Raw genomic sequence first — 57671 nt, 5'->3', positions numbered from 1 at the left:
TATAGGTCGACAGTTCGATGCGTCGACAGTTCGATGGGTCTGCGTTTATTCTTCGTACGCCCAGTCGATCTGATGCTTCATGTCTTTGATGGCCAGACCCTGCGCTTTGAAGTACGAACGGATCTGATCGACCTTGTCGTATTGCTTCTGCTCTTTGTATTCCTTGTACAGTGTCAGCAGGCCGTTCAGCACCGGTTGGTTGGTGGTTGTCTCTTCATACAGCCCCAGTACGTCGTGAATGAACGACAGGTAAGAGTCGCGCAGCAGGGTAAACGTTTCCTCACCCAGCGTTGCTACCTGTAGCTGACCCATGTACAGCATGTTGATGTACTTGAGCAGGGTAAACAGCTGCGCAATGCCAACGGCCGTGTTCAGATCGTCGTTGAGCGCGTCGTAGAATTGCTTGACCGCTTTCTGAATGTCTTCCTGTTTCGCCAGATCGGGAGTCACGCTGTCGTCGGCCTGATACGTCAGCAGTTTGGCGATGCGTAGTCCGTTGGCGAGTCGGCGGTAGCCTTTCTGCGCGGCTTTCAACGCATCGTTCGAGAAGTCGAGTGTACTGCGGTAGTGCGACTGTAGCATGAAGAACCGGACCGTCATCGGACTGTACGGCTGATCGAGCAACGCGTGACTACCGGCAAACAACTCGGCAGGCAGAAACGAGTTGCCCAGCGACTTCGACATTTTCTGACCGTTGACCGTCAGCATGTTCGAATGCATCCAATAGCGAACCGGCTCACGGTCGTTAAGGCCCCGGTCCTGCGCGATTTCGCATTCGTGGTGCGGGAACTTCAGGTCCATGCCGCCCCCGTGAATATCGAACTGCTTACCGAGGTACTTTGTGCTCATGCAGGAGCATTCGAGGTGCCAGCCGGGAAAACCTTCACCCCAGGGCGAATTCCAGCGCATGATGTGTTCGGGTGCGGCCCGTTTCCAGACGGCAAAATCAAGTGGACTGCGTTTCTCCGACTGCCCGTCGAGGGCGCGGGTTTCGTTGAGCAAGTCGTCCAGAATCCGACCCGACAGTTTACCGTACTCGCCCCCGCGTTTGTTGTATTCGTCGATATCGAAGTAGACCGACCCGTTCGATTCGTAGGCCAGTCCTTTAGCGAGCAGTTCCTGGACGGCTTCGATCTGCTCCAGCATGTGGCCCGTCGCGGTAGGTTCGATACTAGGCGGTCGCATGTTGAACTGCGCCGTGACCGTGTGGAAATCGTTGGTAAATCGCTGCACGATTTCCATCGGCTCCACTTTCTCAAGCTTGGCCATCCGCCCGATCTTGTCTTCGCCCTCATCGCCGTCGCCAACCAGGTGACCCACGTCGGTCAGGTTGCGGACATAGCGCACTTTGTATCCGATAAAAGTCAGGTAACGGAAGAGCGTGTCGAAGGTCAGAAACGTGCGGACGTTACCGAGGTGTACGTAGTTGTATACCGTTGGTCCGCAGACGTACATGCCCACGTAGGGGGCGTTAATCGGTTCAAAGCGTTCTTTCCGGCGGGAAAGCGTGTTGTATAAGTGAAGCGGTTGCGCGGCTGGTTCGGTCATACGGCAAAACTAAAAAACTGACGGTCAGACCCCCAACCTCCTGAAGGAGACTTTTCCTGCTCGTTGTATGAGCCCCATTCAGGGGGTTGGGGATATTCGTGGCTCAGTCAAAACTGATTTTCAGCCAATTTTTGACTGGCGAAACGTAGCAAAACTACGCATTGTCGGCTGGAAAACGGCAGGCAGGTCAGCCTACCCGGTGGTTTTGGCTATATTCGCGTTTTGTTTTTAGAAGAGCCCGCTGGGCAGTCCGTTATGCAGGTTGTTGAGGTGGGCACCAATGCCCGGTATCAGAACGAATTTATCCAGTTCCCTGTTCGGCTTTACCGCGCCGACGCCTGCTGGATTCGCCCCCTCGATACCGATGTCGAAGAGGTGTTCGACCCCAGCCGAAACAAGCGATTCGACCACGGCGACTGCATTCGCTATCTGCTCCTGAGCGATAAAGGTGATACCATTGGTCGGATCGCGGCTTTCGTCGATTACGACATCGCCAATCTGGACAACGATCAGCCGACGGGGGGCGTCGGGTTTTTCGAATGCGTTGCCGACGAGAAAGCCGCCTTTACCTTATTCGATGCCGCCAAAGCGTGGTTGCAGACGAAGGGCATGGAGGCCATGGACGGACCGATCAACTTCGGCGATCGTGACCGGTGGTGGGGTTTGCTGGTCGATGGCTTCGAGCGCGAACCCAACTATTGCATGCCCTACACCAAGCCGTATTACATCTCGTTTTTCGAAAACTACGGCTTTCAGGACTACTTCAAGCAGTTTACCTTCGGTATCCCGACAACCTGGGCGCGGCTGACAGAAATGTCGCAGGCGGTGAAAGACCGGGCCAAACGCATCTACGATAATCCTGATTACGATTTTCGCACGCTCGATAAGCGGGATTTACCAGCCGCTGCCGAGCAGTTCCGGCACATCTACAACGCTGCCTGGGGGGCACACGCGGGCGTACATGAGATGACCGCCGAGCAGGCGCAGTTGCTGATGCAGAAGCTGAAACCGGTTATCGATGAGAAGATTATCTACTTCGCGTATTACCAGGGAGAGCCAGTCGCTTTTTTCGTCTGTCTGCCTGAACTGAATCAGATTTTCAAGCACGTCAACGGCAAACTCGACCTGATCGGTAAGCTGAAATTCCTATGGCATACCATCCGTAAGACAAACCGTAAGGCATTTGGCGTCGTGTTCGGCGTAGCGCCGGCGCACCAGGGAAAAGGCTTGGAAGCCGCCATTGCGCTGCGGATGCCGCACGAAGCCGATCATAATCCGAATTTTCAATACACGGAGCTGGAGATGAACTGGGTGGGCGATTTCAACCCGATCATGGTACGCTTCGTCAGTCAGCTGGGGTCAACAATCGTCAAAACCCACGTTACGTACCGGTATCTGTTCGATCGAACCAAACCATTCAAACGCTGTCCCGTAATCGGGCGAAAAAAACAGTGATCGGTATACGGTATACGGTTTACAGGTTTCGGTAATCCGTGCGCCGGTTAAGTACCTGCATACTCAGTCACTGAAAACTGTAAACCAAAAACTGTAAACCAATTATGAGTCTACTTACTGTTGGGTCGGTTGCATTCGACGCACTGGAAACACCATTCGGCAAAACCGATAAAATCATCGGCGGAGCCGCTACCTACATCACCTTGTCGGCTTCGTACTTCACGAAGGACAACAATCTGGTGGCCGTCGTGGGTGACGATTTTCCGCAGAGCATGATCGATGACCTGAATCAACACGGTATCAATACGGAAGGGCTGGAAATTCGGCAGGGCGAAAAGACCTTCTTCTGGTCGGGGAAGTATCATGACGATATGAACACCCGCGATACGGTCGAGGTACAGCTCAACGTGATGGAGCACTTCGATCCGATCATTCCCGATGCTTACCAGGATTGTCAGTACCTGATGCTCGGCAATACGGCACCGGCCATTCAGCAGAAAGTCATTGAGCGGCTCAACAACCGCCCCAAGCTTATCGTGCTGGATACGATGAACCTGTGGATCGACATCGCCAACGACGATCTGATGAATCTGCTCAAACTGGTCGACGTGCTGGTTGTGAACGATGAAGAAGCCCGTCAGCTGACTCGTCAGCCATCGCTGGTAAAAGCCGCTGCCAAGATCAAGGAGATGGGTCCGCAGACGGTCATTATCAAGAAAGGTGAGCACGGCGCGCTGCTGTTCCAGAACGATCAGATCTTCTTCGCTCCGGCACTTCCCCTGGCCGAAGTATTCGACCCTACGGGTGCTGGTGACACTTTCGCCGGTGGCTTCATCGGACACCTCGCCAAAACCGACGACATCTCGTTCGACAATATGAAGCGGGCCATCATCTACGGATCGGCAATGGCGTCTTTCTGCGTCGAGAAGTTTGGTGCCGAGCGCATTCTGAACCTGACCGACGAGGAGATCAAAACCCGCGTCGATGAGTTTGTAAAGCTATCGGCGTTCGGGCTGTAGTCGTGAACTGTGATTCGTCTGATTGACAGGATTTCGCTGATTCATCAAGAATCGTAGCCCATCAGCGTAATCAAACGAATCACAGTTCAGACAAACTTGAACCGCCGGACGGCCCCGTGTGATTCGTTTGATTGACAGGATTTTGCTGATTCATCAAGAATCATAGCCCATCAGCGTAATCAAATAAATCACAGTTCAAGACAATCACAGTTCAAGACTAGAAGCCTTCCTTTTCGGCTTCTTTGTCTTTCTTCTTTTCTTTTTCCTTGGCGATCTCTTTCGTCACCTTCTCGCCCGGCTTGGCTTTCGGCTTTGGGGCGGGTTTAGCCTTCGTCTTGTACTGATCGAGATACCGGTCAACGAAGAGCGTTTTCTCATCAACCGTAGCCGGAACGACTTCGATAGCCGCTTTGGCGCTATTTTTCGAACCGGCCAATAGTTTGTCGTTGATTTCCTGATCCGACGAAATAATGGCCAGCTGACTCATCGAACCGGGACCATTGCCGGGTTTGAAATCGTAGAACACCCACACGTCCGGCGACGCTTCCAGATAGATACTTGCTTCATCACCATTGGCCGACTTGCGGATTTCGACAAAACCGTCCATCTGCGCGTTAATGTCCGTCGCCAGCATGTTCGATACGCCGAGCTGTCCCGTGCTGTAAAACGCATTGAATTTGTCGTTCCAGCGTAGGTTAGCGTTCGCCAGTACCAGGGCGGCTACTAGTTTGGGCGATGCCTGATTGAGCGGTACGTGCTGATTCTGCGCCTTGGTTCGGTAGGCTTCGACCTCTTTAGCACCAATCAGCGGCAATAGCTTGTCCGACAGCCGGTTCAGGTCATCGTCGGCGGCTTCTGTATTTTGCTCCTCCTGATTCGTGCTGACCAGCTTTGTTGCAATCGCCGTGCTGATACCCTCCGGCACGGGGAAGGTAAAGGCCAGTAACGTATTGAACCGATACTGACTACTGTCGATGTTGATGCGGGCTGACCCGGATGCGAGCAGGTACTTTGTCGGAGTCGAGTTGAGCAGATTCATGGCACCCTTGAACGTGATCAGACCGCGCTTATCGTTGAAGGTAAACGCGTTTTCGACATCGTCTGATGCGCTATCGGCGGCAACGGCTTCGGTAGCCGCAGCCCCCGACGTGATGCGGTAGAGCTTGTCCTTTTCGTCGTACCGCATGATGCCGGTTGCCGTAAACAGGTCTTCATCGCGGCCGTCCTCCTTTGGCGACAGGAACGTCGGGTACAGACCGGCACCACCGCCCCGGAAATGGAAACCGGCTACCAGTTCCTGACCGCCTTCGTTCTTCAGATTCTTGTCGACCTTGATCTCCAGTCGTTCGGCTACTTTTTCCTTGAACGGAATCCAGCCGCTGATCAGATCCGCCCGTTTTTTCAGCGCCGGTTTGATAAACCCGTCCAGGGCGAGGTCGGGAGCCGACGCCTGCATCAGGATGGCACCTTTGTAGAGCATCTGTGGCGCTAGCTGTAGGTTATCGTCTTCGTCGACTTCGGCTTTGGCCACAGTGGTGTACGTTTTCACGGCTGCCCCTGCTCCCGACCGGCGGCTACTCCGGCTACCTTTGCGCGCATCGGCGGTCAGGGTGGGGGCTGCGGTTTCCTGCAAGTCGAAATTACCCATCTTCACACTCGCCGTATCACCCTTGGCCAGTGGGTACAGATACGTGGCATCGCCGGAGAAACGGGTCCGCGACAGGACCTGAATATTGCCGTTTTTCAGGTGGTGAAACCGGCTCGTTGTGTCGAGTTCGAGCCGGGCGTTTTTGAAGGGTGTCATTTCGCCGTTCCGTTTGATCGTCACCAGACCCTTGTCGGGTTGGATGCGCGCATCGGCCGACGTGACATACGGAACGCCACTGATGTTCAGCATCATCTTATCAACGTCGTATAGGGCAGCTGAGCCGTTGAACGTCAGACTTTCCTGCTCCTCCGCCGTGGCCGTAAACGTCGACGTTTTTACGTCGCCCTTCATGGCGATCGTCTTGGCATTGATATTCCACTGAGCCTTATTGATGTTCGTCTTGTAAGCCGCGAAGGGAAAGTCCAGGCTTGAGCTCAGCGTGTCGGTTATAGTCTGCCGGTTATTGATAGCTAGTCCAACGACGCCCTTTACCTGATTGAAATCAACATCGACATCGCTGCCCAGCAGGATAGGTTTGCTGCCTTCCTTATCCGACAGAACTTTGAACTGGGCGTTATCGGCCAGGAAGCCATCTTTGTTGAATTTGATGCTTTTCGAGGTGGCTTCCGAATCCTTCCGGCGGAGGGTGCCCTGCCCAAATAAGCCTTTCGACCGCAAGACCAGTCCGCCTTCCAGATTGGTTGTGGCGTTGTACAGCACGAAGTTGTTTTTCCGGGTGGTAATTACCATGCTGTCGGCTTTGGGCCACCACTTCATCGAGTAGTCGTTGAGCTGTACCTGCGGGAAGTACGTCTGTCCGATCAGCCCTTCTTTAACCGTTCCTTTTTCGCCCGACGTAACCAGCGAGTCGGTTGCGAACAGTATACCCTGCGTGTTCAGGCTGGCGGTCAGGTGATTCAGGACGCCTTCTGCCCGCAGCCCGTTTTTATCCATAGTGATCTCGCTAGTAAACTTCACGTTCGCTGTTTTGCTGCCGTAGATCGGGTAGCCGGTGGCGGGGGCCTTGTGCACGAACCCCAGCGTATTGTCGGGCATGGTCTTCAACTCGGCTTTGAACGGCGGGAAAATACCGTCGGAGTAGAACGTACCCATAAACGAGATATCGTCGCTACCCATGCTGTCCTTATCGATTGGTGGTACCTTGAAATACACCTTCTGGTTGTAGGTCAGATTACCCCGTACCGGCTGATTGAAATACACGGTCATCCCCTCCGGCATAACCAGCCGCTGCGACGTTTTTTTACCCTTGATTTGCCCCGATTTGTTATCGGCGGCCGCCAGATAAACCGTACCCGCGTTCTCGTATTTGATATCGCCCCCGACTTCGCCCGTCTTGCCCTGCGCTGCCAGCTTCTGCGACGAAAAAGTGATCGAGTCGACTTTATTCAGATTCATCGAAAACTTGTCGTAGTCGAACCTGATGTCGCGCCCGGCGTAGCGGAGCGTTCCCGCTTTGATCTGCCCATTCAGCGTGAATGCTCGGTTTTTACCGATGCGCAACGTTTTGTCCGATGGGGTGCCGAAGACTTTCAGCGAGTCGGACAGGGTAAATCGGGTGACGCCCCGTACAGTCAGGATCTTGTCGTCGAGGTTGATCGTCGCGTTTTTCAGGCTGTCGTTCGATGGGAAATAGGAGCGGACCTGGAAGTTGTCGTAATCTTTCTTGTGTGCGTAGGCCAGCACATACAGCACGCCCTTCCGGCTGAGCCGCAGCATACCCGTATTGGCGTCGCGGTCGAGGTAGCCTTCCTGTACCATGCGGTTCAGCGAGCCGCGTAAGGCTGTCGGATTCACCTTCACCGACGCGATCAGGTCTTCGGGCGTGAACTGTTGCGTTTTCTTGGTGGCAACATAGTTCGCGGCAATTTGCAGCGGGTGAAAGCCGTAGTCAACGGTCAGGTCGGCGTACCGCTGGGGTAGAAAGTAATCGAATGATTCGAGATAAACCGGTACTTCCTGCTTGGCCCCGACCTGGTAGAAGTCGATTTTTTTGCGCGGAATGTCCCAGCGCATTACTTCGGGCTGAATGTAAAATTTGTGGTACGAATCAGCGAACGGAATCCGGCCGTTACCCGTACGGTCTTCGCGGTTGAACCAGGCTACCCGTTGCGCCTTGTCGAACTTGAACTGGGTAGCGGGGTGCGTGATCGAATCGGTGTCGACGTAGCCGACAAAAGCCGCTGACTGCGCGGAGATGGTCGAGTCGCGGAAGTCGAACCGGCGGCTGCTAACTTTCATCAGTGGCTTGCCCCCCGATTTGATAATCAACAAGGCGGGCTGTCCACTCGCCGACGAGCCGACCAACTGCGCACCGGCCAGGGCCAGCCCACCCCGGTAGTCGACGTCGGTGCCGAGGTTGGGAATGCGGGCATCGCTTTGCCACGACATGAAACGCGGGTACTGGGCCGGTCCACTCTTCTTCCGGCTAACGTATTCGAATACACCCTTCACCGGCTTCGACCCTTCGTAAGTCAGCGTCACGTCGTCGGCTTGCAGGCGCGGATTGGCTACGTTCATGGCGTACTCCGTCAGTGTCACCGAGATGTCAGGCCGGTCAGCGGTGGCCCAGCTGACGGTTCCGCCTTTGCCCACCAGTTGGCCGTTGGTCAGCATCAGATCGCCCGATGTGTTGCTGACCAGTGCCGAATCACCGTTGGCCACGATGGCCAGCGTCACGCCCGTTAGCGTCAGCACCGCCCCCGACACGGTGGGGATGGGTCGGCGTTGTGGTGTGTATTGAATGCCGAGTTGTTTAGGCATCGTCGAGTCACCGGCAGCCGGGGTGTCCCAGCCGTCGAAGCGCGAACGTTCGGCTGCGGCTTTAGCAATGGCCGCTGAATCGGCGGGGGTAATGGTGCCCGTCATTGAGGCTGGTGAGGTGGGTACTGCGTCGACAAAGCGGAACTGAAACGAGCCACCCTGCGCGTACAGCTTGTTGTACCGACCGGTATACAGCTCCCGCCGTTCCAGAAACTGACGCGCCGTTTGCAGACTCTGCCCGAAGGTTTTTGTGTCCGTCGTTTCAAACAGTTTCTCGGCCACCGTCAGCAACCCATCTACCCCGGTTGTACCCGCCGACTGCGTCGCGATCGCGTGATACAGCGCTTCGTAGAACGGCGCGAAATGCGTTGCTGCCGGTAGTCGCTTCTGGTTCATTTTCCGGCTCAGGACCATGACGCGCTCCTGCTGCTGGGCCGACAGTCGATTTTCCAAAAACAGTGATTGCAAATCCGTACCCGCCCGAACAGCCGCCGGACCACCCGTGGCCATCAGTTTCTGTACGTCGGTCATAAACTGATCGGGCTTGTCGGAAATACGGACCGCCTGTCCCATACTGAACAGGGGATACCACAGACAAAGCAGCAGGTATAAAACGCGTCTCATGAGCAGGTTCAAAAGCAATTTGTTTGTTGTATCGAGCCCTAAAAGCTTTTGAAAACCGTTCAGGGCTAAAGCTTATCAGGCTGGTTTGGTGAACAGGAGCGACGACCAGTCGCGCAGGGTCAGGGCGGTTCCCGGTGTCAAACCCGCATCGACTGCGCACTGCCGGATATCGACCGCATCGTGCTGGTAGAAGCCGCTGACCAGCAGGGAGCCACCCGGCTTCAGCAAGGTTGTGTATGTCGGAATTTCAGCCAGTAATACGTTTCGGTTGATATTCGCCAGCACTACTTCATACCGGCTCGTTGGATCAACATCAGCAATCGTGCCCTGAAACACCGTGATCTGTGGACAGTCGTTCAGGTCTGCATTTTCACGCGCGTTTTCTACGGCCCACTCTTCAACGTCGAACGCCAGTACCGATGCTGCGCCCATGCGAGCCGCCAGGACCGCCAGAATCCCCGTGCCGCTACCAACGTCGAGTACCGTGGTGCCGGTGAAGTCGAGCGCCAGTTGCTGTTCCATCATCATCGCCGTTGTTTCGTGATGACCCGTCCCGAACGACATTTTCGGATTGATAACGAGGTCGTAGCGAAACGCCGGGTTTGGCTCATGAAACGACGCCCGTACCCGCACCGTATTGGCGACCTCAATCGGCTCGTAATCACGCTCCCATTCGGCGTTCCAGTTCCGTTTTTCTAACGAATTGATCTGATAGGCTATTGCGGTCATCGAACTGTATTTGGCGACCAGTTCGCGCAGGGCTCCCGGGTCGAAATCGGCCTCCTGCACGTAGGCGTTCAACCCCTCATCGGTCTCGACGAATGATTCAAAATTCAGCTCGGCCAGTTCGGCAGTCAGGATGTCGGTAAAGTCCGGCGAAACCGTTAGTTGTACTTCGGTATAGTTCATACCTCAAAGTAACGAAAAGCCTTGTAGAGACGCGAAGGATCGCGTCTCATCTGCGGCAGCCTATGACCTGCGTCAGCCATACCGTCCGGCGGTAAGACGCGAAGGCCGGGCCGCCGGACGGTCGCGTCTCTACATATCCTAAGCCTTCTCTATCGTATAAGTATAATTACTCTATAAAATTTGGCGTAATGGCAAATTGTCAAAATTTTAATGCGATTTGCAAACAAAGTTTGTTGCTTTTAGTTTGCGTACTTTTTAATTTCACAGGCAGACCTCCGGTGCCGTAAACGGTTGGTCTACTTTCCTGCCTGATGAACATAACGACGCGTCTGGTTGCCTTCCTCTTTCTTTGCTTTATTGCTGATTTAACCCCTGCTTTTGCCCAGACGGATACGCTGACGCCGGAGCAGGCCCGCGCCGATATCGCCTTTCTCAAACGAAAACTCGATCTGCTTCATCCCGGCATGGGCTACTACACGCCCCGGCCCCGGATGGAGCAACTGTATGATTCGCTCTACAATCGACTAACGGCCCCCACGCCCTACCTGGCGTTTTATCATACCGTTAGCCCGCTGGTGGCGGCCGTAAAAGATGGGCATACCAACATGAGTCACCGCCGGAATTTCATCGGTAAGCAGACACGCTATATTCCATTTTTCATCCGGGCGGTTGGCGATCAGTATTACATCAGCCATAACGTATCGCCCGATACCAGTCTGCACCGTGGATTCGAACTGCTGACGATCAATGGTCGACCGGTAGGAGAGCTGCATCGTGAACTGATGGAAGCCGACCGCTCGGGCTCTGACGGGGATAATCTGACGGGCCGTCGGCAGTGGAGTCTGGTGCAGTTTGCTGACTACTACGCTGCCTGGTATGGCTCTGCTGATTCGATTGCGATTACTTACCACGCCAAAGGTGACTCGGCGACGCGGCAGGCCAAAATCGGTTGTATATCGCTACAGCGGTTTCGGGGCATGATGCAACGGCGCTACCCGAATGAGATCGACCGTCGCCCGAATCTGTCGGTGCGGATCGTCGATTCGCTGACCCGGACGGCTGTGCTACGCGTATCGTCGTTTATGAATACGGGAAAAAGGGGGCCGTTCCAGTGGGCATTCAACCGGCGGCTCAAGCGGGCCTTCCGGCAACTGCGCGACCAGGACGTACAGAATCTCGTTATCGACATGCAGGGCAATGGTGGGGGCGTGGTGACCAACTCGGCTAACCTGCTGCGCTACTGGATGCCGAAGCCGTTTACGATGATGGAGCGCGAAGAGATGACGCCAGCGGCCCGTACCGAACTCGTTACCCGCTGGAATCCGATTTCGGCGCTGCACTTTAGCTGGCAGTACAAGCGTAACCAATCGGGGGGCTTTGCCAGTCGATCGGTGCGGTGGCGCTACCGGCCCCGGCGACACCTGGCGTTTCGTGGTAACCTGTACTTCCTGATGAATGGCGCGTCGTTTTCGGCTACGACAACGGTGCTGGCCAAAACGCTCGATGCGGGTATGGGCACCTACATCGGCGAAGCCAGCGGTAGCGCGTACTGGGGCGACTTTGCCGGTCACTTCAAAACGGTGACGCTGCCCAACTCGCGCATTCAGGTACGCATTCCGCTCAAGAAGCTGATCCACGCCGTTACGCCCGACCGGGCCAACGGATTCACGGTTGAACCGGATTTCACCGTCACACGTTCCTATGAAGACCTCCTGACCAACCGCGATTACGTGCTGGATTACACCCTCCGGCTGATTCGCGAAGGGGTCGTCGCCCGCCAGCCGATTCGGACCCGTCCATTGCAGGCGTCGCGCTAAGGTTGTAACTTGGTTGCGCGACAGCCCGTTTGCCGGTGGCTGGAGCATGTACCGAAAACCGGTTATCTGTGTATTGCATCGTCGACGTTGAAACAACGGGCGGCATCAAAGGCCCAACCCGACTTACGGAAATTGCTATTTTTCGCCATGATGGGCAGCGCGTCGTAGATTCGTTCAGTACGCTGCTTAATCCCGAATGCCCAATTCCGCCTTTTATTCAGCAACTGACGGGTATTTCCGAAGCGATGGTAGCGGAGGCACCGCTCTTCGCCGACGTCGCCCATGAGGTGCTGCGCATCACGGAAGGGGCTATTTTCGTTGCTCATAACGTTAGCTTCGACTTCGGCTTTATCCAGAAAGAACTGAACTGGCTGGGGTACGATTTTCTGCGCCGAACGATCTGCACGGTGCGTACCAGCCGAAAAATTTTGCCCGGCTATCCGTCGTACAGCCTTGGTAAACTGTGCCGTTCGCTGGAAATTCCGCTCAACGGCCGGCACCGGGCCGCCGGCGATGCAGCCGCGACAGTGAAACTGTTCGAGATGCTGCTCCGCAACGATAAGCATGGCCATATCCCCCGGCCCGACCAATCGTATACGCAGCTGACATAGTCGCTGCGGCTGTGTCTCTTGTCTCGACTGCCGGTTGGGACAACCGTGTTAAACCAATCACTTCGTCAACCCTATGCTGCGCACCAGTCTACTTTTCTGTGCATTCCTTATGCTTGATATGACCACAGCGGATGCCCAGTCGGGCGATCCGATTCAATACCCCAAAGCCCGCAAGGTCGACCATACCGACACCTACCATGGTACCGTTGTTGCCGATCCGTATCGGTGGCTGGAAGACGACCGGTCGGCGGAAACGGCGGAATGGGTAAAGGCCGAAAATAAGGTCACCGATGCCTACATGGCGCAGATTCCCTACCGCAAGCAGTTACAGCAGCGGATGGAGAAGATCTACAATTACCCCAAGTATTCAGCTCCGTTCCATCAGGGAACGGGCGACATGAACAAGTGGTACTACTTCTACAAAAACGACGGGCTGCAAAACCAATCGGTATTGTATCGGCAGGTTGGTCTCGACGGGAAGCCCGAAGTCGTGCTCGATCCGAACCAGTGGTCGGCCGATGGTACGACGAAACTGACGGTATTTTCGCTGTCGAAAAACGGGAAGTATGCGGTAGTAGGTACGTCGAAAGGGGGCTCTGACTGGTTCAGCTACCGCGTCATGGACCTGACGACGAAGCAGTACCTGCCCGAAACACTCGACTGGGTCAAGGTGTCGGGAGCGGCCTGGCAGGGCGACGGTTTTTATTACAGCCGGTACCCAAAACCGGAAGGCAGCGCATTAGCGGCTAAAAACGACAATCACCAGGTTTTCTTCCACCGGATAAACACCGCGCAATCGGCCGACCGGTTGGTGTATGAGGATACCAAAAATCTACAGCGCTTCCACACGCTCGCTACCACCGACGACGAACGGTTTGCCGTGCTGTCGGTAAGCGATCGGGGACAGGGTAAAGATGGGAATGCGCTGTTCTTTATCGACAGTCAAGCCGCCGAAAAAACATTCGCGCCTATCATCGCCGACGTAACCGATTCGCGCTACAGCCTGATCGACAACCGGGGTGACGTCCTGCTGATGCAGACGAACGATAAAGCGCCCAATGGCAAAATCGTTGCGTTCGATACGAAGAAAAAAGCCCTGACGACGCTGATTGACGAAACGAAATATCCCATGGCCGATGGTGGTGTAAGCACGGGCGGGCGCAAGCTGTTTGTCGAATACACGAAAGACGTCGTGTCAGAGATTCAGGTGTTCGACTACATGGGCAAGCGCGAAAGTACCGTCGAGCTGCCCGGACTGGGATCGGTCGGTGGGTTTGGCGGTCAGCCGGAAGATACGTTCGTCTTCTATTCGTTCACCTCGTTTACCACCCCGTCGACCATTTACCGGTACGACATTGCCAGTCGGAAAAGTACCGTGTTCCGCGCCCCCGAAGTCGACTTCAAGCCGGGCGATTACGAAACAAAGCAGGTGTTCTTCACCAGCAAAGACGGAACGAAAGTGCCGATGTTCCTGACCCACCGCAAAGGCCTGAAACTCGACGGAACGAACCCGACGCTGCTCTACGGCTACGGCGGTTTCAACGTGAGTCTGCCGCCGGGTTTCAATCCGTTGCGCATTCCGTTTCTGGAGCAGGGAGGCATTTATGTGCAGGCCAACCTGCGTGGCGGTAGCGAATACGGCGAAGCGTGGCACGAACAGGGCATGAAGCTGAAAAAGCAGAACGTGTTCGACGATTTCATCGCAGCGGCCGAATATCTGATCAAGGAGAAATACACCAGCTCAGCTAAACTGGCGATCATGGGCGGCTCCAACGGTGGCCTGCTCGTCGGGGCTGTGATGAACCAACGGCCTGATTTATTCCGGGTGGCTATTCCACAGGTAGGGGTGATGGATATGCTGCGCTTTCACAAGTTTACCATCGGCTGGAACTGGATTGCTGATTACGGCAGTAGTGACAATCCCGAGGAGTTCAAGGCGCTCTATGCATACTCGCCCATTCATAATCTGAAGCCTGGCCAAAATTACCCGGCCACGCTAATTTCTACGGCCGACCACGACGACCGTGTCGTTCCGGCGCACTCGTTCAAGTATGCGGCTACCCTACAGGAGGTCTACAAAGGAAATAATCCCGTGCTGATTCGGGTCGAGACGAACTCCGGCCACGGAGCCAGTAACACGAAAAAGAACATCGAAGACGCAGCCGAAACCTATTCGTTCATTCTCTGGAACGTAGGCGTCAAGGCGTTACGATAGCGTCATAAAACAGAAAAGGGCTACCAGATCACGCTGGTAGCCCTTTTCTGTTTTATGACGCGTTTTTATTTGAGTTTGAACGTTACGCCTAGAAACAGGGGTGCAACGCCACTGCCCAATTCGGCAACACCGCCAATTTTGTCTGAGAACATGTAACGTGCGCCAATGTGAACGGGAACGTATACGCCACTGGCAAAGGTGTTAAAATTACTACCGTAGCTGCTTGAATACGAAACGCTTTCGTAGCCGAGACCAAGTCCGGCGTACAAATCCAGTTGGTTCATATTCAGCTTAAGTAGCTCGTTAAAATGGTACGAACCCCGGGCTGCAAAATACAGATAGTTGATTTTGTCGTTGATGCCAAGATACCCATAGTTGAAGCTACGATAAGCTGCCTGACCACCGACCGTGATATTAGGTGCGACGCCAAAATCAGCACCAGCGCCCAAGGCTATACCACCAACACCAGCAGAACCACCAACGCCGATACCGGCATTGACAAACGTAGTGCCCTTGTCGATGGGCATCTGAGCGAACGAGCGTGTGCTGACAAGTGACAGGATCATCAGCAGGAAGACGTAGTGAAGTTTTTTCATGGTAGTAAAAAATAATTGGTTGAGCCGAATAAAGCACGTAAGACTGTCGAACAGGCCAAACGTGATCTATCCATTACGTTGTGTGTTCGGGGCAAAATAACGGAAATTTGGTCGTTCAGTCAGCACCAATCATACCATTATATGACCTTTTGCAAAGTTGGCCTGCCTTATGTATCGGTAGTTGAACGCGAAAAAACACCCACCTGACCCGGGCTGATTCGCGATAGGGGTCGGGAAATAAGAAAGGGGGACGTATGGGCTACGAGGGAGTGGATTGGATCAATTCTTGATACGGGACGGGTGCAATATCCGATGCTTTATTTGACTTGTATGATTACTATTAATGCGCCCTTGGTGTACGTTGTCGATCAGGGCGATTCTGTTCTTGAGTACAATCAAAATAACTTGATTGACGGTCATAAAAAGCCCATGTTCTGCCACATTGAAAACGGCGCAGACCTGCTCATTCGCCTTACGCACTGCCTGGACGGCCGGCTTCCCGATCTGATTCTGTTAGCTACCAACACGCCGATTATGAACGGCTTCGAAACGCTACAGGTCCTGAAAAAAGATGCTTCATTCCGGGCGATACCCGTAATCATGCTGGCGGATACGACGCGTGAAACGGTGATGAAACGATGTTTCGAACTCGGGTGTAATGGGTTGATTCAAAAAGCCAGTAACTACGCTAACCTGGTGAACGCAGCCCGGATGCTGACGAACACGAACTAGTGAAGTCAGGTCGTAAAGGGGTTACAGGCAAATAGTATCAAGTATCGGATAAAAGCCAAGCTTAATCAGTTGGTCGGCTACGCTAATCGGTACAATCCAGAACAGCGAAGCATCTTTTGTCAGCACGCACAGGCGCTTGCCGGGTGGGTCCTGCTGGTGCATAAACTGAGCCGCATCAGTGGGATTGGTGAAGGAGACGAGGGGAGTCTGACTGCCGGGAGGAATAAGGCGAACGATCTGCAAGAGCGTCTGCCAATTGACGGCATCGCGGGATGTCAAAGTCATAATCAGGTCGAGTATACTAGCAACACAATTCCTATTAAAAGTACGGTAACTGGCAGGCGATGGACGTATTTGTGTGCGGAGTGTCTGTATTTTGTGTGTCAACGGTGCGAAACAAAGCGTTCGTATAGAAAGCGCAAAACCGGTGCCAAGCGAGCTATGCCGAAGCTAATCAATGCTGACAAAGCCAGCGTATAGTACGGTACGTAACCGACTATGGGTAGTCGGTTGACTACTGGCGTTTATAAACAGACAAGGCCCTCCAGATTGGAGGGCCTTGTCTGTTTGTAAGGAATTCACTTATGCGTTGACAGGCTTCAGTTTGTCTTTAAACACCTTGCGAAACTTGTCGAGTTTCGGCGCGACGACGAAGGCGCAGTATCCCTGATTCGGGTTTTTCTGGAAGTAATCCTTGTGGTAATCTTCGGCGGGGTAGAACGTCGTGGCTGGGCTGATTTCGGTCACGATCCGGTCGTCGTACGCCCCCGATTTATCGAGTTCAGCTTTGGCCGTTTCAGCCAGTTGCTTCTGCTCATCATTGTGGTAGAAGATAACCGAGCGATATTGCGTACCGACATCGGCACCCTGCCGGTTCAATGTTGTTGGGTCGTGGCTACGGAAGAACGCCTGTAGTAAGTCCTGGTACGATATGGCGGTGGGGTCGTAGGTAATCTCGACGCATTCTGCATGCCCGGTGTCGCCGGTGCACACTTCCTTGTAGGTCGGGTTCTCTTTCTGACCACCTTCGTAGCCCGAAACGGCTGAAATAACACCGTCGAGTGCGTTGAACATGGCTTCCGTACACCAGAAACAGCCGGTGCCAAAGGTAGCCTTCTCAGTATTGGAGTTCGTATTCATCTGTATTCGGTAAGCAACCCGGAAATGAAGTTGATGATGAGGGCAGGGACGGTCAATAACTATTAGTACCGTTCCTTGTTGCTACAGGTATAACAGTCTTCATTTCCGTAAAGTTTATACCCCCACCTATGAAAGATCTCGCTATCGACCAGTTTCGCTACGACGGTGAAAAAAAGCTGAAAATCAAAAAGTTGCCGACAAAGCTGGACAATCTGTACGACGACAAAAGTCACTACGAGACGATGCTTCGGCAACAGGCCGACGAAATCGACAAGTATCAGGATCAGTTATACGCCAACAAGCGCTACGGTTTTCTCATCGTCTTTCAGGCGCTCGATGCTGCGGGGAAAGATGGTACGATCAAGCACGTATTTACGGGTACTAACCCGACGGGGGTGAAAGTATATTCATTCAAGCAGCCTACCGATCAGGAGCTTGACCATGACTTTCTGTGGCGAAGCTGGCGCGAACTGCCCGAACGGGGTACGATCGGTATTTTCAACCGCTCGTATTACGAAGAAGTCCTGGTAACGAAAGTGCATCCCGAGATTCTGACCGATAGTCAGCGGATACCCGAGAAGTCGACGAAAGATCTGAAAAAGCTGTTCGAACACCGCTACGAAGCGTTACGTGATATGGAGAAATTCCTGCATTACAACGGGTTTCCAGTTATCAAATTTTTCCTGAATGTATCGAAGGACGAGCAAGCCAAACGGCTGATCGACCGGATCGAAAAGCTGGAGAAAAACTGGAAGTTCGCCGAGAGCGATGTGAAAGAGCGGGAGTTCTGGGACGACTATCACGACGCGTACGAAGAATGCATCAACGAAACCGCGACGGACAAAGCCCCCTGGTACGTCGTACCCGCCGACGACAAAAAGAACATGCGGCTGATCGTCGGTCGGATTATCATTGAAGAGCTGAAGAAATTACCCATCAAGAAGCCGGAAACCGACGCCGACCGGTTTAAGGAACTGCAAAAGCTGATTCCGATCATTCAGGCGCAATAACTCCCTCAACATAAAGAAGTATGGCCTTTTCCAGTAAGTCGTTTCGTTTCGACAATACGACCCCGTTTAAGTATGCCAAGACACCAACGCTGATTGACCCGTTGTATGCAGATGACGACGATCTGAACCGACAACTCGATGCGCTGGCGGCTCGTATGGATCAGGCGCAGAACCGAATGCATGCCGAGGAAAAATACGGCTTTCTGGTTGTATTTCAGGCGATGGACGCTGCGGGAAAAGACAGCAGTATCCGGCGGGTGTTCAAGGGGGTAAATCCGTCCCGGTTTCGGATGGCTGCCTTTAAGAAACCGGAAACTACCGATCTAAAGCATGATTTTCTGTGGCGCTTCTGGCAGGAAATGCCGGAGCGGGGCAACATCGGTGTTTTCAACCGCTCGTATTACGAAGAAGTGCTGGCGCTGCGCGTTCACCCCGACCGACTGGCAAAGCAGTCGATACCGGAGAACCTGATGCCGAAAGACATCGAGACGCTCTGGAAACAGCGCTTTGGCGATATCGTACACTTTGAAAATTACCTGTTTCGCAATGGATTTCCGATTGTGAAACTATATCTGCATGTCGACAGGCAGGAGCAGGGGAATCGACTGCTGGCCCGACTCGACGACGTAGAAAAGCAGTGGAAGCTAAGCCCCAGCGATCTGAAAGAGCGTGAGTTCTGGGACGACTACATGAAGGCCTATGAGGACACGATCAATGCAACGGCGACGAAGGAAAATCCGTGGTACGTAATTCCCAGCGACGACCGCAAAAATCAGCAACTCATCATCGCCAATATTCTGACCGAACTGCTCGAAGAACTACCAACGTCGTTCCCCGAAACAGACGAGAAAACCATCCGCGAACAGCGTAAGCTGATCAAGGAGCAGGACGAATAGCTGTTTATAGTATTCAGTATTTGGTTTACGGTTTTCGGTCATGTGCTGGAAACCGTAAACCAAATACCGTAAACGCTTCATTTCACCGCCTTCAGCTGGTACCCTTGCTTGCGGAGGAGGGCTATAAGTCCGTCGGGGCCGGCCAGGTGAAGAGCGCCCACGGCGATGAACGTTGGGCGGGTGGCCATCAGGCCGGGTAGCCGTTTCATCCAGGTCTGGTTGCGCTCCGTGACCAGAAAGGACAGATCGCCGTATTTGTCTTCGAACGACCGACTCAGCTTGTACAAACCATCCAGATCGCCTTTGAGGTAGAGTTTGGTCAGGTCACCGGCAGCTTTCTGCATCCCCGCTTTCTCTTTAACCATCGTTACCAGATCCGTTGCCTGTTTCTCGACCGGGTCGTGGTCGAACAGGAAGCCCATCTGCTGTTCCATGGTCTCCAGGGGTGTTACGGTCTTGTTGAGTTTACGCCCTTCGCTGGCAAAAAACAGATCGATCGGCTGACCCGTAAAGCGGTTCAGCGTGTCGGATTCCTTCTCGGTGTACGCCATGCTCAGCGTCGTTGCCGTCATGATCGGCTTCATCATACTAAACATGGCCAGATCGTAGCCCGTCATTTTTTTGAACTCGTTCGCTACCAGTTCGTAGTCGGCGGGGGAGATCAACTGTTTCAGGTTCTTACCGGGCATCATGGCCTTCATGGCCATACTCAGCATCGCGGCCGAATCGACTGTCGTTTCGACGACAACGCCCGCTGACTTATCGAATGCCTGCCGGACGGTTGGCGCTTTACTGATGTAGCTGTCCTTCAAAATATGGTACGTGCCGAACAGGTAAGACGGCTGTTTCAACTCGTTGCCCGACACTTCCCACAGCATCGACTGAGCGTTGACCCGGCCAGCAAACAGAACCAATAAGAGCAGAATAAGGCGCATAGGCGATGGTTGTTAAGCTAGTGTAAAGAAACGGCTTTCGCATTGGCTTTCGCTTACCGTTCAACCCGGCAAAACGGAGTTTCAACAAATTTAAACGACCCACCTTTTTACAGATCGTACTTTTGCGGGAAAACAAGGCGTCTGGTCTCCCACTACGACAAATTCACTATGAAGAAAGATATACTGCTTTATTGGCTGGTGTTGCTGAGCTGGCTGGTTAGCGTTGATACTGGTTTTGCGCAGGACAAACTAACCGTCAGTGGCTACGTAAAAGATGCGGCCAATGCCGAAGGCCTGATCGGCGTATCGGTTTACGTGAAAGAAACGGGTACGGGTGCCGTGACGAACAATTACGGATTCTACGCCGTAACGATGCCGCCCGGCACGTACAATCTCGTCGTTAGCTACGTCGGCTACACCAGGCAGACACAAACCGTTACACTGACCGACCGGAACGTAAAACTCGATCTGGAGCTAACGCAGGAAGGTCGTCAGCTTCAGGAAGTGACTGTATCGACGCAGCGTGAAGACGACAACGTGAAAAGCGTTGAGATGAGCGTCAACCGGATTGGTGTTCAGACAATCAAGCGCATTCCGGCCCTACTTGGTGAGGTCGACGTGGTTCGGAGTATCCAACTGCTGCCGGGGGTCAGTACGGTAGGGGAGGGCGCTACGGGTTTCAACGTCCGGGGTGGTAGTATCGATCAGAACCTGGTTTTGCTCGACGAAGCACCGGTGTATAACTCGTCGCACCTGTTTGGCTTTTTCTCCGTGTTCAATCCCGATGCGGTGAAGGATGTCAAGCTTATCAAAGGCGGTATTCCGGCTAACTATGGCGGACGAATCGCGTCGATTCTGGATGTACGTCTGAAAGAAGGGAATGCGAAAAAAGGAGAGTTGAACGGCGGTATCGGTCTGATCTTTAGTCGGTTGTCGTACGAACGGCCGTTTCTGAAAAATAAGGGATCGTTTATCGTCGCGGCCCGGCGATCGTATGCCGATATTCTGGCGCAACCCTTTCTACGGGGCGACCTGCGCGGTTCTAAATTTTATTTCTACGACCTGACGGCGAAAGCCAATTACCGCATCAACGACAAGAACACCGTGTTTTTGTCGGGCTACCTGGGGCGCGATGTATTCGGGGCTGATTTCGGCTTCAACTGGGGCAGCACGACGCTGTCGGCCCGGTGGAACCACGTCTTCAGCGACAAGCTGTTTCTTAACACGACGGCCTACTACAGCAACTACGACTATGCACTCAACTCCGACCTGAACGGGAAGAATCCGCAGGACTATTTCCGTACCAACTCGCGCATTGTTGATTACAGCCTGAAGCCTGACTTCTCGCTGTTTCTGGGACGCAGTACCCTTACGTTTGGCGGGCAATCGATTCTGCATGATTTCCAGCCTGGTCTGGCTACCGCGACGAGCGCTGGCGTTGAACGGACGTTTGGCCTGAACAGTCGCTACGCCCTGGAAAATGCCGTATACATCGGCAACGAACAGCAGTTAACCCGTCAGTTACAGCTGCAATATGGACTGCGTTATTCCCTGTTTACCTATATCGGGCCCGGCGAAGCGTACACATTCAGCAACGACGGCGAGGTTGGTAAACGAAAAGCGCTGGTGTCGACGCAGACCTACGACCGGGGGAAGTCTATTCAGACCTACGGTAACTGGGAGCCGCGTTTTGCGGCCAAGCTGGACCTCGGCGACAACAGTTCGGTCAAGCTCAGCTACAACCGGCTGGCGCAGTATATCCACTTGATTTCCAACACGACGGCTTCTACTCCGCTCGACGTCTGGACCCCATCGACCAACAACGTCAAACCCCAACTGGCGGATCAGATCGCCGGGGGGTATTTCCGTAATTTCGGAAAGAGCAGTACACAGGGACGGGCCTACGAAGCGTCGGTCGAAGTGTACTACAAGTGGCTGCAAAATCAGATCGACTATATCGACGGGGCCAGCCTGATTCTGAATCAGTACCTCGAAGGCGACTTGCTTAGCGGACGGGGCCGTGCCTACGGGGCCGAGTTCTACGTCAAGCGGAATACCGGTGTCGTCAACGGCTGGATCAGCTACACGCTGGCGAAGACGGAACGGCAGGTAGCGGGTATCAACAACGGCGACTGGTACGCGACTCGCTTCGACCGGCGGCATACGCTGACGTCGGTGCTGCTGATCGATCCGCCGGGTCGTACGGACGGTCGCAGCCGCTGGAATTTCTCGGCTACCTTCACCTTTGCCAGCGGAACGCCCGCTACCTTCCCAACCAGCCGTTTCGAGTACGAAGGTTACGTGCCATACACTGTCAACGGACGGAATAACTACCGCATTCCGCCTTATCACCGACTCGATCTGGCGGCTACGTTGCAGGGGCGCAAACGAACCGGCAAGCGCAAGGACGACAACTGGGTATTTTCAGTCTACAACGTCTACGCCCGGAAAAATCCGTTTTCTGTATTCTTCCAGCCCAGCTCGACCGACCCCCGCATTACCCAGGCGGTTCGGTACTCCGTATTTGCGTCAGCCATCCCGTCCGTTACGTACAACTTCAAATTCTGATCAGCCATGACTACTCTATCTTACTTCCGATTACTAGGAGCACTGTTGACGTTAGTCTGGCTGAACACGGCCTGCGAGACCGTCATCGATGCTAAGCTTGATACGTCACCCACACAACTGTCTGTCGACGGAACGATCACCGACCAGCCTGGTCCGCAGACGGTACGACTTAGCCTGACAGCCCCTTATTTCGACAGCGCAACGACACCGGCCGCCAAAGGTGCTACCGTGACAGTCGCCGATAATACGGGCCGAACCTATGTATTCACCGATCCTGATAATGATGGGTACTACGTCTGGCAACCCGCCCAACGCGATACAATGGGGCGTATCGGCCGTACCTATAAGTTAACCATTGCCTATCAGGGCGACACGTACATAGCCAGTTCGACCATGAACCGGGTACCAGCCATCGACTCGCTGGTATTTCGGGAAGCCCGAATCAATCCGATTTCCAGTACCATGGGGTATCGGGCCAGCTTTTATGCGCGTGATTTTCCCGGCGCTCGTGATTACTACCGTGTCCGTTTTTTCTGGAATGGCGTGTTACAAAACAAACCCCGCAACATTGTAACGGTACAGGATGCCGCTTTCCGGGGTAGTGCCGACACTGACGGGCTTCAGTTCATTCAACCCATCCGCCAGTCAATCAATCCCGACAGTCTGTACCGCATGAATGATTCAGTACGCGTTGAGGTGCAGTCGATCACACCTGAAGCGTTCGATTTCCTGAGCCAGCTACGGACGCAACTCACCAACGGTGGCTTATTCGCAACGCCCCCAGCCAATTTACCCACCAACATCGTCAACATGGCCAACGGTGGCCGTGCTGCTACGGGCTTCTTCACCGCATCAGCCATACGCACCCGATCAGCCGTCGTGAAAAAAGAAAATTTGCGGTAGGTTGTAACCCAGAGCGGCCGCGCCACGGTGGTCACCGCGTGGCTCCCGGTCTGGTAACCGTCAGCTTTACTGTGTAGCCTGGACGTCCACGTCCGGGTGCCCGTCAGGACAACTGTTTCAGGCAGTCGCTTTGTTGGCCGCTGTCGCGCCCACCCGGACGTAGACGTCCAGGCTACATTACTGACACTAGAGCCAATACAACGGGTAAGAGTACCCGGATGAGTCACCCCTCTCCTGTTTTGGGAGAGGGGCCGGGGGGGAGGGGCCAGGCTACAACCTACACCACCGGTGCCGTCGGGCTGCTCTTCCCCCGACGGCGGAACCGGTTGATGCCATCCTGAATAGTATCGCGCTCGACGACAGCGATGACGCCGAGGAACAGCGCAAACAGAACCAGATGATACGGAATGGCAATCCAGAAACTGGTGATTTTGATGAGCCCGGCCGCCCAGATGAGCGCGCCTGCACCCGCGATGTAGCCAAGCGCCGAGCCGACGTTGTAGGGAACAGGGTAGTATTTTTCGCCCAGCAGGTAACAGACAACGGTCATCACGATGCAGGACGCCAGAAACGCAATGGCGCAGCCCATGTAGCCCATTACGGGAATCAGCAGGATATTCCCGGCGACCGTTACGGCCAATCCGATCACTGTAATCAGCGTGCCGAAGCGTGTTTTGTCGCTCAGCTTGAACCAGAACGAGATGTTGTAATAAACGCCCAGAAACAGGTTGGCCAGCAGCAGAATCGGCACAATACCCAGACCTGTTCGGTATACAGGTGACCGCAGCATCAGTTGCCCGATTACGTCGATGTTCAGGCTGACCCCCACCCATATTACCACGCAGATAATAACGAACCACTTCGTCACGCGCCCCAGCAGATCGGGAGCCTGCTTGTCGTCGGCCTGGGCGAAGAAAAACGGGTCAGCGGCAAATTTGAACGACTGAATCGCCAGCGCCATAAAGACCGATAGCTTGTAACAGTTACCGTATACCCCTACGGCAGCGTTGGTCGTCAGGCCGGGGTAGAAACCCGCCGGGAGTAGGTGCGACAGTACAATTCGGTCGGTTAGAGTATTGAGCAGGCCCGCCAACGTGGTTAGCATCAAGGGGAACGAATACAGCAGCAGCGGCTTGACAGCATCCGGGCGTAGCTGAAACTTGAAATTTAGCAGCGTGTCGCGTAGCAGGTACACGTATAATAGATTTGCCAGCAGGTTGGCCAGGAAGATGTAGCCGGGGCCGATGGCCGGGTAATAAATCAGTCGGATAAGGGGCTGCAGGCCGGTCAGGTACTTACCCATGTATACGTCGCGGCAGAACAGCAGGAAAAAGAAATTCAGCCCGACCATCACAACTACATTGATAATCTTAGCTGTAACAAACTGCCGCGCACGGCCCTCCACTCGTAACCGTGCGAAGGGGATCGACATGATGGCGTCAATAGCCACCAGTAGCGCACACCATGTAATCGACAGTTCCTGCCCTTTAAAGTCGAGCCAACTGGTAATAGGTCTGGACAGCAGTAGAATCAGCGCTGTGAAGAAGCCGGTGATCACCAGCACAATACTGAGTGTATTGTTGAAGGTCTCGTCGCGTATCGATTTGTTTTCGGGGCCTTTCGCGCGGGCGGCACCCCGGAAAAAGGCTGTTTCGAGCCCAAACGTGTACACCGCCAGCATCAGGGCGACGTAAGAGTACAGCACGACGTTCGACGCCAGTTCGCCGGCTTCCGTGAAGACCCACGTCTGTAACGGCACGAGCGCGAAGTTGATCATGCGGGGCACAATCGTGCTTAGTCCGTACAGGGCGGTGTCGCCAGCCAGCTTTTTGAAGGTACTCATAGACGGATGCAGGCCCAAAGCCCGGCTGACAAAGGTAATACGCTATCCGAAATTAGTCGGTGCCGCCACAATCCGGCTCCGCCCCGTGTATGATGCATTAGCGAAATCCAGGTGCAAGTCCTTTCCGCTTAGAAACGAGTTGGGATGGGGGTTTACGACCTTTGGCTATCTTTGCAGATACGTTCATCGTACTGTATGTCCCTTCCAATATCCTCCGCGCTGATTTCCGTCTATTACAAAGACGGTCTCGAACCTCTCGTCCGCCTGCTTCACGAGCACAACGTGAAACTTTATTCGACCGGCGGTACGCAGACATTTATCGAAAATTTGGGTATTCCGGTCACGGCCGTTGAAGACCTGACCGGCTACCCGTCGATATTCGGGGGGCGGGTAAAAACGCTGCACCCGGCCGTAATGGGTGGTATTCTCTACCGGCGAAACATGCCCGAAGACCTCGCACAGGCTGATCGGCATCGTATTCCGCCGATCGATCTCGTCGTAGTCGATCTCTATCCGTTTGAAGAAACGGTAGCCTCGGGTGCGTCGGATGAAGACATCATCGAAAAAATCGACATCGGCGGTATTTCGCTGATCCGGGCTGCGGCTAAAAATTACAACGACGTCCTGATCGTGTCGTCGCGTAGTCAGTACGACGGGGTGGTCAGCCTGCTGACCGAGAAAAACGGGGGTACCGACCTGAGCGACCGGCGCGAATACGCCGGAAAGGCGTTCAGTGTAACGTCGGGTTACGACACGGCCATTCAGCAGTATTTTCTGAGCAGTCCGGCTGGTGACGATTCGGCGACTACCGACGTGCACGACTTCCAGCAACTGCCCGAAAATCACCTGCGGTACGGCGAAAACCCGCACCAGCAAGCCCGTTTCTTCGGTGATCTGGATGCTATGTTCGACAAGCTGCACGGCAAAGAACTGTCGTACAACAACCTTGTCGACGTGGATGCCTGTGTGGGGCTGATCGATGAGTTTGGCGATACGCCGACTTTTGCCATCATCAAGCATACCAATGCCTGCGGTATCGCGACGGCGGCTACGGCGAAAGAGGCTTACCTCAACGCCCTGGCCTGCGATCCCGTGTCGGCCTTCGGTGGCGTGGTAATCACAAATGGTACGGTTGATCTGGCGACGGCGGAAGAACTGAACAAACTGTTCATGGAAATCCTGATCGCTCCTGATTTCGCCCCCGAAGCTCTTGACCTGCTGAAGTCGAAAAAGAACCGGATTTTACTGCGTCGCAAGCCGGTTGCCCTGCCGACGGTTATGTTCAAGACAATCCTGAACGGCGTACTGGAACAGGACAAAGACAACACGGCCGAAGTAGGCGATCAGTTCAAAACCGTAACGCTGAAAGCACCGACCGACAGCGAAGTACGGGCGCTGGAGTTTGCCCTGAAAGTCTGCAAGCACACGAAATCAAATACGATCGTGCTGGCGAAAGAGGGACAACTGCTGGCAAGTGGCGTTGGCCAGACGTCGCGCGTCGATGCGCTGCGGCAGGCCATCGAAAAAGCCCACGCCTTTGGTTTCGACCTGACCGGGTCGGTTATGGCGTCGGACGCGTTCTTCCCCTTCCCCGACTGCGTTGAAATCGCCGGTCAGGCTGGTATTTCGGCCGTTGTTCAGCCCGGCGGTTCCATCCGCGATCAGGATTCGATCGACTACTGCAATCAGCACGATATGGCGATGGTGACCACCGGTGTCCGGCATTTCAAACACTAGTCAGTTTACAGTTTTCAGTATACGGTTTACGGTGTAAGCCAAGCGCATGTCGGTGTGGTTGCCGAAAACCGTGTACTGAAAACCGAATACCGTTATGCGGCTTCTCTATACGATCTGGTGTGCGGTGGTGCTGGTGGGGCTTTATCTGCTGCTGTTTCCGGTACAGTTCATCTGTCTACAGCGGACGGCATGGAAGCCAATGGCACACCGAATTAACCGATGGTGGGGAAAGGCGTTTTTTGCACTGGTCGGTATCTCGGTCGAGATCGAGCACCGATTTCGACCGGAATCGGATGGCGTATATGTGTTCTGTGCCAACCACTTTTCGTACCTGGATATTGCCGCTATGGGCGTGGTGGTGGACAACTATTTCGCCTTCGTGGGAAAGAGTGAGGTGAAACACATTCCACTGCTGGGCTATATGTTTGCCAAACTACACGTGCAGGTCGATCGGGAGCAGGCAAATAGCCGGGCTTACTCGCTGGCCAAGTCGATTCGTACGCTGGCGTCGGGACGGAGCATCATGATTTTTCCGGAAGGAGGCATTGTGGCGAAGGACATCCCGCAGATGCGACATCCACTAAAAAACGGTGCCTTTATCATGGCTATTCAACAGCAGGTACCCATCGTCCCGATTACGTTGCTGACGAACTACCAGATTCTGCCCGACGTGCCCCAAATCCGGATGCGTCGGTGTCCGCTGCGCGCCGTCATTCACGCGCCCATCGCGACTACCGGTCTGACGCAGGATGACGTCGAGCGACTCAATGAAGAAACCTATCGGGTAATTCAAGAGGAGTTGGATTCAGTGAGACAACGAGTTAATTTTTAAACACAGAGAAACGGAGCTTTCACGGAGATAACTGAGCAAGCACGGGTGTCATAATTTCTCTGTTGTCTCTGTGAATCCTCTATTCCTCCGTGTTTCCCCAAACGCGCTGACTATGATTACAACAGAACTTCTGCACAAAATTGCGCACCTCGCCCGGCTGGACGTGCGGCCCGAAGAGGAAGCCAGTATGCTCGGCAGTATGAACGACGTACTGACCTGGATGGAGCAACTGAATGAAGTCGACACGGAGGGCGTCGAACCGCTGACGCATATCTCGCCGGAAAACAACGTCCTGCGCGATGATGTTGTCATGAATCAACTGCCCCGCGAGCAGGCGTTGGTTAATGCGCCCCAGCAGGATGGTCAATTCTTTGAAGTACCGAAAGTATTAGAATAGGGCTCGCGGCAGAATTTTAGTCGATCCGAGTCGGCGATACTCTCTGTCTGTGGTCAGCGACTGTTGCTGTAAGCCGGTAACGATTCGCCAACGGTAGTAGCGAAATGCATTTGTCAGGAGGGTTCTTCTTTAGTCAATAGAAAAGCGACTAAAGAAGAACCCTCTTGCTGTCAGATTAGAAAAATAAGCCAAATTGTCTGACAATTAGTGAACTATGCTGAATATAGCCGGTACGTTGATGACTACTGACATGACTACGCAAACGCAACCGGCTTCGGATAAGCAATACGGGACTATATACAAAGGCAGCTTAATTGTACCTGTCCTGCTGATTGTCTTGCTTGCTGTATTACTTTGGTGGTTTCTGAACAAGCGGAAATAATGCCCGATAAGAGACTAACGATGGCCTTTTTCTTCACAGTCTAGTGAAAAGACCAAAATTGAATCTCGCTTATGAATACGCATTAGCAACTCGTTCTCCCGCTTTATTACCGTATCACCGATAGCTATGTATTTGCCATATTGAACATACCAGCCGCCCTCTTCGCTATATTTTTCTTTTTCCCCGTTGTAGATATTGACTCCCTTCAATTTGAAAGGCCGGCCAGGGCTTATGTCAGTAACAACCATCGAACATTTTTGAGGGCGATAATAAGCATCAGCAACTTCGCATCTTCCCCGGCAACCGAGTATCAATTCAGTACTGACGGCTACCATAATCAGGCTCAGTAACGCATGTCTATGATGTTCCATAGTTTTTAACGCAGTCCTCTGTATAGTTTCTCAGTATAACGCGAGTGTACATGAGACGCGCTTATGCTATCACCCAGTCTATTTGGTTGTCTAGCAGGGCTTGCTGAAAACGAAATAAGGCAATGCGTTAAAGCCAAGCGCAACCAGCACAACCGTAATCAACTCGACTTTATGACTGCGCGCGCAAGTCGACGCGGGCGGTATCATCTTCGCCATTGTCAACGCCATTGTTAGGGGTTGAGTCGGGGTCAGTGGGGGTTGAGGAAATTATTTCGGCAGTACAGGTGCCTGATGCCGTAACGCGCGCCTGAAACTGTAGCGTGACGCTGCTTCCCGATGCAATCGAGCTGACCGTACCAAGGGCTCCATTCTGCGTTGCGGTCATGTTCGTACCCGACACAAACGTTTGTCCGGTTGGCAGGTAAGCACGGGCTGATACGTTTGTCGTGGTTGCTCCGCCCCGGTTGTAAATCGTCAGGGTATAGGTGACGACGTCGTTCACTTTCGGAACACGATTGCTGACGGCAATGCCCAAACTCAGGTCGGCCGTGTTGGGGTCGGGCGTAGGCTGATTGCTCTGCACGGGCGGTAACGGCGTCTGGTTGGGATTGGGCGATGCATAGATACCAGATCCATTGCCTCGTGTGCGGAAATCGGCCTGAGCTGTATCATCCTGCCCGTCGCCGGTACCCGAATTCGGCTGACTGTCGGGGTCGGTCGTCTCGGTCTGCGCAATCTCAGCCGCGTTCTGGTATAAACCATCCGCTGTTGGCTGAGTGGTAAAACTCAAGCTGGTACTGCTGCCCGCGTTCAGTTGAGCGATCGTACCGGTTACGACTCCGTTCGCGGCTGAAACCCCCATCCCGGATACGAACGCCAGATTGGCCGGGAGCCGGTCACGCACGACAATATTGGAACTGGTTACCGGACCATCGTTGCGGACGGTTAGTGCCACCGTGACGAGATCGCCTACCGCCGGTGTGCGCTGACTGATGTCCATGCTCAGGCTCAGATCGGCAACGTTGCCCAGCGAATTTATTTCGAACACGTTGGACGGAACGGCGGGCAGCGCGGGTGAACTGGATACGACCCGAAACATATACGAACCACTAGTATACGAACTGGGTAGCGTGACCGTAATTGGACTGGTGGTGCCACTACCGAGTACGGCCAGGTAATGCCCGGCTGCGTCGAGGAGTTGAACCTGCCATTGGTTATCGCCGTTGAAGGTGCCAAGTGTCGTGAAGGGTACACTGACGGTGCCGCCGGGTACGACGTAGCGGGCGATCGTACCGGTCGCGGCAAACTGCGTCGGGGTGATCGGCGTCGCATTCTGGAAAAAGTTATTGTCCAAGCTGGCGTTCCAGTTCCGGGCAAAGCGCGACAGCCCCATCTCGACCGGAATACTGTTTGGGTTGAGGTAGTACCGGGGATGGACGTCAGGGCGATAGCTGTTCTTGAAGTGAACGTCGACAGCGCCGGCCAGTCGGTTCTGAATCGTGTCATTGTAAGGCCCCGGATACACATTCAGCCCCTGGGTCAGAATAACAGCGTTCTGCTGATCGATAACCGCTGGCGTTGTCACCCTGCCGTTGAATGAAGCTCGGGCCACAACCCAGGCCAGGTTACGGTTACCGTAATCCTGCCGAGCCTTTTGAATGACGGCCCGAAGCCGGTCGGCATACTGCGGAATATCGTTGCGCGAAACGTCGTATTCGGCCTCCCCCTGATGCCAGAGAACCGCTCGCGCACCAGCTATCGAGAGGTAATAGTTTTGTACGTTTTTCAGGTTAGTGTACGGTTGCAGGTTTGGCCAGTTTTCCGTGCAATAATAGAGGTTGCAGGTTGGCTGCCCATTGGCGGTACTGTACCAGTTCGACAGTGCCGAACCATCCCAGCCTGCGTTGTAAAAGGCAACCGGCACGTTGTAGCGGTTGACAATGTAGTCGCCCAGTTCACCCCAGCCCCACGAACTTTCGGCCATGGGAAAAATCTGCCGACCGGCGGTAAGGGCTTTGTAAACCGGAACGGGGGATGGATCACCGGATGAGAACAGCTGCTTTCCGGCTTCCGGTGGGTAATAGTGATTGATTGAATCAATAGTACTGACGCGATCGGTAGCGGTGCCGAGGTCATTATCGCCCGGTCCTAAACCGCGTGAGTTCGACTGGCCGGCCGTAACGAATACCTCACCGATACCCACCGGCTGCACGCTTGTCTGTGCCGTTACGGCTCCGCCGACAATTGTTCGAACCGTCAGCGTGTACCAGCCGCCCGCCCCCGTGACGTAACCGATAAACTGGTTATTTGTCGGGCTCGTCTGCACAACCTGCCAGTCGGTAGCCGTGCCTTGCCCCGTTGTAACAGGCGTCAGTTGCGCTTCTACCCGGTCGACGCTACCCGACAACCGTCCGGCAATATACATACGACCGGTGCCGTCGGCACCCCGCTGCACGACCAGCCGGGCCATAGGGTGAGCAAGTTGAACCTGCGCGGTTGTCAGGAGTGGAAACAGCAACAGCGCGAAAAGACTGCGAACGAATAATGGCATGGCTGGGTACGAAAACCAGAAATCAGGCAAAAGTAATGCCTTTGCACTGGTTTATAGCGTATTGTTGACGAAGCCTTAGCTAGTGAACCCGCAGTCGAAGCTGCGCCGTATCGTCTTCACCGTTGGTTAACCCATTGTCAGGCGTTGAGTCGGGATCGGTAACACTGGCGGAGATCAGCTCAGCCTGAACGGTAAATGGCTGTCTGGCGTTGGACCGGATTGGAACGGCGACGATTTTAGACTGGCCAGGCTGCATTATTCCGTCGACAGGTATGACCAGTGTGCCACCCGTTTGACTGCCAGCAGTGATGTCAGCCGGTACAGTCAACCGGATACTGACGTTGCCAACGGACAAACCACCCTGATGGGTGACGATTAGCGACAGGGTTGTTGGCATGGTTGCCGTCAACACGGATTGAGCCGTTGCTAGCGACAAACTCAGATCGGCTTTGGTCGAGTCGGGCAGAGGTTGATTCGACTGCACGGGTGGCAACGGTGTCTGGTGCGGGTTAGCTGATTGATAGACCGTCCCGTCTGTTTGGGCTGTGCGGAAATCGACGGCGGCCATATCGTCTTCACCATCGCCCGTGCCCGAGTTTGGTATCGATGTAGGATCGAACTGGTCGGCGGCTGTCACCTGTGCTGTCTGAACAAATGTGCCGGGAACCGTTGGGCGTAGCAGCAGCGAGTAAGTAACCTGATTACCGGGGTCAAGCTGGGCGATTTTTCCGACTAGTTGCCCATCGGTCAGGGTCAGCCCGGACGCTGTCAGCACAGATAGTTCGGGCGACAGCCGGTTACCGACCGATACATTCGTGGCTGTTTCGGGGCCCTCGTTCCGTACGGTCATGTACATAAATAATGGATCGCCCGATCGTACAACGCGTTTTTCGGTTACCAACTGCATCGTCAGGTTGGCCGGTGGTATGTTGGTGAACACATACGTGCCGCTACCGACGGCAAACACGACGCGGTCGGACTCCTGCCGTAGAAACACCAGATCGGGAGACTCCAGCGCCCGGCGACTGCCTTCCCAAACCAGCTCGGGTGAGGTGGCGGGGATGGCTACTTCCGCCCGGCAGTTGCCCGGTATAGTCACGGTCCAGCGAAAACCCCGTTCGTTTTTGATCCAACCGCTGGCAATCGGGCCGTAGGGTGATACGTGGCTGGCACTGACCTGATTCAGATTGCCGACAGGCGTAGGGGACATGCTTAATCGGCGAAAGCCCGGTTCAGTCGCCTTGATACCGGCTACGTTTTCGTATAGCCAGATCAGCAGATCGCCCAATAGCATGACGTGGTTGCCGGAATTCATGAAGGCGCTGGCGGTGTTGCCGTTCCAGAGTTCCCAGATCGTCGTGGCCCCCTGCTGCGTCATGTAGCCCAGGCTCGGATAGGTGGTGTTCGTCGCAATCTGATACGCCAGATCGGGCCGTCCAACGGTGGTCAGCGTACGCATCAGCCACTGTACACCGACCACCCCTGAACTGACGTGCGTGTTGTATTCGCCCGTCAGGCGACTGAGTAGATTGGCCGTTACGCGGTCGCGCCGGTCGTCGGGGACCATGCCGAACGCCAGCGGCAACAGGTTCGCCGTAGTCGTGTTGTTGGCATACTGTTGTTTGCTGGTATCCCAATGGTTGCGGTTGAAGGCATCTCTGACAAGTCTGGCCCGTTCGGCAAACCAGACCCGGTCGGCGTCGTTACCCGTGATCGTTGCAAACCGTTCGAGTAGCGTCAGAATCCGGTAGTAATGCGTCGAGCCGAGTACGTCGAAGGGCGTTTTGCGGGTTGGGTCCTGCGTAATAATGATTTCGGGTGATTCGGGGGGGACGGCCCAGTCGCCATACTCATCTTTCCAGTAGTTGTAATCCTGCTGATACCGGTCGATGTACTGAATCCAGCGTTTCATCGAGGCATAGTGTGCCCGAATGGGCCGGTCGTCGCCATACTGATCGTACAGCATAGCCGCAATGGTCGCATAAGCCGCTGGCCAGGTCGCGTTATCGGTGTAGAGTTTCCAGTAGGAGGGGGCAACGTCTGGAATACTGCCTTCGTCGGTTTGCGCGTCTTCAATGTCCTGTAACCATTTGGCGTAGAGCGACTGATTGTCGAACAGGAAACTTTCGCCCTGCGCACCCGTCGTGCGGTCGCCCAGCCAGCCCAACCGTTCGTCGCGTTGGGAGCAGTCCGTCGGCATACCCCGGTAGTTGCCTTTGATACCCCAGTCGGCATTGGTCACGATCTGGTTCAGCACCGGGTTCGATGAACTGAACGTACCGCTGTGCGCCATCTCGTCGTAAATCACGCAGCCGTCAAACTGCGCAACGGTCGGTGGCGTTGTAAGGCCGGTTATTTCTACGTAGCGGAAGCCGTGGTAGGTAAAACGCGGCTCCCAAACCTCCGTACCTTCGCCTTTCAACACGTATGTGTCGGTTTGCAGGGCCGACCGGAGGTTTTCCTGGTAGACGGAACCGTCGCCGTTGACTAATTCGCCAAAGCGCATCGTCAGGCGGGTGCCGCGTGCGCCCGCTACCCGAATGCGCAGCCAGCCGGTGATATTCTGGCCCATGTCGACTACGTACGTACCGTTGGGCAGGGACCGAATCGCGCGGGGGCGCAGCGTTTCCATAATGCGAATGGGCGGGTTGATTTGGCTCTCCAGCCGGCTGGCTGGTGCCGAGACCGATTCAGCGGCCAGCCAGCTCGAATCGTTAAAGCCCGGCTGATGCCAGTTGGTAAGCTCGCGGGTCGCGTCGTAGTCTTCCCCGTCGTACTCGTTGTTGGCCCGGATCGGTCCGTCGGCGGTTACTTTCCAGGAGGTATCGGTAATGATCGTTTGTTTCGTCCCGTCGGTGTAAGTTACTTCCAGTTGCATCCAGCAGCGGGGCAGGCCGTAATGCGTCGTTTCCGGCAGTGCCCACTGATTAAGGCGCATGCGGAAAAAGTGACCGTTCCCCAGGGTGATGCCCAGGGCATTGGTCCCCTGATGAAGTTGCGCCGTTACATCGAAGGTGTTGTAGAAAACCCGCTTGTTGTATTCCGTCGGGCCGGGGGCCAGCACCTGCGTGCCAATCCGTTGCCCATTCAGATGTAGTTCGTAAAGACCTAATCCGCAGATATAAGCGGTGGCCTGCCGGATGGGCTTGGTCAGCTGCGTTTCTTTCCGGAAATAGCGCGCCGACAGCCGGGTGCGGTTGGCCGTGGGCTGATCCCAGGGAAACGTTTGTTCCAGCCCGATCCACTGCGCCGTGCGGTCGCTTGCCTGCATCAGCCCCATTGTCCAGGTCGCTGGCTGGCTCCAGTCGGACGTCAGGCCGTTGGTTGTTACGATCTGTACTTTCCAGAAGTAGCTGGCCCGGCTGGTGAGCGTCTGGCCGCCGTAGGGTATCCAGATCGACTGGTCGGTCGATACCACGCCGGAATTCCACAAATCGCCTTCGTTACGGGCCAGTTTCTCGGCTGAACTGGCAACCAGTATATGGTACGACTGTTGAAGCAAGCCCCGGTCTGCTCCGCTAAGCTGCCAGCTCAGACGCGGCTTCGTGGTTTCAAGGGCAGTTGGATTCGTGAGGTTTTCGCAGCGTAGCGCTGTCGCACTGATCGCATTCTGCGCTTTCAGGGAAAATAAACCAAGCCAGAGCCAGCAAACGAGAGCGAGTAGGAAACGCGACATGAGAAGAATAAAAGCGTGTTATAGTAATACGCTTGTTACATTTCCTGTGCCGAACGGAAACAGGTGTTCCCGAAGACTAACAAATGGCTATAAAATGTAAAAGCGGATGTTGCCACCCGCTTTTACGCCAGACCAAATGCTGTAACTACGCTGCTTTCTTTGTGGAAAATCCATGGCGCAAAGAGTGCAGCGCTTCTTCCCGCAAAAAGCCACGTAAGCTCAAATCTATGTCGATAGCTGGCCAGTGAATACCTGCTTCAGTTAGCGTATGATTCAATAGTTAGTTATCACTGGCTTGCCCCATCGCTGAATACGCAGACAACAACCGGCTGATCATTCGACGGTTGGGGAGAATCACCAGGAGTAAATCCAACGCGCGAAAGTGAACAAACCGGGCAACTTTCAACCCTTCCTCCGCAATCAATTCATCAACAGGATCACCGTAAACAAGCACTTACTCATCCGATGTTTGTAGCCAGGCGGCTAGCCGATGACTGACCAACGGATTTATACCAGGCGTTCCGTAATAAGCAACGCTACACTTTCCCGCGTAGGAAGTCAGCGGTGAAGTTTTGCCCTTCCGGGAGCTGCACCATCTGCTCGGGCGTACCCGTAAAGGTGATGTAGCCACCCGTTTCGCCACCGTCGGGACCGAGGTCGATGATGTGGTCGGCGTTTTTGATGACTTCCATGTTGTGCTCGATGATGATCACCGAGTCGCCCTGATCGACCAGCGCGTTGATGGCGTCGAGCAGTTTACGAATGTCGTGGAAGTGTAACCCCGTCGTTGGTTCGTCGAAAATGAACAGCGTGCTGCCTTTGTTCGGGTTGCCCTTACCGAGGAACGACGCCAGCTTGACCCGCTGCGCTTCCCCGCCCGACAGCGTATTCGCCGACTGGCCCAGACCGATATACCCTAGCCCGACCGCCTGCAACGGCAGCAGTTTGTCGGCCATTTTAGGATCGGCCGTGCGGAAGAAAGTAACGGCTTCGTCGACGGTCATGTCCAGAATGTCCGATACGTTTTTGCCGTCGAGCGTCACCTCCAGTACTTCCTGCTTGAAGCGTTTGCCGCCACAGCCTTCGCATTTGAGGTAAATATCGGCCATGAACTGCATCTCGATCTTTACCTCGCCCTCGCCCTGACAGACTTCGCAGCGCCCCCCGTCGACGTTGAACGAGAAGTGGCTGGGTTTGTAAGCACGGGATTTCGCGATTGGCTGATCGGCCATGACCTGCCGCAGGTAATCGTACGCTTTGATGTACGTAACCGGGTTCGACCGGCTCGACTTGCCAATCGGATTTTGATCGATCATTTCGACCGCCAGAATCCGGTCGAGCGAGCCTTCCAGTGCGTCGTATTTACCCGCTTCTTCGGTTGCGTCGCCCCGTTGCCGCATCAGGGCCGGGTACAGCACCTTCCGGATCAGCGTACTTTTTCCCGAACCTGATACGCCCGTTACAACGGTCAGGTTGTTCAGCGGGAAACGGGCCGATACGTCCTTCAGATTGTTTTCCCGCGCTCCTTTGAGTTCGATGAAATTAGCCGACTTGCGCCGGAATGACGGCACGGGTACCGTTTCGCGCCCGGTCAGGAAGTCCAGCGTGTGCGACGGGTAGTGCGCGTCGGTCGTTGCGTGGTTGTCGCCGTTCACAACGTCCTGCCACGTACCCTGAAAGACAAGGTGACCACCCAGCGACCCGGCGTCAGGGCCGATGTCGATTAGCTGATCGGCCGCCCGCATCACTTCTTCTTCATGTTCAACCACGATCACCGTGTTGCCCATGTCGCGCAGCGATTCCAGCACACTTACCAGTCGCTTTGTGTCGCGCGGGTGCAGCCCGATGCTTGGTTCATCAAGAATATACATCGAGCCAACCAGCGCCGAGCCGAGTGACGTCGCCAGCTTGATGCGCTGATATTCGCCCCCCGATAGTGTATTGGTCAGGCGGTTGAGCGTTAGATAGCCCAGGCCGACACGCTCCATGTAGTCCAGCCGATTCTGAATCTCGACCAGAATCCGGTCGGCCACTTTTTTCTGGTGGTCGGGCAGTTCGAGCTCGCGGAAGAAACTGGCTGCTTTATCGATGGGCATCAGCACCAGATCGGTGATGCTCTTGCCGCCGACTTTGACGTAACCGGCATCTTTGCGCAGCCGCGACCCCCGACACTCCGGACAGGTGGTTTTGCCCCGGTAGCGTGATAGCATCACCCGGTACTGTACTTTGAACGTCTGGCTTTCCACGAATTCGAAGAACGCGTTCAGTCCGTCGAAGTATTTGTTACCCGTCCAGAGGAGTTCCTGCTCGGCGGGGGTAAGTTCTTTGTAGGGGCGGTGAATGGGAAAATCGAACCGAATACCGTTCCGCAGCAGCGGCTTCATGTATTCATTGCTCATTTTCTCGCTCCGCCACGGCATGATAGCGCCTTCGAAAACCGACAGGTTTTTGTCGGGAATAACCAGATCGGGATCGATGCCCAGCACTTTGCCGAAACCATCGCATCGGCGGCACGCACCGTACGGGTTATTGAAGGTGAAGAGGTTGACGCTTGGCTCTTCAAACAGAATACCGTCGAGTTCAAACTTGTCTGAAAACTGCCGCGACTCCTTCCCGACGATGTCGACGCGACAGGTGCCGTTGCCTTCGTTGAAAGCCGTCTGAACCGAATCGGAAAAGCGGTATTGATTATCTTCGTCGGGCTGACCATTGTCGTCGTAGATCACCGTGCCCCGGTCGACCAGAATTTCCAGCGGGTTCGACACCAGCTTGTCGGTTTCGTCGGGCTGTTGCAGCAGTTCTTCGATAAACTGAACCTGCCCCTCAACGGCGATACGGGTGTATCCTTTCTGAATCAGGATGTTCAGCTCCTGCGAAAGCGTGCGTCCGTCGTGCAGCCGCAGCGGAGCCAGAATCATGACCCGCTGCGGAGTGCCGCCCAGACCTGCTTCGAAGCTGTACATGTAGTTGACCACGTCGCTGACGGTATCTTTCTTTACTTCGTGGCCCGAAATCGGGGAATACGTTACGCCCACCCGCGCAAACAGCAGCTTGAGGTAATCGTAAATCTCGGTCGACGTGCCGACGGTCGAGCGGGGGTTGCGGGTCGAGACTTTCTGCTCGATGGCAATGGCCGGCGAAACACCTTTGATGTATTCAACCTCCGGCTTTTCCATCCGCCCCAGAAACTGCCGGGCGTAGCTGCTCAGACTTTCGACGTACATGCGCTGCCCTTCGGCAAACAGCGTATCGAACGCCAGCGACGACTTGCCCGACCCGGACAGTCCCGTCAACACGACGAGCTGATTGCGGGGGATGGCAACGTCAATTCCTTTCAGATTATGTACTTTCGCCCCCTTGATGATGATGTATTGCTTGGGGTCGAGTTGGTCGACGGAACGCGGTGATTCGACTTCCGGTGTATGAGTCATTCGAAGAATTATCAGGCTATAAACTATCTAAGTTTTAACGGTTTTAGCGCCGGATAGGTTCTTTGCTTGTCAATGTGTAGGAGGAGATGGAATTTGCATCAGAAGATTTAATTCGGCTGACGATCGCGCTGCTGATGGGCGGGCTGATCGGGGCCGAACGGGAGTACCACGGGAAGGCCGCCGGGTTTCGCACCATGATTATGATCTGTGTCGGCTCGACGCTGTTTACGATGGTATCGAACCGAATGGGCGGCACCGGCGATCGTGTTGCCGCCAACATCGTCAACGGGATCGGGTTTCTGGGGGCCGGGATCATCTTTCGGGAAGACAATCGGGTAAAAGGGCTGACCACGGCTGCAACGGTGTGGGCCGCTTCGGCGTTAGGGATGTGTGTGGGGAGTGGGCATTACGATATTGCGCTGATTGGCTTCGCGTTTATCATCAGTTCCCTGCTTCTGCTGTCGGGTATTGCCAAACGGATCGAACGGCTGAATCAGACGCGGGATTACAAGATCGTAACCCAGTTCCGCCATAAAACACTGAACCAGTACGAGTCGTTGTTTCAGGCGTGTGGCCTTTCACCGACTCGTGGGCAGCAGCAGCGCATTGGTACCGACATTATCGGTCGGTGGCGGGTCGACGGTGCGCAGCAGGATCACGAACGCTGCATCGAACGCTTACTGAACGACCCGGAGGTAAAAGAATTCACGTTCTGATTTCGTTAGTATTTTTGCAATCTGTAGACTGTCAACCTATATCATGCATTCGATTCGCAAAATTTTGTTACTCATAGCCTTATGTAGCAGTACGGTTGCCTTTGGGCAGTTGACCGCTGACCCGGAAGACCGGCGCGAACAGGGCAAAGATCCACTGCGGACACAAACCCCGGAAGGCCGTCCGCTGCCGTTCAGCCAACGGCTTCGCTTCGGTGGGGGCATCAACAACATTCGCTTCGGCAACCCGTTCAGCTTTGGCGTGTCGCCGGTAATCGCCTACCAGACGACCGAGCGGCTGCTGCTTGGCGTTGGTGCCACGTATGCCTATACGCGCTACAAGGGAATCACGAACACCGGTACTACTGTGCCGCTTCAAACGTACAATCAGTTCGGCGGCCGGCTATTCGCCATGTACGAGTTTATCCCGTCGATTCTGCCGAACCTGTACTTACACGGGGAAGTAGAGAACAGCACGATTTCGGTGCGGGATGAGCAACGGGGCGCTACCAGCAGCTACGGGCTGACGGCTCCACTGCTCGGTTTGACTTATTCGCAGCCGATCACGGGTCGCTTTGGTATTAACCTGACTGCACTATATAACCTGAACTACAATCAGAATCAGGCCGTGGCACAGGCAATCTATGGTAGCCCACTGGTCATTCGGCTGTCGTTCTTCTAACAGAAATTGATTCGTGTGTATTACGACGCACAAAAAATCCCGGCTGATAATCAGCCGGGATTTTTTGTGTTATTCAACCGTAAACCGAGTACTGTACACCGTAGACGACTCTACGGCATCGTATCCCAGATGATGTCAGTAATCCGTTGCATACCCGCGTCGTTGGGGTGAGCGGCTACGCCCGCGTTGGCGTATTGACTGGCGAAGTAGGAGGGAACGCCCACCATGCTTTTCAAATCGGCCAGGGGAATACTTTTTTCTGCGGCTACCTGCCGAATCACGGCGTCGGCCTGCGGACGATTCCACACGCTTGTCGAACAGATGATTTGTACCGGTCCGCCCGCGTTCTGTTTCAGATAGTCAAACAATAAGCGCAGGTTACCGGCCAGGTTGTTTGCCTGAACAGCGCCCTCGTCTATGTTCTCACCGATACGGACGAAGATAATGTCGGGTTTAAATTCCTGTAGCGGTGTCAGGAACTCAGTTACGCTATAACCTGCCTGCCCGAACTGCCGCTCAAACGTCCCACCCGACACCATCCTGGTCTGTACTCCGTCGCGCAGGTTGTTCAATTTAGCCGTCAGCAGATGTACGTAATCTTTCTCCGGTGCCGAAGCTGCCATGCCGTTGAAATTGGTCCAGCCCAGATCCGGAGCGGGACCGTGACTCATAATGCTGTTACCAATCACCATCATCCGCTGAAAATAAGGCGTTACGGTAGCTTGGGCGGTCTGCGACGTCAGATCATTGATCCGGGTCCGGGCGAGCATCTGTTTCCGGCTGACAACGGATACCTGATCACCCTTCACCCAGGTTGCCCCATTGTCATAAGAGTACTCGGTATAGGCCCCACTTGGCATGCTGCTTGCGGAAAGCTTCAGTGTGCTTCCGTAAGCCACCGAGCCACTTTGCTGACTGAAACTCGGAATCGGTAGCCCCTGTGGCGTCGGTGCCGGTGTATTGATTGGCGTGGTTACGCGTTGAATCGTAATGGTGCGACAGGCGGGATCGGTCAAGGTACCAGCCGTGGCAGCGGGGTCAACCTGTGCGCAGCCAAACTGCCAGAAAGAGAAGTACAGGAGGTACGTAAAGCCAAACCGGATTGCCGTTGTGCCGATCCGTAAATGTCTGAGAAGCTGATTCATGCTGACAATTGTTACTATCTGACCGGTAATTAGGCTAAAAGTGTGCCAACCGGGATAAAGGGTAAACAAGTTAGGGGTGCCGACCAAGCCGATAGTTGATAGCAGTGAAACCATGTCAACAAGTTGAAACATAAAAAAGGGCGAGTAGACGAAGCGGGGCTCGTCTCCAAATACGGTGCCAATCGACACGCTACTGCAACGGTACACCAGAGAAGACTACTTAATGGAATGCTGTAAATTATATACCTTTGGTTTGATTTATAAACTTAATCCATGCTGTTCAGTTCGGCAATTTTCCTGTTCCTGTTTCTACCCGCTTTTCTGATCGTTTACTACCTGTTGCCCAGGCGATGGCATAATGCGTTTCTGTTTGGTGCCAGTCTGGTATTCTACGCAAAAGGGGAAGGCCTTGTCGTACTGGTATTGCTGGTATCGGCACTAATCAATTACATCGCTGGTCAATTAATCGAACGGGGTAAGCGGAAAGCTGGCCTGTGGCTTTCGTTGGTAGGCAGTCTGTCGCTGCTCTTCTATTACAAATACGCCAATTTCCTGTTTGATTCCGTTCGGGGCTTTGCGGAAGCCTTTATGCTGCCTGTCTCCGAGAATCTGACACTCGCCCAGATCGCGTTGCCCATTGGTATCAGCTTTTACACGTTTCAGGGTATCTCCTACACCCTCGACATTTACTGGGGGCGCATCAGGGCCAATAAAAGTTTCCTCGATTATGGCACCTATGTGGCCATGTTTCCGCATCAGATTGCGGGGCCCATCGTTCGCTATGCCGACATTGCTCCTGAATTGAGTGAGCGAACAACGACACTGGAAAAGTTTGGTGTCGGTGCGGAACGGTTTATTATCGGCCTGGCCAAAAAAGTACTGATCGCTAATACGTTCGCTAACATTGCGGACACGATCTTCAACGCCCGGCCGGATAGTTATGGAACGGCAACGGCCTGGATCGGTATTGTTGCCTACACGCTACAGATCTACTTCGATTTCTCCGGCTATTCCGACATGGCGATCGGGCTGGGAAAAATGGTTGGCTTCGACTTCAAAGAGAATTTTAATTATCCATACATCGCCAAATCGATACAGGATTTCTGGCGTCGGTGGCACATCTCGCTGTCGAGCTGGTTCCGGGATTATGTGTACATCCCGCTGGGTGGAAATCGGGTTGGTAACGTACGCACCTACGTCAACCTAATGATCGTGTTTCTGGTAACCGGCCTCTGGCACGGGGCAAGCTGGAATTTTATCATCTGGGGCGTTTACCACGGCGCTTTTCTACTACTCGAACGCGCCGGCCTGGGAAAGTGGCTCGCCAAAGTATGGCCACCGATTGCGCATTTGTATACACTGCTGGCCGTGCTGATCGGTTGGGTCTTCTTCCGGGCGCTGACGTTGACGGAAGCTGTAGCGTACCTGAACAAGATGGTGGGTGCCGGGCCGGAACTAGCTGAGCGACTGGCGTATCCACCCTCCTTTTTTCTGAGCGGTGAAGTGATCGTTACGTTTATTATCGGCATTATTTTGGCTACACCCGTTTATCATGTGTTTCAGCAGTTTTGGCTTCGGTTACAAAATAGTTTGATGCGTACGAACGCACATTACTTGTTTGACTCGGCCTACGTGCTGGGATTAGTTTGTTTATTCATCATGTCGGTCATGTACCTGGCGGCTGATACATATAACCCCTTTATCTACTTCCGATTCTAATTGCTACCATACCGATGACCGCCTATCCGAGAATTGAAAGCGTAGAGGTTCCGAAACTTGTGGTATCCACAAGTACGCGTCGGCCATCGGTACGGTTTCGGGCGGTGTTGGCGGGTGCTTGTTTCGCTACACTGCTGATTATGCCCGCAGTGGATCAATGGCTTCATCTGTCCACTCGGTTTCAGAGTACCGAAAAGCGGGCTCTTGCGGCTCGGCCTACGCTGGATTTTCCGCATGTAAAAACATTTGTGCATCAGTACGAACACTACTTCAACGAGAACTTTGGCTGGCGCAACGCACTCTTCTACGCCTACAGCTCCTGGAAGATGAACGTGCTGGGGCAGTCGCCTTTACCAGAAAAGGTAGTGGTTGGCAAACGCGGGTGGTTCTATCCCGGTAATCACTTCGCGAAGATTGTTGATCAGCATCGGGGCGTTGACCCCATTCAGCCCCGTGAGTTGCGCGCAATAAAAGACAGACTCACATACTACCAGCAACAACTGGCCCGGCAGGGGACACGCTTCTATGTGATGGTTGTGCCGGATTCGTACACGATCTACCCCGAAAATCTGCCCGATAAAATCAAACGGCACAGTGGCCCCTCGAACCTGGATCAGTTACGGACGTATCTGGCCCAGCAGTCGGGTATTTCTTTGATTGATGTACAGCCAGCGCTGCGTAGCGCCAAGAAAGAGCGACCTGTCTATTGCCAAACCGATACACACTGGAATGATTTCGGTTCGTTGGTAGCCTCACTGGCGATGGTTGGTCGGGTGCGGCAAGACTTCCCGCAACTGATCGAACCCCGACTGGCCGACTATACAATTAAATCTGCGCCAGGAATCGGCGGTGATCTGACGACGATGATGGCACTGCACAGCGTACATCGCGATTCGATTCAGTACATCGTGACCCCCCGGAAAAGCCTGCAAGCCCGACAAACGGCCGATATACCAAATTCGGAAATGAACTTGCCGTCGTCGCGTTTTATCGGCCCACAGCCCGCCATGCCCCGCCTGTTGTTTATCGGTGATTCGTTCAGCTTCAGCATGAATCGCTTTGTACCCCAGTACTTTGGCGAAAGTTTTCTGGTACGTAGCCACCGGCTTGATCTGGCACTGGCGCGGGCCGAACGCTCGGATATTGTCGTGGTTGAGATTGTCGAGCGGAATCTGCGTGAACTGGCTGATCTATAACTGTGTATTTTTGCGGTTGTTTACACGCCGGCTAGGTGCCTATCAATCCTGAATGAATACATCCTTTCGGTTTAAGCTGGCTGCTTTTGTCTTCGCAGGGTTACTCCTGTTGCCCACACTGGATCAGTTGCTAAACCTGTCAAAAGCCTACAAGAGTACCGAAAACCGGCAGCAGTCGACCCTGCCACCGCTGCATTTTCCCCATGTCCGCAGCTTTGTAAAGCAGTTTGATCAGTATTACAAAGAAAACTTTGGCTGGCGTAATGCGCTGTTCTACGCCTACAGCCGCTGGAAGTTGAACCTGCTGGGCGAATCGCCTTTACCGGAAAAAGTCGTAGTCGGAAACGATGGCTGGTTTTACCTGGGTAACAGCTACAACCGGGTGGTCGACCAGCACCGGGGCTTATTGCCGTTGTCGGCTGACTCGGCCCGCATCATCGCGCAGCACCTGACGGCTACACAACAGCGCCTGGCCAAACAGGGGATTCGCTTCTACGTGCTGATCGCGCCGGACTCGCACACCATCTACCCGGAGCATCTGCCAACGCAACTGACCGTCAGTACGCAACCGTCACGACTCGATGTGCTCACGAAAGCGATGGAACAAACCCGCGTGCCGTTTGTCGACATTCGCGACACGTTGTTGACTGCCAAGAAAGAGCAGGTTGTCTACTACCAGACCGATACACACTGGAATGACTATGGTACGCTGATTGGCAGTGCTGCGCTGTTAAATCGAATTCGGCAGGATATACCGACCCTGCCGGCTCCCCGGCTGACGGACTACCGGATACAAAAGCAGCGTGGACTTGGGGGCGATCTGACGACGATGCTGACCGTACAGGACGAGCATCGGGACCCAGTTTATTTCGACATCAAACCCGCGCCCGATCGTACTGCCAGACAAGTGGCTGAAGTACCGAATCCGGTATCAGGCTTCCCGTCGGTTCGCTTTACCAGAACAACGAGCGATGACCTGCCCCGGCTGCTGTTCATTGGCGATTCGTTTAGCCACAGCATGATGCAGTTCGTACCCGGTTATTTTCAGTCGGCTTTTTTCATGCGCGGCCGTCACCTCGACCCGGCGGTCGTCGCGGCTGAACGGCCGGACGTGGTGGTGGTCGAAATCGTAGAGCGTAACATCGGCGACCTGGCTACCTTATAACGGTTTGTAAACGGGCTGCGTAATGAGTCAGGTATGGCTCACCGGCACGAAGAAAGCCTGGAATCGGATCAGCTTCAGAAAAGATACCGGCGTCGTATAGACGGGCTGTATAGTCGTTGACCTGAACGGCCGCAGAAGGGAGTTGCTTCCGATAAGGCGTATGTACGAATCCGCCAGCCAATCTCTCAACTGGGTATAGACCAATAGCCAGGTTTATAAAAAGCGAAGGCGACCGGTTGGGTCGCCTTCAGCTACTTAGTTTTACGGGTTACTTTGGTTACTCGGGCATGTCGGCTAGTACGGTAACGCCCCCTTTTACGCGGTCGCCGATGGCAACTTTAACATCGGCATCCAATGGCAGAAATACGTCAACACGCGAGCCAAACTTGATAAAACCCAGTTCACCACCCTGCTCGACGGGTTGACCTTCCTTTACGTACCACACGATGCGCCGAGCGACAGCCCCGGCAATCTGCCGCAGCAGCACTTCAGCGCCGTTGGCCAGTTGAATAACGACCGTCGTGCGCTCATTTTCGGTGCTCGACTTGGGGTGCCAGGCTACCAAATATTTGCCCGGGTAGTATTTGAAGTACCGCACAATACCCGTTACCGGGTTGCGGTTGACGTGTACGTTCAGGGGCGACATAAAGATAGACACCTGCCGACGCCGGCCTTTGAAGTATTCTGCTTCGTCTGTTTCCTCGATAACGACAACCGTCCCGTCGGCGGGCGCTACTACATGCTGTTCGCCCATCGTTAACGGCCGCATGGGAATTCTGAAGAACTGGACGACCAGTACGAACAGAATTAAACTGGCTACGGCCAGCAGCGTGATGGCGGTACCGTTATCCGAAAACAAGAAAAAATAAGCAAGCAGGTTGAGGGCTAATAGAACCAGCCCCGTTACCAGCATGATGGTGTTGCCCTCCCGGTGTAGACGCATTGCGTAGAGTTGAAGTTACAAGGTAAAGCCGGTCAATCGGACCACGATTAACCGGCAGAATGGCAAAAATCGTAAATAACGCCTGTGAAACCAACACTTATTAGTAACCGCCACGGTACTTATATGTACTGGCAACTTTATCAATGGCGACAATATAAGCGGCCAGACGCATTGGTACTTTGTAGTGTTGTGAGGTGTCGAAGACACGGTCGAAGGCGTCTTTCATGATCCGGTCGGCACGGCGGTTCACCCGGTCAAGCGTCCATTTGTACCCGATGCGGTTTTGTACCCATTCGAAATACGACACGGTAACGCCACCGGCGTTCGCCAGAATATCCGGCACCACCATAATGCCTTTGCGGTTGATGATTTCGTCGGCACTGGCAGAGGTAGGACCGTTGGCACCTTCCACGATCATCCGGGCCTGTATCGACTCGGCATTATCGTCGGTGATCACGTCTTCCTTGGCCGCCGGAACCAGCACGTCGACCGGTAGGGAAAGTAGTTCTTCGTTGGAAATCGGTTCGGCACCCGTGAAGCCTTCCAGCGACCCCCGGTTGTTGTTACGATAAGCCACGGCCGCCGTTATATCGATACCATTCTCATTGTAATACCCCCCCGAAATATCGCTGACCGCCACGACTGATACACCGCGTTCGTGCAGTAGCTCGGCTGCAAACGAACCCACATTTCCAAAGCCTTGGATAGCCGCCGTCGACCGGTATGGGTTCATACGCAGCTTATCCATCGCAGCCAGTGCGGCTACCGTAACGCCCCGGCCGGTTGCTTCCGTACGACCCAGCGAACCACCCAGTACCAGCGGTTTCCCCGTGACGACGCTGTTCACCGTCATCCCTTTCGCTTTCGAGTACTCGTCAACGATCCAGGCCATTTCGCGCGGGCCCGTGCCCATGTCCGGGGCCGGAATATCTCGGTCTGGACCGAATACGTCGAGCATACTGACCGTGTACTGCCGGATCAGGCGCTCGATCTCACCGGCCGACATCTCGCGGGGGTTGCAGGCAATTCCCCCTTTGGCACCGCCATAAGGAATGTCGACAACCGCCGATTTCCAGGTCATCCAGGCGGCAAGCGCCCGAACCTCGTCGAGATTGACGGCCGGATCGAGCCGGATACCCCCTTTAGCCGGCCCTAAAATATTGGAGTGAATGACGCGATACCCCTCGAACACCCGAATGCTGCCATTGTCCATCGTCACGGGCAAACCGACGATTACCTGCCGGGCCGGTACTTTCAGGATGTCATACATTTCGTCGGAAATACCGACCATTCGCGCTGCCGCATCGAAACGCGACATCATCGATTCAAGGGGATTTTCTTTGTCTTTTATGGGGGCAGGTTCTATATACGCCATGGCTGTTACTTTACTGGCATCAACCAGTTTTTTAGTGAAGTGTCAGGTAAACTTACAAAAAGCGGCAATATGTTATGAAAGCCCTATTTTTTCTGAGATTAATATAAAATAAATGCGCAGTGATAAATAATAGTGGGTTGTACTCTTACCAAATAGGTGATGCATCAGTAGCCGGTAAGCCAAAGAAAAATCGGTGTTACGGCTATTTTACCAATAGGTAAAATAATTATCACTGTAGTAAGTTCTCCGCAATCTGATTGAAAATCAACTACAAATGCATTAATTTTGCGCCTTCTGATAGAACAATAAGTTATCACGGCAGTCTGCTATGATCCAAGAAGAAAAAAAACGGTACTCAGAAGAAGACCTCAAAGAGTTTGAAGAACTCATCGGTCAGAAACTGGAAGCCACGCGTAGCGAACTTAACTACATTAAGGAGACGCTGAGTAAACGCAATGATAGCGGCACGGATAACACATCGGGCAATTCGAAACTGCTGGAAGATGGTGCTGACACCAGCGAACGGGAGAACCTGAGCCAGCTTGCAGCGCGCCTGCAAAAGTTCACGCAGCAGCTTGACGCAGCCATGGTTCGCATCAAAAACGGAACGTATGGTATTTGTAAAGACACCGGTAAGCTAATTCCCAAGGAGCGGCTTCGGGCAGTTCCCCACACGCAACAAACCATCGAAGCCAAATTACGTCAGTCTCGCTAGAGCGTAGACGCGTTCGACATACATAGTAAGGAAGGCTGTCTGCGGACAGCCTTTTTTCGTACGTAACATTTTTAGTAACCTTTATAGCCGCCCACAAACAAAATCAGCCGTTTTTAGTAGATAGAGTGGAACAAAAGCCTAAAGCCATGCTAGAACACCTCGAAGAGATTCGGGAAAATATATTCCGCTATCTGGAAGCACGGATCGAGCTGTTTACGCTCGAAACTCGCTCGAAGATCGAGGAAGGCGTCGTTGTCGGTATTCATGCAATTGTACTGGCGCTGCTTGGTACGATGACGCTGATTTTTCTGTTTTGTTTGTTAGCCGCTTATTTGAACGAGGTACTCGACAGCCGCTACCTGGGCTTCCTAATCGTAGCTGGTTTCTTCCTGGTCACAACGTTGATCTGGGCAGCCGCCAAGGAGTCGATGAAAAGCCGGATACGGGTCGTTGCGTACAGCGCGATTAAGAAAAGTCAGGAAAAGAAAGTAGAAGAGAAAACGGAAATCATTAACGATCTGATGGAGAAAACAACCGGACCAACGTCTACTTTGTAAGTGCATCGGATTGTAATAGTGCAGCCAAAACGTACGTGAAATCATAGTAACATGGAAGACCCAAAAGTGCCATTTTCCGACACCACCGCTCGCCGGGCTCAACTTATTGCCGCCACGGAGCGGTTCAAAACATCGATATCTGATAGCGTTGACGAGATTAAAGGTGATGCGTCCGAGGTCAGCAAAACCGTCGCGCTTGTTGCCGGCGTCAGTTTAGCCGTATATTTGGTAGTCAATGCGATCCTGCCAAAGTCGGCTGAATACCGTTTTGCTGAAAAATACGGGGAGCCGGATGAGGACGATTACGATGAATATGGTGAACTGGTCGTACCTGCCGGTAAGCGTAAGAGAGAGGCCCAGAAAACGGGAGCGCTCAGCGGTATGGTCAGTGGCTTGCTGACGACGGTGGTTACCAACATCGCTCGTCAACAACTAACCAGCTTCGTCGATCGAATTCGCCAGAACAATGCGCTTACCCCAACTGTAAAGCATTCGAGTGAACGTCAATACGGAACGAAGACACCCTACTAATATACTGACTACTCTACAAACGCGTAGAGCAGTCGGTCAAAAATCATTGGCCGTCCTGCTCGACCCTGATAAAGTCGAGCAGGACGGTTTGTCGGATCTATTGATTCGGACAATCGACCACCCGGTCGATCTTTTCTTGGTCGGCGGCAGTCTCGTCGTCGACTATGTACATCGCGAAGTCATCAACACCCTTCGCCGTCATCGCGACACCCCAATCGTCTTATTTCCGGGAAACCCGCTGCACATCGACCCGACGGCCGATGGCGTATTGCTATTATCGCTCATTTCCGGTCGGAATGCCGATTTTCTGATCGGTCAGCACGTAGTTGCAGCACCGATGTTGCGGAAAAGCGGTCTGGAAATTATGCCAACCGGTTACATGCTGGTCGACAGTGGCGCGCAAACGACTGTCTCCTACATCAGTGGGACGATGCCCATGCCTAGCAACAAGCCGGACGTCGCGGCCTGTACGGCTATGGCCGGCGAAATGCTGGGTATGAAGCTCATGTACCTGGATGCTGGTAGTGGCGCGCAGCGGCCCGTACCGACCGATATGATTGCGGCCGTCAACCGGGTAATCGACGTACCCCTGATTGTTGGCGGGGGAATCGATTCCGGCGAAAAAGCCCGTCAGGCGCTTAAGGCGGGGGCCGACATGCTGGTCGTCGGAAATGGTATCGAGCGCAACCCGGACTTGCTACCCGAATTATGCGCCGTTATGCAGGAAATCAACCAATCCGTATTGCAGGACTAATTTATGAACTGGTTTCGTACGACACTGTTGTGCGCTATGACGCTGACCGGCGTACTGGCGGCACAACCCGGACAGGCACAGACCCGGACGGGTAAAGTATACACGGTGGCAGAACGGGCTCCCGAATTTCCCGGTGGGAAGGCTGCGTTGAGCCGATATTTGGCCGCTAACATTCGCTATCCAAATTCACTGATCCGAAAGAATGTCACCACCGGTCCGGTTTCTGCCCGGTTTATCATCGATGAGACCGGACAGGTGTCGGATGTTCGGGTGCAGATAAAGCCACTTGGCGAAAAGAATCGGAAAGGCATGGAGGAATACATGGCTACGATCATCACAGCGGTGGAAAAGATGCCGCGCTGGCAGCCGGGTCTGGTCGATGACAAGCCCGTTCCCGTGTTCTACACGCTGCCGGTGGAGATCAGCATGAAGTAGGATAAGAAGAAAGACCACTGGAATCAAGAAGAAAGAGAAAAGAGGTAAGACGAAAGAGCGCTGGCGCAAACCAGTCTTTCATCTTACCTCTTTTCTCTTTCTTCCTAGCTATGCTATACATTCATCAGCGATTCACGCCGACGCATTTTGCCCGCTGGAATGCCAAACATCATCTTAAAGCGACGGCAGAAGTAAGCGGTATCTTTGTAGCCTACTTCGGCACCGATCGCTCGGATGCTCTTCTTGCTGGTACGCAGCAGACCGACGGCCGCTTCCATGCGCTGGTACTCGATATAGTCCTGCGGGTTGATACCTGTCAGCATCTTGAAGTACTGCCCTACGTAATCTTCCGACACGTTGGCTACGTTCGCTAACACTTTATTCGACAGGTCGCCACCAAGGTTGTCTTTGATGTAAGCGAAAATATCGATCAGACGCGGATCTTTGAAGTACGTGCTGTTTGTCACCAGTTGCTCAACGAACAGGTGATTCTTCAGGATGTAGCGCACGACTTCGATGACGATCTCTTCCGTTTTGATCTTGATGATCCGGCCCTTTCCGGCCAGATCGTTCATGTCTTCAGCCAGAATCTGGTCAATCGTGTTAGCCAGGCCTTCCTCGCGCTTGATGATGAACGGGGGAACGTCGAGTGAGTTGAAAAAATTGACCGAGTCGAATACTTTGGCTTCGAACGACACGAAACCGAACGAGTTGGGCAGGTGACCAATCAGGCGGGGATCGTGGTTGCCTTCCCAGTACGATTCGCGATGGGTCATGAACTCTTCGTTCGACACCACTTTCGGATTATTGGGATCGCCGTACGTGACTGTCACGTGCTTACCGCCGGGGATAAACAGCATGTCACCCACGTCGACCTTGATGCGCTCTTCACCGATCGATACTTCGCCATTGTAAAGAATCAGCAAGGTGTTCTCTACATCGTAGAAATTCTTGATCGTGATGGGCTGAAGGATACGAATGTTGCGAGCCTTGATGAATTTGACCCCCAGCGATTCGATAATTTTATTATAGTCTTCCATAGCCGAAGAAGTGTGTCCTAGAATTCGGTTGCGCTGTAAAGTTGCACAAATCTAATAATTTGTACAAAACTAATATAGCTATAAAAGTTTCAGGAAAAAATAAAAAAGGGTGCATATTCCTATTGAATACGCACCCCACCTGTAGAAAATACTATTTTGACCAGGAAAAAACTAGCGAATTAATTCACGGGCAATCACCAGTTTTTGGATTTCTGATGTACCCTCGTAGATCTGCGTGATTTTCGCATCCCGCATCAGCCGCTCTACGTGAAACTCTTTCACGTAGCCGTAGCCACCGTGAATTTGTACGGCTTCCGTAGTGGCCCACATGGCTACGTCAGACGCAAACAGCTTGGCCATCGCAGCCGCCTGTACAAAATCTTTGTGTTCGTCTTTGAGCCGGGCTGCTTTGTACACCAGCAATCGAGCCGCTTCGATCTTCGTTGCCATTTCGGCCAGCTTGAACTGAATTGCCTGATGATCGAAAATTTGCTTGCCGAATGCTTTTCGTTCCTGACTGTACTTCAGGGCTAGTTCGTACGCACCTGCCGCGATCCCCAGCGCCTGAGCTGCAATACCAATACGTCCGCCGTTGAGCGTAGCCATCGCAAAGCGGAAGCCGAATCCATCTTCCCCAACGCGGTTTTCCTTGGGCACTTTCACATCCGAGAATAGCAGCGAGTGCGTATCCGACGCGCGGATGCCCATCTTGTCTTCTTTCTTACCCACGACAAAACCGGGTGTCCCTTTCTCAACGATCAGGCAGTTGATACCCCGGTGTTTTTTCTCCCGATCGGTTTGGGCGATGACCAGACAGACATCCGACGAATTGCCGTTCGTAATCCAGTTTTTGGTGCCGTTGAGTAGGTAGTAGTCGCCCTTGTCTTCGGCCGTGGTAGCCTGCGATGTTGCGTCGGAACCGGCTTCCGGCTCCGACAGGCAGAAAGCCCCGAGCTGCTCGCCCGTTGCCAACCGGGTCAGGTACTGTTGTTTCTGCGCTTCGGTGCCGTACGCTTCCAGCCCGTAACAGACCAGCGAATTATTGACCGACATAATAACCGAGCACGACGCGTCGACTTTGGAAATTTCCTCCATCGCCAGCACGTACGAAACCGTGTCCAGCCCGCTACCGCCGTAGTCGGGTGATACCATCATACCGAGAAAGCCCAGTTCGCCCATGCGCTTGACCTGCTCCGCCGGAAAACGGGCTTCATTGTCGCGCTCGACGATGCCGGGGAGCAGTTCGGTCTGCGCAAAATCGCGGGCTGCTTCCTGCACGGCCCGGTGTTCTTCGGATAAGTTGAAATTGAGTCCCTGTAAGTCAAGCGTTGCCGTTGCCATCCTTTTTGATGATGAAGTGTGCTGCTGAATAATAGGGTAAAGGTAAGAAATAGTTGTAATAATAGTATGCAAGCATACTACTCGAACAGCAGCACGATTAGCTCAGCCACGCAAGATGGTTTGGTTTCGCCATCGACTTCAAATACACACTCGATGATGGCACGCGAACCGGGATGGTCGGGATCGTTGGCCGGTTGCGGTTCGACATGGTGGAGCCAGGCTTTCATGCGCAGCTGACTGCCAACCGGGACAGCGTTGGTAAACCGAATCTTATTCGCTCCATAGTTAATCGCCATCTTTACCGAGTCGACCGAATAGATCTCGGCCAACAGGCGAGGGGCCAGAGAAAGCGTCAGGAAACCGTGGGCGATAGCCGTCTGATAAGGCGATTCACGAGCCGCCCGGTCGGGGTCGGTGTGAATCCACTGATGATCGCCGGTGGCTTCGGCAAACTGATTGACCATCTCCTGTGTAATCGAGATGTACGACGTCTCACCCAGTGGTTGTCCGGCATGGGCCGTGAATTCGGCCAGATTGGCAAAGGATTGCATAGAGAAAAAAGGTTTTGTGTACCGTTGAGAATGAACGACCAGCCCGCTACGCGGTTTTTCCGCTATCGTAATCAGCAGTTGGCTTACCAGCGCATGGGAGCCGGTCCACGCATGGCGTTGGCGTTTCACGGCTTTGGGCAAACCAGTGGGGTGTACGCGCCATTGGCCGCTGCGCTTGGTAATGTATATACCATCTATGCTATTGATCTGTTTTTACACGGCGCTAGTAAACGAGCGGATTCGACTCATCTGGTAAACAAGGACTGGTGCGCCTGTATCGGTGCGTTTCTGGCCGAGCAGCAGATCGACCGGTTTACGGTGATGGGCTACAGCCTGGGTGGGCGCTTTGCGCTGGTGCTGGCGGAGTGCTTTGCATCGCGACTGGATGCGCTTGTGCTGATGGCACCCGACGGAATTCGGTTCAGTCGCTGGTATGGTCTGGCGACTCAGTCGACGGTTGGGCGCGCCCTGTTCGGGTTTGCCATGCGGCATCTGCCGGTACTACATCGAGTCGGACGAGGGCTGGTCGGCCTGCGGTTGCTTAGGCCGTCGCTGCTGCGGTTTGCTGAAGTATCGCTATCAACGGGCGAGCAGCGGCAACTCGTGTATGATGCGTGGACGCAGTTTCGGCGAATCAAGCCCGATTTGCTGCGTGTTGCCGATGAGTTGACGCGGCATAAAGTAGCAACCCGACTGATCGTAGGCAGTTACGACCAAATCGTGCCCGCCCGCTATCTGCTGCCGTTAACCCGTCTGCTTACTCAGTACACGTTGATACAACTGCCAACGGGCCATAACCGGTTGATCGATAAAAGTGCCGCTGTGTTAAACGTCTATTCCTGACCAGGGGGGCGGTGCTGTTTACTCTTTACTTAAGTGCCTTCTGTACAACCCGCCACAACCCTACTATGGATACCAGAATCAGGGCGACGATAACGATCTGTCCCCAGATGCCCTGCTGCGGATTTTCGAGTAGTGTGCGGATTTCGCGGGCTTCGTGACCGGTAAAGATGGCCAGGAGGGTGCGGGGGAGCATGCCCAGAAAGCCACCCAGCAGAATATTTTTCAGGCTAGCCCCCGATAGCGCAAACAGCAGGTTGGTCAACCCAAATGGGAGAATGGGCGACAGTTTGGCGAAGAAAATGACTTCCAGTTCTTTATCGCGGATACGGTCGAGTACCGACTGGGCCTTTGGCTGCCGATTCAGGAAGCGCAAAAATTGGTCGTGGTCGAGCCAACGGACGAGCAGGTTGATGAACAGGATACCGCCGAAATTGATGACGACAAGGGGAAAGACAGCTTCCCAACCCAGGAAATAGCCGAAAATCAACGCCAGAATGGTGGGAGGAGTCAACCCGGCGGATGTCACTGTACAGATAACCGTAATGAGAAGCCAGGCCCAGCCATCGAACGTATTGACAAGCGATTCGTAGGCAATGGCATAATAAGTCAGTACCGACGTAAAAACGATCGGTAACACCGACAGAACGACGCCCATCAGGGCCGGTCCTGTAATTTTCTGTAGAATGGCTTTGTTCACTGTGTAGCTAAACCTGGAAAGGGGTATAGGAGTTTTCTACCTTTGCTTATGAACTTCGCGACAAAAGCCATCCATGCCGGTGTCGAGCCGGACCCAACGACGGGGGCTATCATGACCCCGATTTACCAGACGTCGACATTCGTGCAGGAGTCGCCGGGTAAACACAAGGGCTATGAATACGCCCGGACGCAGAACCCGACCCGTACGGCGCTGCAACACAACCTGGCTGCCCTTGAAAACGGCCGTCATGGGATTTGCTACGCATCCGGACTAGCTGCGACGGATGCAATCCTGAAATTATACCGGCCCGGCGACGAAATCGTCGTCAGCAGTGACCTTTACGGGGGCACTTACCGCATCATGACGCGTGTTTTCCAGGAGTTTGGGCTGCGGTTTCGCTTTGTCGACCTTGCCGACCCGGCACACCTGGAAGCAGCACTGACGACCGCCACCAAAATGGTCTGGATCGAAACGCCGACCAACCCACTCATGCGACTGGTCGATATTACCGCGATTGCGACGATTACCAAAGCGCGTGGTATTCAACTGGTGGTCGATAATACGTTTGCGTCGCCTTACCTGCAAACCCCGCTTGATCTGGGTGCCGATATCGTTGTGCACTCCGCTACAAAATACCTTGGCGGTCACTCCGATACGGTGATGGGCGCGATCATTCTGAACGACGACGAAACGGCACAAAAACTGGCGTTTATCCAGAATGCGTGCGGAGCGGTTCCTGGGCCGCAGGACTGTTTTCTGGTGCTGCGCGGCATAAAAACCCTGCACGTTCGGATGCAGCGGCACTGCGAGAATGCGCTGGCTGTCGCTCGGTATCTGAAGCAGCATCCCAAGGTCGCCCACGTTTATTATCCAGGCCTGAGCGATCATCCGGGGCACGACCTGGCCAAACGGCAAATGCGGGATTTTGGCGGTATGCTATCGTTTGAACTCAACGGTGACTCATTAGATGAGGCCGTTCGGGTTATGGAACGTATTCGGGTGTTTTCACTGGCTGAATCGCTGGGTGGGGTCGAGTCACTATGTACGCATCCGGCTAGTATGACGCATGCCAGTATTCCGAAAGAAGAGCGCTTGAAGAATGGGCTGCGCGACACGCTGATTCGGTTGAGCGTGGGGATCGAAGACAGTCAGGATTTGATCGCTGATCTGGAGCAGGCTATTGGCTAACAAAACGGCCATTCATGATACAAAACTATCAGTTTGTGGTACGAATGAAACGGTTTGTACAAAACGGGTGTAACCTAGTGACAGCTCATGCGTCTAACATCGCGTAACGCCACCAGGATGATATAGTCGGCATAAGAAGTGTACCAGTATACACGTCGGTAATAGCCCGATAATATGATCATATTCCTATGCGAACGTTACCGATGTGCAGTATATTTAGTCAGATACGCTGAAAATCACTATATTGTCCGCCGAGCTAGTCAATTAGTAAAGCCACCAGCTGTAATAATCCCATCCACTAATTCACCGTAACGATGATTTCGAAGAAAGCGAAGTATGCAATAAAGGCACTGAAGGTACTTACCGAAGAATACGGTAAAGGCCCCGTACTGATCTCATACATTTCAGCGCGGGAGAACATTCCGAAGAAGTTCTTGGAAGCCATCTTGCTTGAACTTCGCAATCACGGTATCCTGCAGAGCCAGAAAGGAAAAGGGGGCGGGTACCTGTTGCGCGTCGATCCGGGCCGGGTCAATCTGGCGCAGGTACTCCGCGTTATCGACGGACCTATCGCGCCGACCCCCTGCGTATCGTTTAATTTCTACGTTCGCTGTGACGACTGCACCGACGAGGTGACCTGCGCGCTGAAGCCAATCATGGAACAGGTACGCGATGCGAATCTGAGCGTTTACGAAAATACGACGCTGCTTAGCTTCGCGAGTAAACCAGCCGCCGAGACGACCGAAAGCAAAGATGGAGCGTCTGGCCATACAGTCGGGCAGTTCGAGGATTACGCAGCAGCGTAACCATCGTAGTCCACTAACAAGCAGACGGGGCCACTCTGAGAGTGGCCCCGTCTGCTTGTGTATACCAACCTTATTCACCCTGGGGCTGGTGTTCTTTCCGAAGCAGGTCGTTCACCGTCTTGACGGGGTTGAACGTAATCAGCGGTACCTCCACGAAAATCGTGTTCCAGTCGGCCATCGCGCCGTTCCACAGGCCGGGGAGTTCCTGCGCCTTCAGGTCCTTACCGTCTTTCGATTTCGCCGTGATGAAGCCGGTGAGCGGGTCGCGGAAGTCGGGGAGGTTATATTTTTTGCCGTGACTGTCTTTAACGCCACAAACCAGATCGACGGGGTTGAAGTGGGTGGCTGTGTCGAAGATGGTTTTCTGCTCCTCGTCGGTCAGGTCGATTTGCGCTGACTCGACAACTTGCAGCGATACCGAACCGTCGGCATTGCGCGCCCAGAACGGACCACCACCCGGTTCACCTACGTTCTTCACCATGCCGCACACGCGTACCGGCCGATTCAGTTTACCACGCAGATAGTCCAATTTCTGCGCCTTCGTCCAGGAGTCGTAGGCGGCTGGAGGTTGCGTAAATAGCGTACGGCGAAGCAACTCGTCGGCTTCGGCAATGTAGCCATCGCTAACGTCGCTGGTGTCGAGTAGCG

Annotated in this window: 46 protein-coding genes (1 of these 46 running past the window's edge); 26 read left to right on the top strand and 20 right to left on the bottom strand. The window is 54.0% G+C overall.

Annotated elements, in window-relative coordinates:
• Positions 1 to 45 precede the first annotated feature (45 nt).
• On the bottom strand, positions 46 to 1548 hold the full coding sequence (gene cysS, locus CLV58_RS03655; RefSeq protein ID WP_106136410.1) for a cysteine--tRNA ligase: 1503 nt from the start codon (positions 1546 to 1548) through the stop codon (positions 46 to 48).
• A 255-nt stretch (positions 1549 to 1803) separates the two neighbouring features.
• Between cysS and CLV58_RS03650 the strand changes: the two genes are divergently transcribed.
• Both CLV58_RS03650 and CLV58_RS03645 read left to right on the top strand, forming a co-directional pair.
• Positions 1804 to 3003: a hypothetical protein gene (locus CLV58_RS03650; RefSeq protein WP_106136409.1), complete on the top strand. Its 1200-nt coding sequence runs from the start codon at positions 1804 to 1806 to the stop codon at positions 3001 to 3003.
• Between the two features lie 104 nt (positions 3004 to 3107).
• The gene (locus tag CLV58_RS03645; RefSeq protein WP_106136408.1) at positions 3108 to 4022 is read left to right on the top strand and encodes a PfkB family carbohydrate kinase; all 915 of its coding nucleotides are present in this window, start codon (positions 3108 to 3110) and stop codon (positions 4020 to 4022) included.
• Between the two features lie 217 nt (positions 4023 to 4239).
• Here CLV58_RS03645 and CLV58_RS03640 read toward each other — a convergent pair whose 3' ends face one another.
• Together CLV58_RS03640 and prmA are read right to left on the bottom strand one after the other, a co-directional pair.
• Positions 4240 to 9075 carry a hypothetical protein gene (locus CLV58_RS03640; RefSeq protein WP_106136407.1) on the bottom strand — a complete coding sequence of 1612 codons (4836 nt, stop codon included), beginning with the start codon at positions 9073 to 9075 and terminating at the stop codon, positions 4240 to 4242.
• Positions 9076 to 9150: 75 nt separating this feature from the next.
• Complete coding sequence (prmA, locus tag CLV58_RS03635; RefSeq protein WP_106136406.1) at positions 9151 to 9984, bottom strand: 50S ribosomal protein L11 methyltransferase; 834 nt, start codon at positions 9982 to 9984, stop codon at positions 9151 to 9153.
• Positions 9985 to 10295: 311 nt separating this feature from the next.
• Here prmA and CLV58_RS03630 point away from each other — a divergent pair, with 311 nt between their 5' ends.
• The 3 genes from CLV58_RS03630 (at position 10296) to CLV58_RS03620 (ending at position 14627) form a co-directional block, all read left to right on the top strand.
• On the top strand, positions 10296 to 11801 hold the full coding sequence (locus CLV58_RS03630; RefSeq protein ID WP_106136405.1) for a S41 family peptidase: 1506 nt from the start codon (positions 10296 to 10298) through the stop codon (positions 11799 to 11801).
• Positions 11802 to 11869: 68 nt separating this feature from the next.
• A complete protein-coding gene (locus CLV58_RS03625) occupies positions 11870 to 12412 on the top strand; it encodes a 3'-5' exonuclease (RefSeq protein WP_106136404.1) in 543 nt (180 codons plus the stop codon).
• A 109-nt stretch (positions 12413 to 12521) separates the two neighbouring features.
• Positions 12522 to 14627 carry a prolyl oligopeptidase family serine peptidase gene (locus CLV58_RS03620; protein WP_211300812.1) on the top strand — a complete coding sequence of 702 codons (2106 nt, stop codon included), beginning with the start codon at positions 12522 to 12524 and terminating at the stop codon, positions 14625 to 14627.
• Between the two features lie 65 nt (positions 14628 to 14692).
• Here the strand turns inward: CLV58_RS03620 and CLV58_RS03615 are convergent, their stop codons facing one another.
• On the bottom strand, positions 14693 to 15223 hold the full coding sequence (locus tag CLV58_RS03615) for a hypothetical protein (RefSeq protein ID WP_106136402.1): 531 nt from the start codon (positions 15221 to 15223) through the stop codon (positions 14693 to 14695).
• A 330-nt stretch (positions 15224 to 15553) separates the two neighbouring features.
• Between CLV58_RS03615 and CLV58_RS03610 the strand changes: the two genes are divergently transcribed.
• Entirely contained in the window at positions 15554 to 15955 is a 402-nt protein-coding gene (locus CLV58_RS03610) for a response regulator (protein ID WP_170108639.1), read from the top strand.
• Positions 15956 to 15976: 21 nt separating this feature from the next.
• On the opposite strand, the gene CLV58_RS03605 is transcribed toward CLV58_RS03610, so the two are convergent.
• On the bottom strand, positions 15977 to 16240 hold the full coding sequence (locus CLV58_RS03605; RefSeq protein WP_106136400.1) for a hypothetical protein: 264 nt from the start codon (positions 16238 to 16240) through the stop codon (positions 15977 to 15979).
• Positions 16241 to 16537: 297 nt separating this feature from the next.
• Positions 16538 to 17095, bottom strand: a complete 558-nt coding sequence (msrA, locus tag CLV58_RS03600; protein WP_211300811.1) for a peptide-methionine (S)-S-oxide reductase MsrA — start codon at positions 17093 to 17095, stop codon at positions 16538 to 16540.
• 128 nt (positions 17096 to 17223) lie between these two features.
• Between msrA and CLV58_RS03595 the strand changes: the two genes are divergently transcribed.
• Both CLV58_RS03595 and CLV58_RS03590 read left to right on the top strand, forming a co-directional pair.
• Complete coding sequence (locus tag CLV58_RS03595; RefSeq protein WP_106136398.1) at positions 17224 to 18105, top strand: PPK2 family polyphosphate kinase; 882 nt, start codon at positions 17224 to 17226, stop codon at positions 18103 to 18105.
• Positions 18106 to 18125: 20 nt separating this feature from the next.
• Positions 18126 to 19001 carry a PPK2 family polyphosphate kinase gene (locus tag CLV58_RS03590; protein WP_106136397.1) on the top strand — a complete coding sequence of 292 codons (876 nt, stop codon included), beginning with the start codon at positions 18126 to 18128 and terminating at the stop codon, positions 18999 to 19001.
• 77 nt (positions 19002 to 19078) lie between these two features.
• On the opposite strand, the gene CLV58_RS03585 is transcribed toward CLV58_RS03590, so the two are convergent.
• Positions 19079 to 19936, bottom strand: a complete 858-nt coding sequence (locus tag CLV58_RS03585) for a TraB/GumN family protein (RefSeq protein WP_106136396.1) — start codon at positions 19934 to 19936, stop codon at positions 19079 to 19081.
• 168 nt (positions 19937 to 20104) lie between these two features.
• Here CLV58_RS03585 and CLV58_RS03580 point away from each other — a divergent pair, with 168 nt between their 5' ends.
• Entirely contained in the window at positions 20105 to 22504 is a 2400-nt protein-coding gene (locus CLV58_RS03580) for a TonB-dependent receptor (protein ID WP_106136395.1), read from the top strand.
• 6 nt (positions 22505 to 22510) lie between these two features.
• Positions 22511 to 23407 (top strand): DUF4249 domain-containing protein, encoded by an 897-nt coding sequence (locus tag CLV58_RS03575; protein ID WP_106136394.1) that lies wholly within the window; start codon positions 22511 to 22513, stop codon positions 23405 to 23407.
• A gap of 277 nt (positions 23408 to 23684) precedes the next feature.
• On the opposite strand, the gene CLV58_RS03570 is transcribed toward CLV58_RS03575, so the two are convergent.
• A complete protein-coding gene (locus tag CLV58_RS03570; RefSeq protein ID WP_106136393.1) occupies positions 23685 to 25250 on the bottom strand; it encodes an oligosaccharide flippase family protein in 1566 nt (521 codons plus the stop codon).
• Positions 25251 to 25445: 195 nt separating this feature from the next.
• Between CLV58_RS03570 and purH the strand changes: the two genes are divergently transcribed.
• From purH to gatC, 3 genes are all read left to right on the top strand, one after another.
• Positions 25446 to 26987, top strand: a complete 1542-nt coding sequence (purH, locus tag CLV58_RS03565; RefSeq protein WP_106136463.1) for a bifunctional phosphoribosylaminoimidazolecarboxamide formyltransferase/IMP cyclohydrolase — start codon at positions 25446 to 25448, stop codon at positions 26985 to 26987.
• Between the two features lie 94 nt (positions 26988 to 27081).
• Entirely contained in the window at positions 27082 to 27819 is a 738-nt protein-coding gene (locus tag CLV58_RS03560) for a lysophospholipid acyltransferase family protein (protein ID WP_106136392.1), read from the top strand.
• A 112-nt stretch (positions 27820 to 27931) separates the two neighbouring features.
• Entirely contained in the window at positions 27932 to 28216 is a 285-nt protein-coding gene (gene gatC / locus CLV58_RS03555) for an Asp-tRNA(Asn)/Glu-tRNA(Gln) amidotransferase subunit GatC (protein ID WP_106136391.1), read from the top strand.
• Between the two features lie 396 nt (positions 28217 to 28612).
• Here gatC and CLV58_RS03550 read toward each other — a convergent pair whose 3' ends face one another.
• The 4 genes from CLV58_RS03550 to uvrA all read right to left on the bottom strand — a co-directional run bounded on the left by CLV58_RS03550 (position 28613) and on the right by uvrA (position 38627).
• Positions 28613 to 28969: a hypothetical protein gene (locus tag CLV58_RS03550; RefSeq protein WP_106136390.1), complete on the bottom strand. Its 357-nt coding sequence runs from the start codon at positions 28967 to 28969 to the stop codon at positions 28613 to 28615.
• Positions 28970 to 29138: 169 nt separating this feature from the next.
• Positions 29139 to 31520, bottom strand: coding sequence for a sialate O-acetylesterase (locus tag CLV58_RS03545; protein WP_106136462.1), 2382 nt, complete (start codon positions 31518 to 31520; stop codon positions 29139 to 29141).
• Positions 31521 to 31599: 79 nt separating this feature from the next.
• Positions 31600 to 35196 (bottom strand): family 78 glycoside hydrolase catalytic domain, encoded by a 3597-nt coding sequence (locus CLV58_RS03540; RefSeq protein ID WP_106136389.1) that lies wholly within the window; start codon positions 35194 to 35196, stop codon positions 31600 to 31602.
• Between the two features lie 536 nt (positions 35197 to 35732).
• Positions 35733 to 38627 carry an excinuclease ABC subunit UvrA gene (gene uvrA, locus CLV58_RS03535; protein ID WP_106136388.1) on the bottom strand — a complete coding sequence of 965 codons (2895 nt, stop codon included), beginning with the start codon at positions 38625 to 38627 and terminating at the stop codon, positions 35733 to 35735.
• Between the two features lie 86 nt (positions 38628 to 38713).
• Here uvrA and CLV58_RS03530 point away from each other — a divergent pair, with 86 nt between their 5' ends.
• The gene (locus CLV58_RS03530; protein ID WP_106136387.1) at positions 38714 to 39343 is read left to right on the top strand and encodes an MgtC/SapB family protein; all 630 of its coding nucleotides are present in this window, start codon (positions 38714 to 38716) and stop codon (positions 39341 to 39343) included.
• A gap of 43 nt (positions 39344 to 39386) precedes the next feature.
• Complete coding sequence (locus tag CLV58_RS03525) at positions 39387 to 40022, top strand: hypothetical protein (protein WP_106136386.1); 636 nt, start codon at positions 39387 to 39389, stop codon at positions 40020 to 40022.
• A 110-nt stretch (positions 40023 to 40132) separates the two neighbouring features.
• Here CLV58_RS03525 and CLV58_RS03520 read toward each other — a convergent pair whose 3' ends face one another.
• Entirely contained in the window at positions 40133 to 41167 is a 1035-nt protein-coding gene (locus CLV58_RS03520; protein ID WP_170108638.1) for an SGNH/GDSL hydrolase family protein, read from the bottom strand.
• Between the two features lie 273 nt (positions 41168 to 41440).
• Here CLV58_RS03520 and CLV58_RS03515 point away from each other — a divergent pair, with 273 nt between their 5' ends.
• The 3 genes from CLV58_RS03515 to CLV58_RS03505 all read left to right on the top strand — a co-directional run bounded on the left by CLV58_RS03515 (position 41441) and on the right by CLV58_RS03505 (position 45247).
• Positions 41441 to 42886 carry an MBOAT family O-acyltransferase gene (locus tag CLV58_RS03515; protein ID WP_106136384.1) on the top strand — a complete coding sequence of 482 codons (1446 nt, stop codon included), beginning with the start codon at positions 41441 to 41443 and terminating at the stop codon, positions 42884 to 42886.
• Between the two features lie 140 nt (positions 42887 to 43026).
• A complete protein-coding gene (locus CLV58_RS03510; RefSeq protein ID WP_245882191.1) occupies positions 43027 to 44082 on the top strand; it encodes an alginate O-acetyltransferase AlgX-related protein in 1056 nt (351 codons plus the stop codon).
• Positions 44083 to 44134: 52 nt separating this feature from the next.
• Positions 44135 to 45247, top strand: a complete 1113-nt coding sequence (locus CLV58_RS03505; protein ID WP_106136382.1) for an alginate O-acetyltransferase AlgX-related protein — start codon at positions 44135 to 44137, stop codon at positions 45245 to 45247.
• A gap of 277 nt (positions 45248 to 45524) precedes the next feature.
• Here the strand turns inward: CLV58_RS03505 and CLV58_RS03500 are convergent, their stop codons facing one another.
• Positions 45525 to 46190: a phosphatidylserine decarboxylase family protein gene (locus CLV58_RS03500; RefSeq protein ID WP_106136381.1), complete on the bottom strand. Its 666-nt coding sequence runs from the start codon at positions 46188 to 46190 to the stop codon at positions 45525 to 45527.
• Positions 46191 to 46290: 100 nt separating this feature from the next.
• Entirely contained in the window at positions 46291 to 47565 is a 1275-nt protein-coding gene (locus CLV58_RS03495; RefSeq protein ID WP_170108637.1) for a Glu/Leu/Phe/Val family dehydrogenase, read from the bottom strand.
• Between the two features lie 328 nt (positions 47566 to 47893).
• Between CLV58_RS03495 and CLV58_RS03490 the strand changes: the two genes are divergently transcribed.
• The 5 genes from CLV58_RS03490 (at position 47894) to CLV58_RS03470 (ending at position 50557) form a co-directional block, all read left to right on the top strand.
• Positions 47894 to 48280: a TraR/DksA family transcriptional regulator gene (locus CLV58_RS03490; RefSeq protein ID WP_106136380.1), complete on the top strand. Its 387-nt coding sequence runs from the start codon at positions 47894 to 47896 to the stop codon at positions 48278 to 48280.
• Between the two features lie 146 nt (positions 48281 to 48426).
• Positions 48427 to 48837: a phage holin family protein gene (locus tag CLV58_RS03485; RefSeq protein WP_106136460.1), complete on the top strand. Its 411-nt coding sequence runs from the start codon at positions 48427 to 48429 to the stop codon at positions 48835 to 48837.
• 51 nt (positions 48838 to 48888) lie between these two features.
• Complete coding sequence (locus tag CLV58_RS03480; RefSeq protein ID WP_106136379.1) at positions 48889 to 49368, top strand: hypothetical protein; 480 nt, start codon at positions 48889 to 48891, stop codon at positions 49366 to 49368.
• A 4-nt stretch (positions 49369 to 49372) separates the two neighbouring features.
• Positions 49373 to 50122, top strand: coding sequence for a phosphoglycerol geranylgeranyltransferase (locus CLV58_RS03475; RefSeq protein ID WP_106136459.1), 750 nt, complete (start codon positions 49373 to 49375; stop codon positions 50120 to 50122).
• A 3-nt stretch (positions 50123 to 50125) separates the two neighbouring features.
• On the top strand, positions 50126 to 50557 hold the full coding sequence (locus CLV58_RS03470) for an energy transducer TonB (protein ID WP_106136378.1): 432 nt from the start codon (positions 50126 to 50128) through the stop codon (positions 50555 to 50557).
• Positions 50558 to 50670: 113 nt separating this feature from the next.
• Here CLV58_RS03470 and CLV58_RS03465 read toward each other — a convergent pair whose 3' ends face one another.
• The 3 genes from CLV58_RS03465 to CLV58_RS03455 all read right to left on the bottom strand — a co-directional run bounded on the left by CLV58_RS03465 (position 50671) and on the right by CLV58_RS03455 (position 53489).
• Positions 50671 to 51597 carry an AraC family transcriptional regulator gene (locus tag CLV58_RS03465; RefSeq protein WP_106136377.1) on the bottom strand — a complete coding sequence of 309 codons (927 nt, stop codon included), beginning with the start codon at positions 51595 to 51597 and terminating at the stop codon, positions 50671 to 50673.
• A gap of 171 nt (positions 51598 to 51768) precedes the next feature.
• Positions 51769 to 52938 (bottom strand): acyl-CoA dehydrogenase, encoded by a 1170-nt coding sequence (locus CLV58_RS03460; RefSeq protein ID WP_106136376.1) that lies wholly within the window; start codon positions 52936 to 52938, stop codon positions 51769 to 51771.
• 77 nt (positions 52939 to 53015) lie between these two features.
• Positions 53016 to 53489, bottom strand: coding sequence for a MaoC family dehydratase (locus CLV58_RS03455; RefSeq protein WP_106136375.1), 474 nt, complete (start codon positions 53487 to 53489; stop codon positions 53016 to 53018).
• Positions 53490 to 53519: 30 nt separating this feature from the next.
• Between CLV58_RS03455 and CLV58_RS03450 the strand changes: the two genes are divergently transcribed.
• Positions 53520 to 54332 (top strand): alpha/beta fold hydrolase, encoded by an 813-nt coding sequence (locus CLV58_RS03450; protein WP_106136374.1) that lies wholly within the window; start codon positions 53520 to 53522, stop codon positions 54330 to 54332.
• Between the two features lie 25 nt (positions 54333 to 54357).
• On the opposite strand, the gene CLV58_RS03445 is transcribed toward CLV58_RS03450, so the two are convergent.
• Positions 54358 to 55029: a TVP38/TMEM64 family protein gene (locus CLV58_RS03445; RefSeq protein ID WP_106136373.1), complete on the bottom strand. Its 672-nt coding sequence runs from the start codon at positions 55027 to 55029 to the stop codon at positions 54358 to 54360.
• Between the two features lie 48 nt (positions 55030 to 55077).
• On the opposite strand from CLV58_RS03445, the gene CLV58_RS03440 reads away from it, so the two are divergent.
• Together CLV58_RS03440 and CLV58_RS03435 are read left to right on the top strand one after the other, a co-directional pair.
• A complete protein-coding gene (locus CLV58_RS03440; RefSeq protein ID WP_106136372.1) occupies positions 55078 to 56217 on the top strand; it encodes a cystathionine gamma-synthase in 1140 nt (379 codons plus the stop codon).
• Positions 56218 to 56531: 314 nt separating this feature from the next.
• Positions 56532 to 57023 carry an RrF2 family transcriptional regulator gene (locus CLV58_RS03435; protein WP_245882190.1) on the top strand — a complete coding sequence of 164 codons (492 nt, stop codon included), beginning with the start codon at positions 56532 to 56534 and terminating at the stop codon, positions 57021 to 57023.
• Positions 57024 to 57093: 70 nt separating this feature from the next.
• On the opposite strand, the gene CLV58_RS03430 is transcribed toward CLV58_RS03435, so the two are convergent.
• A protein-coding gene (locus tag CLV58_RS03430) for a DUF4301 family protein (protein ID WP_106136371.1) crosses the window boundary here: on the bottom strand, positions 57094 to 57671 show its 3' end. 937 nt of this gene lie beyond the right edge of the window; 578 of the gene's 1515 nt are visible here — the last part of the coding sequence; its start codon lies beyond the right edge, outside the window; it ends in the stop codon at positions 57094 to 57096.

The sequence above is a fragment of the Spirosoma oryzae genome (assembly GCF_003002825.1).
GTDB classification, from domain to species: Bacteria; Bacteroidota; Bacteroidia; order Cytophagales; family Spirosomataceae; genus Spirosoma; species Spirosoma oryzae.
The sequence above is the reverse complement of the archived record's forward strand: the minus strand, read 5'-3'. Positions and strand labels throughout refer to the sequence as shown.

Excerpts from the sequence above, each read along its gene's own strand:
- cysS (WP_106136410.1), bottom strand. The coding sequence starts at position 1,548 with ATGACCGAACCAGCCGCGCAACCGCTTCACTTATACAACACGCTTTCC.
- CLV58_RS03650 (WP_106136409.1), top strand. The coding sequence starts at position 1,804 with ATGCAGGTTGTTGAGGTGGGCACCAATGCCCGGTATCAGAACGAATTT.
- CLV58_RS03645 (WP_106136408.1), top strand. The coding sequence starts at position 3,108 with ATGAGTCTACTTACTGTTGGGTCGGTTGCATTCGACGCACTGGAAACA.
- CLV58_RS03640 (WP_106136407.1), bottom strand. The coding sequence starts at position 9,075 with ATGAGACGCGTTTTATACCTGCTGCTTTGTCTGTGGTATCCCCTGTTC.
- prmA (WP_106136406.1), bottom strand. The coding sequence starts at position 9,984 with ATGAACTATACCGAAGTACAACTAACGGTTTCGCCGGACTTTACCGAC.
- CLV58_RS03630 (WP_106136405.1), top strand. The coding sequence starts at position 10,296 with ATGAACATAACGACGCGTCTGGTTGCCTTCCTCTTTCTTTGCTTTATT.
- CLV58_RS03620 (WP_211300812.1), top strand. The coding sequence starts at position 12,522 with ATGCTTGATATGACCACAGCGGATGCCCAGTCGGGCGATCCGATTCAA.
- CLV58_RS03615 (WP_106136402.1), bottom strand. The coding sequence starts at position 15,223 with ATGAAAAAACTTCACTACGTCTTCCTGCTGATGATCCTGTCACTTGTC.
- CLV58_RS03610 (WP_170108639.1), top strand. The coding sequence starts at position 15,554 with ATGATTACTATTAATGCGCCCTTGGTGTACGTTGTCGATCAGGGCGAT.
- CLV58_RS03605 (WP_106136400.1), bottom strand. The coding sequence starts at position 16,240 with ATGACTTTGACATCCCGCGATGCCGTCAATTGGCAGACGCTCTTGCAG.
- msrA (WP_211300811.1), bottom strand. The coding sequence starts at position 17,095 with ATGAATACGAACTCCAATACTGAGAAGGCTACCTTTGGCACCGGCTGT.
- CLV58_RS03595 (WP_106136398.1), top strand. The coding sequence starts at position 17,224 with ATGAAAGATCTCGCTATCGACCAGTTTCGCTACGACGGTGAAAAAAAG.
- CLV58_RS03590 (WP_106136397.1), top strand. The coding sequence starts at position 18,126 with ATGGCCTTTTCCAGTAAGTCGTTTCGTTTCGACAATACGACCCCGTTT.
- CLV58_RS03585 (WP_106136396.1), bottom strand. The coding sequence starts at position 19,936 with ATGCGCCTTATTCTGCTCTTATTGGTTCTGTTTGCTGGCCGGGTCAAC.
- CLV58_RS03580 (WP_106136395.1), top strand. The coding sequence starts at position 20,105 with ATGAAGAAAGATATACTGCTTTATTGGCTGGTGTTGCTGAGCTGGCTG.
- CLV58_RS03575 (WP_106136394.1), top strand. The coding sequence starts at position 22,511 with ATGACTACTCTATCTTACTTCCGATTACTAGGAGCACTGTTGACGTTA.
- CLV58_RS03570 (WP_106136393.1), bottom strand. The coding sequence starts at position 25,250 with ATGAGTACCTTCAAAAAGCTGGCTGGCGACACCGCCCTGTACGGACTA.
- purH (WP_106136463.1), top strand. The coding sequence starts at position 25,446 with ATGTCCCTTCCAATATCCTCCGCGCTGATTTCCGTCTATTACAAAGAC.
- CLV58_RS03560 (WP_106136392.1), top strand. The coding sequence starts at position 27,082 with ATGCGGCTTCTCTATACGATCTGGTGTGCGGTGGTGCTGGTGGGGCTT.
- gatC (WP_106136391.1), top strand. The coding sequence starts at position 27,932 with ATGATTACAACAGAACTTCTGCACAAAATTGCGCACCTCGCCCGGCTG.
- CLV58_RS03550 (WP_106136390.1), bottom strand. The coding sequence starts at position 28,969 with ATGGAACATCATAGACATGCGTTACTGAGCCTGATTATGGTAGCCGTC.
- CLV58_RS03545 (WP_106136462.1), bottom strand. The coding sequence starts at position 31,520 with ATGCCATTATTCGTTCGCAGTCTTTTCGCGCTGTTGCTGTTTCCACTC.
- CLV58_RS03540 (WP_106136389.1), bottom strand. The coding sequence starts at position 35,196 with ATGTCGCGTTTCCTACTCGCTCTCGTTTGCTGGCTCTGGCTTGGTTTA.
- uvrA (WP_106136388.1), bottom strand. The coding sequence starts at position 38,627 with ATGACTCATACACCGGAAGTCGAATCACCGCGTTCCGTCGACCAACTC.
- CLV58_RS03530 (WP_106136387.1), top strand. The coding sequence starts at position 38,714 with ATGGAATTTGCATCAGAAGATTTAATTCGGCTGACGATCGCGCTGCTG.
- CLV58_RS03525 (WP_106136386.1), top strand. The coding sequence starts at position 39,387 with ATGCATTCGATTCGCAAAATTTTGTTACTCATAGCCTTATGTAGCAGT.
- CLV58_RS03520 (WP_170108638.1), bottom strand. The coding sequence starts at position 41,167 with ATGAATCAGCTTCTCAGACATTTACGGATCGGCACAACGGCAATCCGG.
- CLV58_RS03515 (WP_106136384.1), top strand. The coding sequence starts at position 41,441 with ATGCTGTTCAGTTCGGCAATTTTCCTGTTCCTGTTTCTACCCGCTTTT.
- CLV58_RS03510 (WP_245882191.1), top strand. The coding sequence starts at position 43,027 with ATGCCCGCAGTGGATCAATGGCTTCATCTGTCCACTCGGTTTCAGAGT.
- CLV58_RS03505 (WP_106136382.1), top strand. The coding sequence starts at position 44,135 with ATGAATACATCCTTTCGGTTTAAGCTGGCTGCTTTTGTCTTCGCAGGG.
- CLV58_RS03500 (WP_106136381.1), bottom strand. The coding sequence starts at position 46,190 with ATGCGTCTACACCGGGAGGGCAACACCATCATGCTGGTAACGGGGCTG.
- CLV58_RS03495 (WP_170108637.1), bottom strand. The coding sequence starts at position 47,565 with ATGGCGTATATAGAACCTGCCCCCATAAAAGACAAAGAAAATCCCCTT.
- CLV58_RS03490 (WP_106136380.1), top strand. The coding sequence starts at position 47,894 with ATGATCCAAGAAGAAAAAAAACGGTACTCAGAAGAAGACCTCAAAGAG.
- CLV58_RS03485 (WP_106136460.1), top strand. The coding sequence starts at position 48,427 with ATGCTAGAACACCTCGAAGAGATTCGGGAAAATATATTCCGCTATCTG.
- CLV58_RS03480 (WP_106136379.1), top strand. The coding sequence starts at position 48,889 with ATGGAAGACCCAAAAGTGCCATTTTCCGACACCACCGCTCGCCGGGCT.
- CLV58_RS03470 (WP_106136378.1), top strand. The coding sequence starts at position 50,126 with ATGAACTGGTTTCGTACGACACTGTTGTGCGCTATGACGCTGACCGGC.
- CLV58_RS03465 (WP_106136377.1), bottom strand. The coding sequence starts at position 51,597 with ATGGAAGACTATAATAAAATTATCGAATCGCTGGGGGTCAAATTCATC.
- CLV58_RS03460 (WP_106136376.1), bottom strand. The coding sequence starts at position 52,938 with ATGGCAACGGCAACGCTTGACTTACAGGGACTCAATTTCAACTTATCC.
- CLV58_RS03455 (WP_106136375.1), bottom strand. The coding sequence starts at position 53,489 with ATGCAATCCTTTGCCAATCTGGCCGAATTCACGGCCCATGCCGGACAA.
- CLV58_RS03450 (WP_106136374.1), top strand. The coding sequence starts at position 53,520 with ATGAACGACCAGCCCGCTACGCGGTTTTTCCGCTATCGTAATCAGCAG.
- CLV58_RS03440 (WP_106136372.1), top strand. The coding sequence starts at position 55,078 with ATGAACTTCGCGACAAAAGCCATCCATGCCGGTGTCGAGCCGGACCCA.
- CLV58_RS03435 (WP_245882190.1), top strand. The coding sequence starts at position 56,532 with ATGATTTCGAAGAAAGCGAAGTATGCAATAAAGGCACTGAAGGTACTT.